General features: G+C 50.3%; 46 protein-coding genes (2 of these 46 only partly in view). 21 read left to right on the forward strand and 25 right to left on the reverse strand.

Going from position 1 to position 57,671, the window contains the following annotated elements:
• Together Pan161_RS22930 and Pan161_RS22935 are read left to right on the forward strand one after the other, a co-directional pair.
• On the forward strand, window positions 1-1,248 hold the 3' portion of the coding sequence (locus Pan161_RS22930; RefSeq protein ID WP_145231078.1) for a right-handed parallel beta-helix repeat-containing protein. The gene continues 168 nt to the left of window position 1, outside the view; 1,248 of the gene's 1,416 nt are visible here — the last part of the coding sequence; the start codon falls outside the window, past its left edge; the stop codon is at window positions 1,246-1,248.
• Window positions 1,249-1,447: 199 nt separating this feature from the next.
• Window positions 1,448-2,740 (forward strand): Gfo/Idh/MocA family protein, encoded by a 1,293-nt coding sequence (locus Pan161_RS22935; protein WP_145231079.1) that lies wholly within the window; start codon window positions 1,448-1,450, stop codon window positions 2,738-2,740.
• Between the two features lie 56 nt (window positions 2,741-2,796).
• Here Pan161_RS22935 and Pan161_RS22940 read toward each other — a convergent pair whose 3' ends face one another.
• Window positions 2,797-3,141, reverse strand: coding sequence for a hypothetical protein (locus Pan161_RS22940; protein ID WP_145231080.1), 345 nt, complete (start codon window positions 3,139-3,141; stop codon window positions 2,797-2,799).
• A 275-nt stretch (window positions 3,142-3,416) separates the two neighbouring features.
• On the opposite strand from Pan161_RS22940, the gene Pan161_RS22945 reads away from it, so the two are divergent.
• Window positions 3,417-4,943, forward strand: coding sequence for a hypothetical protein (locus tag Pan161_RS22945; RefSeq protein ID WP_145231081.1), 1,527 nt, complete (start codon window positions 3,417-3,419; stop codon window positions 4,941-4,943).
• 320 nt (window positions 4,944-5,263) lie between these two features.
• On the opposite strand, the gene Pan161_RS22950 is transcribed toward Pan161_RS22945, so the two are convergent.
• The 7 genes from Pan161_RS22950 to Pan161_RS22980 all read right to left on the reverse strand — a co-directional run bounded on the left by Pan161_RS22950 (window position 5,264) and on the right by Pan161_RS22980 (window position 13,483).
• Window positions 5,264-6,325: a DUF6268 family outer membrane beta-barrel protein gene (locus Pan161_RS22950; RefSeq protein WP_145231082.1), complete on the reverse strand. Its 1,062-nt coding sequence runs from the start codon at window positions 6,323-6,325 to the stop codon at window positions 5,264-5,266.
• 400 nt (window positions 6,326-6,725) lie between these two features.
• Window positions 6,726-7,319, reverse strand: coding sequence for a golvesin C-terminal-like domain-containing protein (locus Pan161_RS22955; protein WP_197995476.1), 594 nt, complete (start codon window positions 7,317-7,319; stop codon window positions 6,726-6,728).
• Complete coding sequence (locus Pan161_RS22960) at window positions 7,316-7,909, reverse strand: SAM-dependent methyltransferase (RefSeq protein ID WP_145231083.1); 594 nt, start codon at window positions 7,907-7,909, stop codon at window positions 7,316-7,318. The genes Pan161_RS22955 and Pan161_RS22960 overlap by 4 nt, the downstream gene beginning before the upstream one ends.
• A gap of 207 nt (window positions 7,910-8,116) precedes the next feature.
• Window positions 8,117-9,955 (reverse strand): polyprenyl synthetase family protein, encoded by a 1,839-nt coding sequence (locus tag Pan161_RS22965; protein ID WP_145231084.1) that lies wholly within the window; start codon window positions 9,953-9,955, stop codon window positions 8,117-8,119.
• An 81-nt stretch (window positions 9,956-10,036) separates the two neighbouring features.
• On the reverse strand, window positions 10,037-11,899 hold the full coding sequence (locus Pan161_RS22970; RefSeq protein WP_145231085.1) for a prenyltransferase/squalene oxidase repeat-containing protein: 1,863 nt from the start codon (window positions 11,897-11,899) through the stop codon (window positions 10,037-10,039).
• A gap of 42 nt (window positions 11,900-11,941) precedes the next feature.
• Entirely contained in the window at window positions 11,942-12,979 is a 1,038-nt protein-coding gene (locus Pan161_RS22975) for an ATP-binding protein (protein ID WP_232103432.1), read from the reverse strand.
• 51 nt (window positions 12,980-13,030) lie between these two features.
• A complete protein-coding gene (locus Pan161_RS22980; protein WP_145231087.1) occupies window positions 13,031-13,483 on the reverse strand; it encodes a glycine cleavage system protein H in 453 nt (150 codons plus the stop codon).
• 561 nt (window positions 13,484-14,044) lie between these two features.
• On the opposite strand from Pan161_RS22980, the gene Pan161_RS22985 reads away from it, so the two are divergent.
• The 3 genes from Pan161_RS22985 to Pan161_RS22995 all read left to right on the forward strand — a co-directional run bounded on the left by Pan161_RS22985 (window position 14,045) and on the right by Pan161_RS22995 (window position 16,792).
• Window positions 14,045-15,226 carry a GntR family transcriptional regulator gene (locus Pan161_RS22985; protein WP_145231088.1) on the forward strand — a complete coding sequence of 394 codons (1,182 nt, stop codon included), beginning with the start codon at window positions 14,045-14,047 and terminating at the stop codon, window positions 15,224-15,226.
• Between the two features lie 142 nt (window positions 15,227-15,368).
• Window positions 15,369-16,322: a DUF1559 domain-containing protein gene (locus tag Pan161_RS22990; RefSeq protein ID WP_145231089.1), complete on the forward strand. Its 954-nt coding sequence runs from the start codon at window positions 15,369-15,371 to the stop codon at window positions 16,320-16,322.
• Between the two features lie 50 nt (window positions 16,323-16,372).
• Window positions 16,373-16,792, forward strand: a complete 420-nt coding sequence (locus tag Pan161_RS22995; RefSeq protein WP_145231090.1) for a carboxypeptidase-like regulatory domain-containing protein — start codon at window positions 16,373-16,375, stop codon at window positions 16,790-16,792.
• Window positions 16,793-16,810: 18 nt separating this feature from the next.
• On the opposite strand, the gene Pan161_RS23000 is transcribed toward Pan161_RS22995, so the two are convergent.
• The 3 genes from Pan161_RS23000 to Pan161_RS23010 form a co-directional block, all read right to left on the reverse strand.
• Window positions 16,811-17,614 (reverse strand): DUF817 domain-containing protein, encoded by an 804-nt coding sequence (locus Pan161_RS23000; protein ID WP_145231091.1) that lies wholly within the window; start codon window positions 17,612-17,614, stop codon window positions 16,811-16,813.
• Window positions 17,615-17,775: 161 nt separating this feature from the next.
• Complete coding sequence (locus tag Pan161_RS23005) at window positions 17,776-19,878, reverse strand: hypothetical protein (protein WP_145231092.1); 2,103 nt, start codon at window positions 19,876-19,878, stop codon at window positions 17,776-17,778.
• Window positions 19,879-20,143: 265 nt separating this feature from the next.
• Complete coding sequence (locus Pan161_RS23010; protein ID WP_145231093.1) at window positions 20,144-21,583, reverse strand: sulfatase-like hydrolase/transferase; 1,440 nt, start codon at window positions 21,581-21,583, stop codon at window positions 20,144-20,146.
• Between the two features lie 147 nt (window positions 21,584-21,730).
• Between Pan161_RS23010 and Pan161_RS23015 the strand changes: the two genes are divergently transcribed.
• Complete coding sequence (locus Pan161_RS23015; RefSeq protein WP_145231094.1) at window positions 21,731-22,864, forward strand: DUF6263 family protein; 1,134 nt, start codon at window positions 21,731-21,733, stop codon at window positions 22,862-22,864.
• Window positions 22,865-23,248: 384 nt separating this feature from the next.
• Here Pan161_RS23015 and Pan161_RS23020 read toward each other — a convergent pair whose 3' ends face one another.
• Window positions 23,249-24,229, reverse strand: coding sequence for a class I SAM-dependent methyltransferase (locus Pan161_RS23020; protein WP_145231095.1), 981 nt, complete (start codon window positions 24,227-24,229; stop codon window positions 23,249-23,251).
• A gap of 356 nt (window positions 24,230-24,585) precedes the next feature.
• Between Pan161_RS23020 and Pan161_RS23025 the strand changes: the two genes are divergently transcribed.
• Together Pan161_RS23025 and Pan161_RS23030 are read left to right on the forward strand one after the other, a co-directional pair.
• Window positions 24,586-28,038: a pyruvate carboxylase gene (locus Pan161_RS23025; protein ID WP_145231096.1), complete on the forward strand. Its 3,453-nt coding sequence runs from the start codon at window positions 24,586-24,588 to the stop codon at window positions 28,036-28,038.
• 407 nt (window positions 28,039-28,445) lie between these two features.
• On the forward strand, window positions 28,446-28,742 hold the full coding sequence (locus Pan161_RS23030) for a hypothetical protein (protein ID WP_145231097.1): 297 nt from the start codon (window positions 28,446-28,448) through the stop codon (window positions 28,740-28,742).
• A gap of 14 nt (window positions 28,743-28,756) precedes the next feature.
• Here the strand turns inward: Pan161_RS23030 and Pan161_RS23035 are convergent, their stop codons facing one another.
• The 4 genes from Pan161_RS23035 to trpE all read right to left on the reverse strand — a co-directional run bounded on the left by Pan161_RS23035 (window position 28,757) and on the right by trpE (window position 33,352).
• Window positions 28,757-29,452 (reverse strand): hypothetical protein, encoded by a 696-nt coding sequence (locus Pan161_RS23035; RefSeq protein ID WP_145231098.1) that lies wholly within the window; start codon window positions 29,450-29,452, stop codon window positions 28,757-28,759.
• 117 nt (window positions 29,453-29,569) lie between these two features.
• On the reverse strand, window positions 29,570-29,917 hold the full coding sequence (locus Pan161_RS23040; protein WP_145231099.1) for a histidine triad nucleotide-binding protein: 348 nt from the start codon (window positions 29,915-29,917) through the stop codon (window positions 29,570-29,572).
• A 108-nt stretch (window positions 29,918-30,025) separates the two neighbouring features.
• Window positions 30,026-31,711 carry an Nramp family divalent metal transporter gene (locus Pan161_RS23045; protein WP_145231100.1) on the reverse strand — a complete coding sequence of 562 codons (1,686 nt, stop codon included), beginning with the start codon at window positions 31,709-31,711 and terminating at the stop codon, window positions 30,026-30,028.
• Window positions 31,712-31,843: 132 nt separating this feature from the next.
• A complete protein-coding gene (gene trpE, locus Pan161_RS23050) occupies window positions 31,844-33,352 on the reverse strand; it encodes an anthranilate synthase component I (protein ID WP_145231101.1) in 1,509 nt (502 codons plus the stop codon).
• Window positions 33,353-33,798: 446 nt separating this feature from the next.
• Here trpE and Pan161_RS23055 point away from each other — a divergent pair, with 446 nt between their 5' ends.
• Complete coding sequence (locus tag Pan161_RS23055; protein ID WP_145231102.1) at window positions 33,799-34,863, forward strand: protein arginine kinase; 1,065 nt, start codon at window positions 33,799-33,801, stop codon at window positions 34,861-34,863.
• Window positions 34,864-34,870: 7 nt separating this feature from the next.
• Here Pan161_RS23055 and Pan161_RS23060 read toward each other — a convergent pair whose 3' ends face one another.
• A complete protein-coding gene (locus Pan161_RS23060; RefSeq protein ID WP_145231103.1) occupies window positions 34,871-36,472 on the reverse strand; it encodes an ABC1 kinase family protein in 1,602 nt (533 codons plus the stop codon).
• Window positions 36,473-36,727: 255 nt separating this feature from the next.
• On the opposite strand from Pan161_RS23060, the gene Pan161_RS23065 reads away from it, so the two are divergent.
• Both Pan161_RS23065 and hemL read left to right on the forward strand, forming a co-directional pair.
• Window positions 36,728-38,002 (forward strand): PQQ-binding-like beta-propeller repeat protein, encoded by a 1,275-nt coding sequence (locus Pan161_RS23065; RefSeq protein ID WP_145231104.1) that lies wholly within the window; start codon window positions 36,728-36,730, stop codon window positions 38,000-38,002.
• A gap of 15 nt (window positions 38,003-38,017) precedes the next feature.
• Complete coding sequence (gene hemL, locus Pan161_RS23070) at window positions 38,018-39,313, forward strand: glutamate-1-semialdehyde 2,1-aminomutase (protein WP_145231105.1); 1,296 nt, start codon at window positions 38,018-38,020, stop codon at window positions 39,311-39,313.
• A 16-nt stretch (window positions 39,314-39,329) separates the two neighbouring features.
• Here the strand turns inward: hemL and Pan161_RS23075 are convergent, their stop codons facing one another.
• On the reverse strand, window positions 39,330-40,388 hold the full coding sequence (locus Pan161_RS23075; protein WP_145231106.1) for a M42 family metallopeptidase: 1,059 nt from the start codon (window positions 40,386-40,388) through the stop codon (window positions 39,330-39,332).
• 378 nt (window positions 40,389-40,766) lie between these two features.
• Here Pan161_RS23075 and Pan161_RS23080 point away from each other — a divergent pair, with 378 nt between their 5' ends.
• Window positions 40,767-41,699, forward strand: a complete 933-nt coding sequence (locus tag Pan161_RS23080) for an HDOD domain-containing protein (protein ID WP_145231107.1) — start codon at window positions 40,767-40,769, stop codon at window positions 41,697-41,699.
• A gap of 47 nt (window positions 41,700-41,746) precedes the next feature.
• On the opposite strand, the gene Pan161_RS23085 is transcribed toward Pan161_RS23080, so the two are convergent.
• Complete coding sequence (locus Pan161_RS23085) at window positions 41,747-42,187, reverse strand: STAS domain-containing protein (protein WP_145231108.1); 441 nt, start codon at window positions 42,185-42,187, stop codon at window positions 41,747-41,749.
• 564 nt (window positions 42,188-42,751) lie between these two features.
• Window positions 42,752-44,170 (reverse strand): sulfatase-like hydrolase/transferase, encoded by a 1,419-nt coding sequence (locus Pan161_RS23090; RefSeq protein WP_145231109.1) that lies wholly within the window; start codon window positions 44,168-44,170, stop codon window positions 42,752-42,754.
• 273 nt (window positions 44,171-44,443) lie between these two features.
• Between Pan161_RS23090 and Pan161_RS23095 the strand changes: the two genes are divergently transcribed.
• Window positions 44,444-45,706: an alpha/beta hydrolase gene (locus tag Pan161_RS23095; RefSeq protein WP_145231110.1), complete on the forward strand. Its 1,263-nt coding sequence runs from the start codon at window positions 44,444-44,446 to the stop codon at window positions 45,704-45,706.
• A 91-nt stretch (window positions 45,707-45,797) separates the two neighbouring features.
• On the opposite strand, the gene Pan161_RS23100 is transcribed toward Pan161_RS23095, so the two are convergent.
• From Pan161_RS23100 to Pan161_RS23110, 3 genes are all read right to left on the reverse strand, one after another.
• Window positions 45,798-46,277, reverse strand: coding sequence for a DUF309 domain-containing protein (locus Pan161_RS23100; protein WP_232103434.1), 480 nt, complete (start codon window positions 46,275-46,277; stop codon window positions 45,798-45,800).
• Window positions 46,278-47,085: 808 nt separating this feature from the next.
• On the reverse strand, window positions 47,086-48,516 hold the full coding sequence (locus Pan161_RS23105) for a sulfatase-like hydrolase/transferase (protein WP_145231112.1): 1,431 nt from the start codon (window positions 48,514-48,516) through the stop codon (window positions 47,086-47,088).
• Between the two features lie 7 nt (window positions 48,517-48,523).
• Entirely contained in the window at window positions 48,524-49,843 is a 1,320-nt protein-coding gene (locus Pan161_RS23110; RefSeq protein WP_145231113.1) for an Nramp family divalent metal transporter, read from the reverse strand.
• Window positions 49,844-50,095: 252 nt separating this feature from the next.
• Between Pan161_RS23110 and Pan161_RS23115 the strand changes: the two genes are divergently transcribed.
• The 3 genes from Pan161_RS23115 (at window position 50,096) to Pan161_RS23125 (ending at window position 53,193) form a co-directional block, all read left to right on the forward strand.
• Window positions 50,096-51,577, forward strand: a complete 1,482-nt coding sequence (locus Pan161_RS23115; protein ID WP_145231114.1) for a sulfatase family protein — start codon at window positions 50,096-50,098, stop codon at window positions 51,575-51,577.
• Between the two features lie 54 nt (window positions 51,578-51,631).
• Window positions 51,632-51,961, forward strand: coding sequence for a rhodanese-like domain-containing protein (locus Pan161_RS23120; protein ID WP_145231115.1), 330 nt, complete (start codon window positions 51,632-51,634; stop codon window positions 51,959-51,961).
• Between the two features lie 89 nt (window positions 51,962-52,050).
• Window positions 52,051-53,193, forward strand: coding sequence for a lactonase family protein (locus Pan161_RS23125; RefSeq protein WP_145231116.1), 1,143 nt, complete (start codon window positions 52,051-52,053; stop codon window positions 53,191-53,193).
• On the opposite strand, the gene Pan161_RS23130 is transcribed toward Pan161_RS23125, so the two are convergent.
• The gene (locus Pan161_RS23130) at window positions 53,194-53,400 is read right to left on the reverse strand and encodes a hypothetical protein (RefSeq protein WP_145231117.1); all 207 of its coding nucleotides are present in this window, start codon (window positions 53,398-53,400) and stop codon (window positions 53,194-53,196) included. It lies immediately after the preceding gene.
• Between the two features lie 328 nt (window positions 53,401-53,728).
• Here Pan161_RS23130 and Pan161_RS23135 point away from each other — a divergent pair, with 328 nt between their 5' ends.
• The 3 genes from Pan161_RS23135 (at window position 53,729) to Pan161_RS23145 (ending at window position 55,850) form a co-directional block, all read left to right on the forward strand.
• Complete coding sequence (locus tag Pan161_RS23135; RefSeq protein WP_145231118.1) at window positions 53,729-54,718, forward strand: metallophosphoesterase family protein; 990 nt, start codon at window positions 53,729-53,731, stop codon at window positions 54,716-54,718.
• Between the two features lie 26 nt (window positions 54,719-54,744).
• Window positions 54,745-55,287 carry a dihydrofolate reductase family protein gene (locus tag Pan161_RS23140; RefSeq protein ID WP_145231119.1) on the forward strand — a complete coding sequence of 181 codons (543 nt, stop codon included), beginning with the start codon at window positions 54,745-54,747 and terminating at the stop codon, window positions 55,285-55,287.
• Window positions 55,288-55,418: 131 nt separating this feature from the next.
• A complete protein-coding gene (locus Pan161_RS23145; protein ID WP_145231120.1) occupies window positions 55,419-55,850 on the forward strand; it encodes a nuclear transport factor 2 family protein in 432 nt (143 codons plus the stop codon).
• Window positions 55,851-55,907: 57 nt separating this feature from the next.
• Here Pan161_RS23145 and Pan161_RS23150 read toward each other — a convergent pair whose 3' ends face one another.
• Window positions 55,908-56,843, reverse strand: coding sequence for a sugar phosphate isomerase/epimerase family protein (locus tag Pan161_RS23150; protein ID WP_145231121.1), 936 nt, complete (start codon window positions 56,841-56,843; stop codon window positions 55,908-55,910).
• 211 nt (window positions 56,844-57,054) lie between these two features.
• On the opposite strand from Pan161_RS23150, the gene Pan161_RS23155 reads away from it, so the two are divergent.
• Window positions 57,055-57,671: the 5' portion of a redoxin family protein gene (locus Pan161_RS23155; RefSeq protein WP_145231122.1), read on the forward strand. The gene runs 1,186 nt beyond the window's last position; the window shows 617 of its 1,803 coding nt (coding positions 1-617); the start codon lies at window positions 57,055-57,057; its stop codon lies beyond the right edge, outside the window.

Below are 57,671 nucleotides of genomic sequence, written 5' to 3' on the forward strand. Positions count from 1 at the left end.
GCACTCCAACGTGCCGTCGATTCCAAAATCGGTCAGATCACTTTTCCCAAAGGAGTCTACCGGATCACGAAAACCATTAATATCAATCTGGATCAACTGGGCCCGACCTCTCTCAGTTCCGATGGTACGGCCACTATCATCATGGCAGGTGCAGGCCCTGCGTTTCGTTTCATTGGCACACATGAAGGGACTGCCAGTCCACATACAGTCAAAGAAAATGTCTGGCTGAATCAGCGTTCGCCTATGGTGGATGGCCTGGAAATTGTCGGCGATCATCCGGAAGCCTGTGGAGTTGAAGCGACCGGCACGATGCAGATCACTCTTACGCGACTGACCATCCGCCGCACTCTGCACGCAATTCATTTTGTAAAACGCAACCGGAATGTGATTGTTTCCAATTGTCATATTTATGAAAACCGGGGAGCTGGCGTGTATTACGATAAAGTCAGTATTCATCAGTCGAATGTCGTGGGATGTCACATTTCCTATAACGCGGGTGGCGGAGTGGTTGTTAACAAGGGAGATATTCGCAATCTTCAGATTGGCACCTGTGATATCGAAGGAAACATGGGTGACAAAGATTCGAAACCGACGGCGAATGTGCTGATCGATTCCGAAGGAGCGATGGTGGGCGAGATTGCCATCGTGGGTTGCACGATTCAACATGATCATTTCGCCCCGGGCTCTGCTAATATTCGTATTAATGAAAACGCGTACATCCGCCCGCACTCTCCCGAACACCGTGACGGGAATATCACGATCGCCGATAACGTACTATCCGACGTGCAGACCAACATTGAAATTACCAGCGCGCGCGGCGTTACGGTTACCGGGAATACCATGTGGAAAGGTTACACCCATAACATCCGCATACACGACTGCCATAATATTCTGATCTCCAATAACGTACTCGATCGCAGCCCCCGCTATCATTACGCTGACGGCGCTACGGCCCAGGTAGGTATGCTGTTAACCGACTGCGATGGCATCTCTTTAAACGGTAACCTGATTAATGGCACGGGTGATGAAACACCGGCGCTGGAAATTCGTGATTCCCGGCGGATGAATATCACCGCTTGTACGATTCTCGATTATTCCACTATTGGACTCTTGTTGAAAAACGTGTCCGACAGCCGCGTTTCCGATTGCCTGATTCGCACCGATTTGCCGGACAGTGAGGACGCTCAAGCCGTCCAGATCATCGGCGGCAAGGATAATCAAATCGTGAACAACCTTTATAAAAAGTAATCCCGAAAATAGAATCCCGAGTTCACTAGCCGCGCCCCCCTCGTCGCATCAAAATCGGTTGTTCTGTCCGATCTGAATCTGTTTGACTCAGGTCCGGGTGCTGCTATGATAAGTGCCCCGTGAAAGAACTATCAGGCGAGATTTCTACGGGAACTTCACCAGTCATCCATATTTATTTCGTCGCTCGAGGAGTCTGTTTATGTCCAATCTGTCACGCCGCAACTTTCTGAAAAAATCTGTCTATGGCGGGCTGTTCATGGGGCTGAGTGCCAAAAGCTATCGCTCCACTTTTGCTGCAGTCCCTCCCAGCGAACGCGTGCGGGTCGGCATGATTGGTGTCGGCAACCAGGGGGGACCGCGAAATAACATGAAGTACTTCCTCAATAATATTGAAGCACTTTGTGACTTGGATCAGAATTACCTGGCGGAAGCAGATTCCTATCTCAAGAAAAATGCCAACAAGTCGGCAATGTTGACCGACGACTATCGCAGACTACTCGATTCCAAAGACCTCGATGCCGTCGTTGTGACAGTCCCCGATCAATGGCACGCCAAGATGACCGTCGAAGCCTGCCGTGCCGGCAAAGATGTCTATTGTGAAAAACCGCTGACACTCGTCGTGGATGAAGGCCCCCTCATGATTGATGAGGCACGGAAACACAAGCGGGTCGTCCAGACAGGCACCATGCAGCGTAGTGGAAAGGAATTCATCCTGGCAACGCAACTGGTCCAGTCCGGTCTGCTCGGCAAGATCCATACCGTGAACGTGACGCTGCCCGGGCCCAACTGGATCGCACGCGCCGGCAAACCGGTTCCCGACAGTGCACCTCCCCAGGGCTTCGACTTTGACCGCTGGCTCGGACCGGCACCAGAACGACCCTACAACAAAAATCGCGTGCACTACCTGTTCCGTTTCTTCTGGGATTACAGCGGCGGTCAGCAGACTAACTTTGGTGCCCACCATCTGGACATCGCACAATGGGGACTCGGCATGGACGAAAGCGGCCCTGTCAGCGCGGAAGGTTCGGCGACCTTTAATCCCGATGGCTGGTACGAAACACCCGACTCAACCAATATTAAATACACGTATGACAACGGCGTCGTGCTGAATTGTCGACAGGTTCCCGGCATCGCGAGTAAAAAACAGGGAACGGAGTTCGTCGGTGAAAAGGGCAGCCTGTTCGTCTATCGCGGTGGCATCATCGCTAATCCGCCTGAGCTGTTGAAATCAGTCGAAGTACCCAAGATTGTGAACCGTGATGCGAACATCGCGCACGTCGACAATTTCATTGAGTGTATCAAGACCCGCAAGAAACCGGTTGCCGACATCAGCATCGGACACCGCTCCGCAACGGTTTGCCACCTCGGTAATATTGCCGTGCGGACGGGTAAGAAAATTCAATGGAATCCGCAACAGCAAACCATCGTCGGTGATGCGGATGCCGCCAAATGGCTCTCCAAAGAATATCGCAAACCTTACGAACTGGCGTAAGCCATTTTTTTCAAAGTTCACCAGGCTGTTCCCTGCATCAAAGCCTGGCGACTTTTTCAGGTAATTAATTCGGTTCTCTCGGAATCCATAATGACATGACGAGGCAGCCAACAATCATATCTTGCAGTTGCCACATATTGATTGCACTTACCGCATCTTAGATTGGGGCCATCACAGCCATCCAGGTCACAGCAACCATTAATACGAGACGATTCTTCGGTGACTGTCATCGACAGGATATCCTTTGAATTGATAGCCCAGTTGTCACCGGACCAGTCTTCCACTTTATTTGTGATTCCTTCCGGTAATAAGTCTTCGCCATCTGCCTCACAATAATCGACCTGAGTGTCGATCAGATCCTTTGTGAGACTATTTTTACAAGATCTACAAATGAACTTCATGATTTGCCAGATTATTTAGAATTACAGGATGACGTGTCGAGATTGATCTCGTTCCTCACGTTGCGAAAATGGTCCCACGCAGGACTTATTACCAATATGATACATGAAGCACCGCCAGGTTCAGTATCCTTGATTGCAGAACCTGCATCTAGACAAGAAATTTCACTTCACCCCGATTTTCTTAACTATCTTCAGTAGCGACCTGATTTTGATTCTGCTTACAATGAGGGAAACGTTCCTCCTGTTTCCCCACCTGATCAAAATCGAGTTTTCCCATGAAGATGCGCTTCCTGCTTTGTCATGCTGTCACGCTTTGTGTCCTGATTCTTACCGCAACAAACCTCCAGGCGGCAGAGACGCCTCAAGTCAAAGTCGGTTTCGCCGAACGCGATATCACGCCCGAGATCGGCATGGAACAGCCGGGCGGTTACGGGAAATCGTTTCATCGTTCGTTTCACGATCCCTGCAAAACACGGGCAGCGGTTTTTGATAACGGAAAGAACGTCGTCGCAGTAGTCAGTCTGGATGCCCTGTTTATCCGTCGTGTGACCGTAGATGAAATTCGTAAACGTGTAGAGGCAAAATGCAAGATTCCGGCACACTCGATCCTGCTGCATGCGACGCATTCGCACTCTTCAGGGCCGATGGGCATGATCCTGCCCGGCGAATATGATCACGCTTCGAAATTCGTACAGGAACTGGCCTACGAAAAATCATCGACTGCAGACAAAGCGTATCTGGAAACGGTCGTCGACCAGAGTGTGGAAGCGATCTGTGAAGCCTATCAGAAACGAAGTTCCTCTGAATGTGGTGCGGGAGTGGGGATTGAGGAACAGGTGGCCTTCAACCGACGATTCTTCATGCGGAACGGCATCACGTATACACATCCACGCCCCGGCAATCCGGATATCGTCAAACCGGCCGGCCCCGTTGATCCCGAAGTCGGTGTGATCGGCGTCTGGGATGAACAGGGGCAACTCAAAGGCTGCCTGGTCAACTTCGTCTGTCATGCCACGACCAACCCGGGCGGTATCTCGGCGAATTACATTTATTATGTCGAACAGGTGATTCGTGGTTTCTTTGGAAAAGATACGGTCGTGGTTTTCCTGGCGGGGGCATCGGGAGACGTAACACAGGTCGATAATCTCTCGAAATTTCAACGTCGCCCCAGTGAAGAATCATCGCGCTTTGTCGGAGGTCGCGTAGGAGCGGAAGCAGTTAAGGTTCTGCTCTCGATGCCGCGTGGTAACTTTGAAACCATCGCCAGCAAAACGAAAATGCTGAAAATCCCCCGCCGTAAACCCAGTAAAGAACATCTGGAAGAAGCGCTGGAACAGGTGAAAGCCGGACCGGGCAAAGCGGGAGCCACCAACTGGATCTTCGCGAAAGAGACCGTGTTGCTGGATGCCCGGCTGGAAAAAGAGCCTGTGGCTGACGTCGAGGTACAAGCAGTCCAACTGGGACCGGTGATCCTGTTAACCGACCCTGCGGAATTCTTCTGTCAGCTCGGCCTGGATATCAAAGCCGGCAGTCCGTTCCCAATCACGTTCCCGGTCTCACTGGCAAACGGTTGTGTCGGATATGTGCCTACCAAAGAAGCCTTCGACAAAAACGGCGGCGGATACGAAACCCGGCTCTCCAGTTACAGTAACCTCGAAATCACCGCCGGCCCGCAGATGGTCGACGCAGCGGTCGAACTTTCCAAACAACTTACTCCCGACAAACTGGCTGAGCGGCCTGCCGCTCCCGCGTTCAACAACAATCCCTGGGAATACGGGAACCTGCCGCCACAGGTGGATTGAAGGCTGCTTTGCTTTCGATGCTGCGAATTCAAATTCTGTGTGAATAGAAAGAGCTTAACATGCCACGTTTTCTGGGACTTATTTTGGGGATCATCGCCGGAGCCGTTTTAAGATCGCAGTGATTATCCCCAGCATGAAGGGAGGCGGTCAGGGAGTTTATGGAGCAGCCGCAATCACAGGCATGATTTGCGGAATATCCGGAGCAGCAATTGGACTTACGATTGGGGGGTTTATTTACTACGCAGGACTGATCGGCGGGTCGCGTTTTTGACTGGCGAATAGCGAATGAAAACAAGCGATCTTATTTTCAATCGATCTGCTTAGAAGCTGATTCCCGAGCGAAGCAAAAGTGTGTTATCAATCTTAATGTCAGGCACGCCGTTATCAAATTCAAACTTTCGGCCGAATACGTAACCAATCTCTGCGTTGAGCCTCGTGCCACTGGAACCAAAGCTTCCCGGCTTTTTAGGGGGAGTGGATTCCCATCCAAATACAAAGCGAAACTCGCGATAGTTGAGACGCTCTCCCAGTCCATTGGCACGGCGGTAGGCCCATGTGCCTCCCGAGAATCCGCCGCCTACATAGGCCCAGTGCTGACGCGACTCAGACTCGGATACGAGCAGAGAGATCCTGGGATTGGGTAGCATCAAATCGACTTTGAGCGAAGGTCGCGGCTGCCAGATCGCTCCCAGAACCGGCAGAACTGGAACGTCATTCTGACCGGTGGCGAGTGCCCCAAACGCGAAATTCCAGGTCTCATTGGGACGATACATGGCAAACATGCCGCCTCGTACCTGCCAGGCGGTACTGCCGGTATTATCCATATCCGATGCGAAGGCCCCATTCAGCATATAACGGGCCATCCATTTTTCATTGATCGGGCGCATCCAGGACATCCCCAACGAAAATTCATTCAGACTCTGTGGCAAATCCAATGCAGCGGGAGCGTCGATCTGAGTGAACGAATAGCCGAAATTGATGAACGGAGGCGGAGGTCCGAAAATCGGGTAGACGGGTATCTTCATCGATAAGTCATAGGAACTGATTGCGACTCCGCCGACCTCAGGTTCCCATTCGGCTGAACTGTCAAACCGCGGCCGCATGAGAGATTTTAAATCTAGTGGTCGCTCTGGAGAGGGTGTTTCCTTGTCCCCAGGATCAAAGAGTTCATCCATAGGGTCGTCCGAAGGAGGAATCACACGATTCAGAGGAAGACCATCTTCTACCCGTAAGCTGCGATCGATCGGCAGAAATCCAGCCAGAATAGTTCCCGGCTCTGCTGAAGAGTCTGTGTGTGCCTGTGTTTCAGACTGCGCGTATAGTCTCTGCTGGATACTGAAGACGTCTCCGAGAAGAGAGCAGATTAAAAAAAGGCGTAGCAAGAACATCTGTCGTCCGTGACATCAGTTTTGGTCGAGAGGAGAACGCAACGAGAAGAGCAGGTGGGTTGTGCAATGTTATAGTACAAGACAGGATTTTGATCGAGGAATTATTTCATTTTGTCATATTTACAACAAAAGCCCGTCTTTCTGTTTCACTAGACTCGCCTGTGAATTTGCTGTATCTGGCTCTTTTTTACTACCACGAAAAGCACGAAAGTAAAAGTGGGTGGTGGCAGTGTAATAAACCGAAGAGCATTCTCTATTAGCCGCAGAGCGTTAGCGCCGGTTGTCTCCCGACCTGCAGAAACCGCGACCAACTCTGTACGGCTCATGTGAAAGAAAGGGTGCCCCCGGATGTAATCCGGGGTTGTCGCAGACAACAGGAGACCACACGAAACGTTCATTCGCCGACGAACAGAAACTGCACGGCGTCGGCAATCACGTATTTTCCCTCGGTGCCGTCGGTGGAAATTTTCACCCAGCCTGCTTTCCCTTTGTCGAAGCGAAAGGTGCCCAGACTGCGGAACAGTTTGTTGTGTGCGGGGATCTGCTGCTGGTTAATGCGGATTGTTTTATCACCGTCGGCGTGGTGAATGGTCACCGGGGTGTTGGTCGATCTGCGGATATTGTAACAGTGCGAGAGCCGGACTTCGTAGCGGCCGGGCTTTGGCAGATCGGGAGTGAAGATAACCGCTTTCTCCCCCTTCCCTTTTTTCTGATCGTGCAGGTAGCCGAGACCGACATAGGGGGGCGTGTGCGTCGAATACTGCCAGACGCCGATCAGCTTTGCCTGGGTTTCATCGACGACGATACCTTTCAACTTCGCGGGGTCGACCACGATGAAGGGAACCAGTTCGGGCTTATCGACTTTGCCGGGGGCGTGGGTGTTGGCGACCGCGTCGGGGTGGGGTTTCAGTTTTGGCTCTGCTGCATGAACGGTAAATATTCTCATCAACATTAAGAACAGTAGTACCGTTGCTGGAGTCGCTCTCATGATTCCTGTATCTTCCCAATGGCCTGGACGATGGCCCCGACGCCGGTATGATTGGAACCTTCGATGATTTCGCGTTCCAGTTCTTCCAAATGACTGAAAGCCAGTCCGGAGACCTCTTCGAGCAGTAGTGCTTTAGACATCATCGATTCTATATCGGGAGGCCCGCCCGTGCCATGCTTTAACTGCCGGGGCGTGTAGGCTTCCAGCAGAAAAACACCACCGGATTTAAGACTCGCGGCAATTTTGCCGTGTATTCTTTTTCGAATCTTTTGGGGAACATGACAAAAAATAGAGACAATGCCATCCCACTGTTTCTCGCCGAGATCAAAGGTTGCCAGATCGGCATGGATGGTTTCGATTGAGGTCTGATATTTCTCAGCCAGCCGTCGTGCCTTCTGCAACCCGACTTCCGAGGCGTCAACGGCAGTCACCTGGTATCCCTGCCGGGCCAGGAAGACTGCATTTCTGCCTTCTCCTTCGGCGAGACACAGGACTTTACCTTTCGGTAAGCAGTCAACATGTTCCTGCAAAAAGGTATTAGGTTCTTCGCCATACACATAATGCGCGGCGCTGTATTTTTCATCCCACATTGTTTCTCTCCTATGTTTCAGCCTGGGAATTCACTGAAATCATAGCATGAAACCAGCGCTGGCCAATCAGAGGAAAATCAGGGCATACAGAAAACAAGGAAAAATCGGTGAAGAGACTGATTAATGCACATCAAAAGATTGAGGGTAATACCAGACATTTCGAAAACTGCCAACCCAAGAGTCAGACCTTCCCCACCTCTGCTTATATCAGGCAGTTGGCATCAGCACCTGGGGTTCCGGTTTGGCTTCGGGAGTTTCTTCAGCCAGCACGGTATCGCAGAAGAACATCAGCAGTTGTTTGAAGTCTTCGTTCTCGACGCTTTCCGCCAGTTCCTCGGCCCGGGCCCGTGATTTATCGACCAGGGCTTCGGCTTTGTTAAAGACATCGCAGTCCTGATAGATCTGACGCAGGCGACCGATGCGTGCCCCATCGCTGGGATGTCCCTGCAGAATAATATCTTTGAGATCGGCCTTCTGCTGATCGTCGGCGGTCTGGAGTGCCAGCGCCAACAGCAGCGTCGGTCGCATCGCCAGTGCATCCTGTCCGGAGATCAGCTTGTTATCGTCATCTCCCTGCCAGTCTTTGAGGTCATTCAGAATCTGAAAACCGACGCCAATATGCCGAGAGAAAGATGAGATCAACGCTTCATACTTGCCGACAGAACCAGTCATACGAATGCCGGCATAGAGGGCGGCTTCGAAAGCCGGTGATGTTTTGAGAGCGTAGATCTGCAACGCGTCGAGCGGTGCCAGCTCGAAGGTCTCGCTCTCCTGCCAGGCCATTTCGGCTCCCTGCCCTTCGCAAAGTTTGATATGGGCGGCAGACATCTTTTCGATCAGGTCGGAGGCGGCTTCGGCTCCGATATCGGCCCGGGCCTCATTCAGCAGCCGATAGCCCACACCAATCAGGTAGTCGCCGATATTGATGGCCATGCCCGTGCCATGCTGACGATGCAGGGTTTCGCGACCGTAACGGTACTGGTCATCGTCTTCGATGTCATCGTGAATCAGTGAAGCCTTGTGGAAGACTTCAATGGCCATGGCAGCTTTCTGCACGCCCAGTGGATAGGTGGTCTCTGCTGCTTCATCAGACTGCTGTGCTTTGATGAGCGCATCGTAAGCGGCCAGCGTGATAAAGGGACGGAACCGTTTTCCGCCATGCTTGAGCCAATCGTAGGAAATCGCTTCGGTCTTACCCAGTGGAGTTCGAGCCGCGGCTTCGGATTTGGTACGCAGCGGAGGCAGAACCTGATCGAAGTTATCTTCAAACAGCGCATTGGCGGCACGCATGGTAGGCAGATAGCTGCGGGTCAGCGGCTGTTCCAGAGGACGATATTCTTCCAGGACTTCCCAGATCCAGGGTTCATCCATTTTCGTGTTTTTACAGTCGCCGGAATGCAGGGGAACCGCGTAGGACGGAACACCGGCGATGAGGACTTTATCGATTGATTTTTCCAGGACGTTCAGACAGGCGACACCCAGAATGCCATCCACGTAACCGCCGACGATGATCTTGAGGACGACGGGTGAGCCTTCTGCAACGAGTACTTTGTATCCCAGCTGTTCGGCTCTGACTTTGTAGTCGGCGATCGAACACGCGCCGCACTTTTCACAATCGAGGCCGAACTCATCGTATTCTGCGGGACAACCTTCGGCGTGCTTCAGGCAGTGAGGCAACAGCAGGAGGCGGCGTTCGAAAGGAATCGCCAGGAACTGTCGTTTCCAGAAAAAGTTTCCAATCAGGACCATCATGAAGCCCAGAAACTTTTCGGGCTGATCCAGCTGTTCCAGCAATTCGCGGGACCAGGCTTCCAGCGTTGTTTTGTTGAAGGGATTAGAACAGTCGAGCGTCTCGACGAACTTTTCCGCTTCGGCTTTCATTTCTTCGCGCAGCGCAGAGGTTTCCGGTACCGCTTTCAGATGGCTGGTACTCTGGCGTTTTCTTTTGACCGGTTTTTTGTTATCGGAAGAGTGTACTTCAGCTTTGCTTGAGCCGGGTACAATTTTATCTTCAGAACTTTCCTGGTCTAAAGGTGCAATGGACACGGAACACTCCTCTATGGTTAGTAACTCAATCGAGCGATCGTTGATGGATTGAATTCAAATGGGGTTGGAAACAGGATGTATCTACTTTTCCTTAGCGCTCATTATAGGGTAATCTTCGTCTTCAAGCGACAATCTTAAATTGCCATCCGCAGATTTTTTCAAAACGGCTTCCACACGGTGCAGGGCTGAAACAGTGAAGACAATTGGATAAAGTTGTTCGAAATACCAGAGTTTGGCAAAGTAAAAGCCGATCGGCGTTGTTTCTGTATAGGTGCCTGACTCAACCCGCTCCAGCAGCCAGTTGAGCCCCTGGGCGACTACGGGGTCCTCAAGTTCCAGCCCCACCATCAGCAGAGTATCCACGGCAAGTGCCGTCTCTTCCACGCTGGAAGGGGCACCGGTTGCGCCGCCCCAACCGCCATCGAGATTCTGGACGGATTTCAGAAACAGGATTCCCTGCTCTGCCTGATTAGACTCACGTTCTGTTCCTTTGGCATAGGCGGCCAGAACCCGCGCCGTTCCGTAAACCGGATTTTCATCATTCTCGACGTGCTGATTTCCGAACCAGAGTGGCAGCCAGGAACCGTCATTGCGTTGGACCGTCGCCAGATACTGAAAGCAGCGTCTGACAGCGCGCTCTACTCGAAGTCGTAAATCGGTTTCTTCTGAGTGAGGATCTGTCTTCAACCAGGCCTGCAATGCGCGAATTACATGTGCCGAAATATCAGCGGCACTCTGATCAAAGGGGAGTGCGCCCCAGCCTCGACAGAATGTCGGCCAGCCCCCATTACTGTTCTGCAGGTCGAGCAGCCAGCGAACACCGTTTCGAAGTGCCGTTTGCAAATCGCCAGCCTGTTGTGCATCGGGTTCTTCCGGTTGAAGATTTAATAACGCCAGGAGTGCACCAGGGGTGTCGTCGCCATCAGGTACGCCACCAGGCAAATCGGTCCATGCCCAGCCTCCAGGCTCTGCAGAAGTGTAGGGATGCAATTCTTTGTACTGCTGCTGCAGCAGCCACTCGCGAATGGGTGCTTTCTCAAATTCCGAGAGTGTTCCCTCAATGGCATTCACTGATAGCGTCGTCGTCCAGGTGGCGAGGTTGGTATCAATGGGCCAGCTCCCGTCGGGTCTGACCGAGTCGAGCAGAAACTGCAGTCCTTTCTGCACGACGGGGTGATCGGTCAACCCCATGCCTGCCAGACTCATGGTGACAAAACTGGTCAGCGGTGCTGCTTCCAGAAATCCGCCGTTTGTGGGTTGGATGGAAATCAGTTTTTTCAGGCTGCGTTTGACTGAGAGATTTCGAATGAGCCTCGTGATCGGGTTACGTGGTTTGCGAAAGTGGTGTCTGACCTGTCCAATGGCGATCAGCGCGGGTAATGCATAGCTGACAACAGGCAGGCGCACCGTTTTATAGAATCGTGCCGGCAGACAGGCAAGTTCGAAGGGAAGTGCGGGGATCGTCTTCCATTTGACGAGCCCGGCCAGGGCGCAATGGGTCAGAATCGGAACCGAGAAGGTTTTGTCTTTTCCGTAGCGCGCGACGACCGCTTCCACTCCCCCCACGCGGTCGATGTACTGTCGGGCGTTAACGACATGCGCGACGTACTTTTCTGTATTTTTTGTCGCGTGGAAGACAGCATGACAGAGCATCGAAGTAGAAATATTACTGAAGCTTTTGACAGTGTCTCCCCAGCCGCCATCCTCGTTCTGATGCTCAGCCAGCCAGCGGATACCGTTATCAATATAGGTATTGAGAGAAACATCGTCGGCAGGTCTTTTCCGGCGGATCATCTCAAGCGCCATGATGGCGGTCGCAGTGGAAAGTGCCGACGTGGAAAGTTCCCCTGTCCAGTGGCCGGCCTTGTTACGAAAAGACAATAATTCCGCACGTGACCGCTGGTACGCTGCCTGAACTCGCTGGCAGGGGATTGTCTCAGTCATACAGGTCTCTATGATACGAGGGTCAGGATTATACTCTGGCGTTTATAAATCGAGGGCATCAAGACTATCGATCAGATCGTCCAGCTCATCACTGGTCTCTTGCGATATCTTTGTGCGTTGGGGAATGCCGACTGACATACCGACGGCATTGCGACCTTCGGCGACGAGTTCAACATCTCTTTCTCTGGCAGCCATCTCGAGCGCGTCGGGGGCACCAAAAAGTTTGGAAAGATCAATTTTGAGACCGGCGACTTCACCATCTGCACCGGCAATACCCGGGGTTTTGTGACCGGGAAAGATTATTGCGTTTTCGGGACAGACACGGCTGCAGGCCGGGCAGCCTTTCTTGCAGCTATCCTGTTCTTCCACCAGAATCTGACCGCCCTGATCAACGCCATACACACCAAACAGACAGAAGTCGATACACTCCATGCAGTTGGTACACAAGCCATAATCGATAACCGGGTACCAGCGACGTTTGGTGGGCTCCAACTGTGGTGTTTCTTCTACTTTGGTGTTGTTTTTCTGTCCCTGAAGGATATCCAGTGGTTTGAGATATTTCTCAATCTGGGCAGGTCGCGGGCTCTGCTGAATCATATCCATCAGCTGGAAGGTCTGAACCTGTGCCTCACTCGTAAGGCGTTTGATTTCATTCAGGTAATCATCGGGACTGGAACTGACGCGCAAGTCGATGGAATAAATTTTGCGATCGGGAATACTCTTCTGTCGCTCAGGATTTTCGAAGGGGGGCGCCTTTTCCTTCTGTGCTTCCTCTTCGTCTTCATCGACTTCCTCTTTGAGCAGGACAAGGCCTTCCGTGCCACGGACTCCCAGCCGATCCAGGATCCAGTGATTCGCACGGGGATAGAGCCAGGAGAGAAATACTAAATCACCGCGCAACGCCTGCAGAAACAGTGTTCCGGTATGATCGGCAGTGAGATCGTAGAGATGGGGAACCAGAGAAACTTCGACATCAGGTTCCATCAGGAGCGCCGCTGCCAGCGATTCTTCCAGCTCACGTTTGGCGGGATTTTTCCCCTGAGCCTGCGAGATCACCACTGTCAATTTTTTATCAGCCATTCCGTAAACCTTTTTCAACATGAAACAACAGCACTGCAGTACTGAACCGTTTTAGTTGAGTTGTCCCTTAATAATGCGCTGGGTCTGTTCCCAGCCGTCATCTAATACTTGCAGATATTCAGCAGGCGTCAACCATTGTGCATCAGCTTCCATTTCAAACAACCAGCCTTTATCGTAGTTATCCGCCTGATTGATGGCAGAGGGATCATTTAATAATTCCTCATTAAATTCCAGAATCCTGCCGCCGGCGGGAACATAGAGATCAGACAGTGCTTTCGAACTTTCGATCTCACCAATCTTCTGCTTCTCCTGTACATTCGTAAATGGATCGATAAACCAGTCCAGAAAATAGACATCCTGCAGTAACCGAACCGAGTAGGCAGTAAACCCCACGCGCCAGTGGTCAGCAGTCTGCTGAAACCACAGGTGTGATTTACTATAAACACGGTCCTGAGGAATTCGGGCTTCGAAATTCCCCATCATAAAGACAAGATCGTCAGGCATGATTCAATTTGCTGGGGGTCAGTTTTGTTCTAAACCCAAGGTGAAACGGGAGTTTATCCCGAGATTCAGATAAGGTAGGAATTTTCGCAATATACACTACTTAAATAGTAGAAACAGTTTATTCACGGGATGCAAGCAGGATTCCGTCACGAATATCGGGAACGAATAATTTTCTGTTGAAGACTCCGCAGACTCTACACTGCACAGCAGATGGCAACTCCGCTTCTCGAATGCAATCTCAGGGTATTCTGTGAGCAGGGATCCTTTTTTTTATCATAGGCTGAGGAATGAATATTCCCTGCGGAAATAACGGCTTTCTCACATTCCTGATTGTACGGAACATAAAAATGGACAATCCTGTATGGCTTTGGTACCTACTTTTTAAACATAAAACTGGTACCATCCTGGTTGCCTCGAGTGATTCCATTCAACTTTATTTCCGATAATACTTATTTTACAGGACAGTATCTCATCAAAATTTATTTGACAGGCGACAATTCAATTGTACCATATTGTACGTACCTATTCTAAACATCACCTCAATCCCGGGAAGCATTCCAGTTGTTATCAGCCAGTGAATTTTTAGAGACAACCGCTCTGTCGGATGATCGCGAATCAAATTCTTCCCGCGCGAAATACGAACGCATCCAGGAACATCTCAAAAAACAGATCCTTGAAGGCGGTCTTCCACCTGGAACGGCACTCCCCTCTGAACAGCAGTTGGCAACCCTGTTTGAGAGTGCCCGCAGTACGATCCGTCAGGCCATGGGGATGCTCGAACGGGAAGGCCTGGTGAGCCGCGTTCAGGGAAAAGGCACATTCGTACACGAAAACGCGAACCAAAGACTGGCCAGCGGTCTGGATATTCTGGCGTTGGTGATCCCCGAAGTGTTTTCGGGCTATTACCCCTCTCTGCAGCACAGCTTTGAAGAATCGTCCAGCCAGACTCAGAACCAGATGCTGGTCTGCTGCACACGAAACAATATTGATAAACAAGGCAATGCGATCCTGCAATTGATCGACAACCAGGTGGGAGGCGTCGCGATTGTACCGGCCAGTACGCCACCAACTCCCGCGTATCAGATTCGCCAGTTGCAGAAAGCGGGAATCCCTGTGGTATTGTGTCACAGGCCTGTCGAGGGCATCACTGCGCCGCTGCTGGGACTTCCGTTTCAACAGATCGGCGGACTGGCGGGTGATGCCTTAGTGAAGCAGGGACATCGTCGCGTCTCTTTTTTCGCGCCGCACTGCACGCAGACAACCGATCTCTACCTGGAGGGTTTTCGCAAAGCGCTGGCTAACGTCAACTGTGAACTGGCAGCCGAACACTGCTACTTCGGTGCAGATGGCGCCATTGACATGCAGGAACTGGACAACGAAATTGAGGTGGCTCTGCAGCGAATCTTGAATCAACCTGATCGCCCCACCGCAATCTTCACCAGTTTTGACTCGATGGCGGAGCGGATTTACCTGCATCTGACAAGAATGGGTCTGCGAATGCCGGACGACATTTCCCTGATTGGAGTGGGAGATCAGATTCGACACAGTGTGCTTCAGCAACAGATCGCCTCGGTCACCGTTAACGAAACTCAACTGGGACATCGCGCGGTGGAACTGTTAAACCAGATGCGCAGCGGCGAACTCCCGATTGAAACGTCCGCAACCAGCATCATGCCTGCAGAAGTTTATACAGGAATGACACTGGGACCGGTACCGGAAATGATAAAACCACCGAACCAATAAACACTGAATCAGAAAGCTCAGTCTATCGCTTCGTAATTAAATATATCTTTATCTATCGCTGTCAGGTTTTGTACGTCTGCTTTCGCGCCATCTTCCGGGCGGGCCTGTGTAGTCACTTTAAACTGTTTGAGAGGGACCAAAGATGAAACACTCCATCTTTAAGAATCGCGGATTCACGCTCATCGAACTCCTGGTTGTGATCGCCATTATCGCGATCCTGATTGCCTTACTGTTGCCTGCCGTTCAACAGGCCCGGGAAGCGGCTCGCCGAAGCCAGTGTAAAAACAATCTGAAACAGCTGGGCCTGGCTACACACAACTACCACGACAGTCACAATGTATTTCCCATCAGCCACGGCGATACGGGAAATTCGTTCGGCTGGCGGGCCATGATCCTGCCTTATGTAGATCAGGGTCCCCTGTATAACAAAATCAATTTCAACGGAAATATTGTGGATGCCGGCAACCTGGAAGTCGCGCAGACCCCCCTGGGCCTGTATCACTGTCCCAGTGATCCAACGGCAAACAATGTGAGTGGGGGAAATCAGGTCTGGTCGAACTGGTGTTTCCCGGCCTCCTGCCCGGCCGCCTCACGCAATAATATTGCCGTGACGACTTACAAAGGAGTCGATGGTCGCGCTTTTGACCAGTCACTGACGGCTTCCCCCATGCCCCATGGGATGTTTGACCGCCGAATGGGACTGCAGGCGAGCGGAGGCGGAAACAGTCTCATCACTCCCAACCGGACCATGAAGATGCGTGATGTGCTTGATGGCACTTCGAATGTGCTGTTTGTGGGAGAGAATTCCCCCGGATTCCATGCCTGGTCCTCCTGGGCTGCCTGGCATTCTCCGATGACCACCGCTTATCCCATCAATCACCCGTTTGCGGTCTGGGGAAGCGCGCAGACGCGTATCAGTTCCGGCGCCCATGGCTGGATAGACGGCTTCGCCGCTTCCAGTTACCACGAAGGAGGAGCGCATTTCCTCATGGTGGATGGCAGCGTGCATTTCTTTAGCGAAAACATGGATTTTCTCACCTATCAACACCTGGGACATCCACAAAATGGCCTGCCGGTCGGTGGTTTCAGCTACTGAGTGACAGACATTACATTCGAAGTTGCTCAGGAATTCTGAGGGAGATACAGATGCTGATCATGCAGAAGCTTACCCGGACGGGACTACTCTTTTCTCTTGCCTGCTGGTGTAGTGGTTGTGGCGGTGGTCTGGATGAAGATCTGCCGGAAACCGTTGCCGTGAGCGGAGTCGTAACCTACCAGGGTAAACCGGTAACCGATGCGTCGATCATGTTTTATCCCATGCAGGGGCGTAAACCAGCGACGGGACGATCAGATACAGAGGGGAAATTCACGTTGCGAACCTTTGAGGAGAATGATGGCGCTATTCCCGGCGAGCATCAGGTGACCGTAAACGCCTATGAATCCACGCCGGAAGGGGTCTCGATGAAAAGCGCCATTCCGATCAAATACAGTAGCCCGACGACTTCGCCACTCAAGATCACAGTGACTGAGACAAACCCGGAAATCAAACTGGAACTGATTGACTGAAAACGGGAAGAAGTTTGCTCAGCTATGGCTGTCAGCCTGCAGTGTGGGATCACCGATCTGCAAAGGTCGGTTTACCAGTGATACCAGTACAAAACTGAGCATCATCAGCAGATACCAGGCAACCAGTTTCGAAAGTGAAACCAGTTGCCAGTGATGTTTCTGCATGGGGTAGATCCAGACATTAGCGTATGTCGCCAGGTTTTCCGCGAACCAGATAAACAACGCGACGAGCAGCCAGCCCAGCACCAGAGGCATGCGTCGATGGACGCGGTTCATTTTAAAATAGATCATCACTCTGCCAAACATCAACAGGCTGGCGGCGATGAGTGCCCAGCGAATATCGATCACGTAGTGGTGTGTAAAAAAATTGGCATAAATCAGTGTCACGAGCACGACTGTGCTCCAGAAGGGGGGGTAACTGGAGTAGCGAAAGTCAAAGATTCGCCAGACCCGGGCGATATAACTGCCGACCGCGCTATACATGAAGCCGGCAAACAGAGGCACATTGGCAATACCAATCTCAAACGGCTCCGGGTATTGCCAGGAACGAATGCCGTCCGAAGTTTTAAACAACTCCATCACCGTCGCGACAAAGTGAAAAATCAGAATCACGACGGCCTCGCGCGGGGATTCCAATCGAAAACAGAGCAGGAAGATCTGAAAGGCGACCGCTGCCAGAAACAGAAAATCGTATCGATAGAGAAAATCGATGGGATACCAGAACCGCGTGATGATCATCAAAGCCAGCAGAAAACCGCCGAAGATACAGGCTGACGCCTGCTTGATGCCGAACAGCCAGAATTCATGGAGAAAGGTTTTCAGGAGTTTCGATCCGTTCTGAGCTGAGAAACAAGGAGTATGATACTTAAATTCCTATTGTAGTGTACCGGCTGAAATGACACCACCAAAAAAGGGAGCAGACAATTTGCCTGCTCCCTGTTCGGAACCCGGGATGGCTCCAAGCCATCCCACGCACACTTCCGTTACTCAGCACTGACAGCAGCGATCTGCGGTGCCAGTTGCATATCAAGCGGATTCGATGCGGCTCCATCGCCACGCACAATCACGAAGGTGGCATCCGCTGCATCCAACAGAGGCAGTTCAGGCAGTTGGATGCGAACACCCAGATCATACCAGCCATAGATTTCCGCTTCGAAGTTCATGCCATTCAGAGACATCAAGACTTTACCTGGTTCCGGTCCCAGACCTTCACCGGCCAGATTGACCATTCCGCCACTGAAGACAACATCGGAATCAGCAGAGAACAGAGCCGGATCGACGGGCAGTACATCAACACGAGCCACGACAGAACCGTTGTTTTCTTCGAAGGCTTCTGGAATTTCCCGGTGTGAATCGATCAGCACATGCAGCTGTTCGAAGGGAACCTGATTTCCTTCTGCATCCAAAGAGAGCGTGCTGGCAGCGAACGGCAGACGAATATCGACGGACTGAATCTGTCCTGCTGCGATATTATCAACGCGTGTTCCTGCTTCTGGCACTCCGGCGACCGCTTCCCGTGAGTTTGAAGCCAGCAGCATGACGTTGAAAGGCTGGTTGATATCCACCACACTGTTGTTGCGGAACCAGACGCGGAACCGAGGTCCCAGCTCTTCTTCAGGATGACCGGAGTCAACAAAGCGTACTGCCAGCATCTGCAGGTCGAGTCCACTGTCGATGACGATTGGTTCAATATCCACCCAGGTACCACAGGTCACGATGGGGAGCGGCTGCCAGACGGGGCAGTCGTACCAGACCCAGGGAACACAGGGATCACAGATGATCGGACGACAGATCAGGGGACGAGGATCACAGATGGGGTGACACCAGTCCCACCAGCACCAGTCCACCCAGGCAGACCAGTGAGGGCTCCAGCAGTAGCTGGGGTACATGCCGGGTCCGGCGTACCAGCAGCCGAAGTGAGTGTGAGTGAAGGAGTTTGCCATGTTGCCAAACAACGTTCGATTTCTCCAACCGCCATGTTTGAGCAGATGATTATTCAGCTTTAACTGACGGGCGACATCGCCTTTCTTATGCAGTTCGAACTGCTTTTTCAGTTTCCACTGTTTGTTATTCTTACTGTTAATCAGAGCGTTAAATTTTCCGGCCTGCAACTGTTTATCCAGATTCAGTTTGAGTGGTTTGATACTATGGTTTTTGAAAAGATCTTTATTCAAAGGCACGCCATTTTTACCGAGCCATTTCTTGGAAGGACCAAACTGTTTCCCTTTGGAAAAATCTTTGTGACCAGGCAGATCTTTACCCTTAGGCAGTTTGCCGATCTGGTGCGGCTTTTTACCGGGCTTCTGAATATTATTTCCAGGTTTGAATACGTTGTTACCGTTTCCTGGCTTGAATATATCATTACCTTTACCAGGCTTCGAATCGAATTTGCCTTTCCCTGGTTTAAAGACGTTATTGCCAAAACCAGGTTGAGATGGCTTTGTGTTTTTTCCTGGTTTGGGCACAAACTTACCAGGACCAACTTTCCGGTCGGGAACCTTCAGGTTCGGAGTTTTACGATCGGGTACTTTCCGGTCCGGAATTTTGTGATTCGGGATTTTTCTGTCTGGTCTTTTGTACTCAGGAATTTTGAGATTGGGCACTTTCCGGCCTGGTACTTTGCGATCGGGAATCCGTGGATTCAGATGTTTTGTATCCAGCTTAATGCCGTTCTGTTTTCCAAACTGAGGCATTTTGAAGTCAGGTCGTTTTGTCTGCGGAGTCACTTTGAATGACTTTGAAGGTCGGCTGGCCCCTTTATGATTAACTTTGGGACTGACATTTCCGGAGAAGTTTTTGATACTTTTACCGGAGGGACGCGACAGACTCTTTGATGTAGAAGAGGACTTTGGGCGAGTGGTTTGGGGGCGTGTGAAACTTTGTGGCCGACTGGTTGAACGTTGTGGCCGAGAGGATTTTGAGCTGCTTTGGCTTTTCTGACTACTGCGACTGGAACTGCGGCTTTTGCGATCTGATGACTTATCAGCCGCCATCAAGGGAGCACTACAGATTCCCACTACCAGTGCCAATGACAGTAACATGCGAAACGGCCGTTTGAAGTAACGGACTTTATTCTGGATCATCATGACTCTCTCCCCTTTGGTTAAACCGTTGCTGCCCGCGTTGTGATGTGAACGGTTTAAGAGAAGAGCGTAATATATGCCAATTATATCGATTTGATGTCAGCGGAAGAGAGCACATCTCCTTAAAACATTTTAAAATAAGGAGTTAAGTTTTTTTACACCAGACAGACTGTCCAGCAGAGAAGTTTGTAAAATCCACACGAGACTGTTTTGCGCCATCAGAATGATTTCAAGTAGAACTCATTTTCGCGGCAGTGCGAAGAGAGTCTCAGGAATTTTCTGCCGCTTGTTTCAGAGAAGGATCGTCCTGTTTTTTCCGCCAGGCATTCAACTGGTCCAGAAGTTTCTCACGCACCTGCTGATGCACGGCATCTCCTGACAGGTCGTGTTGCTCCAGCGGATCATGTTTGAGATCAAACAGCTGCACCCGGTCCAGATGGGGGTAGTAGATGAGCTTCCAGCGATCTGTGCGGATCATTCGCTGGAAGTTGCGGAAGTAACAGTAGACTTCATCGTAGATGATATCCTGCTCTCCTGTAAGTACCGGCTTGAGACTCTTGCCTTCGACCGTCTTCGGAATGGGGACACCGGCCAGATCACAACTGGTGGGATACAGGTCGCGGAGGTAGCATTGTGCAGTCGATATCGAGTCAGCAGGAATACCGGGCCCGACCAAAATCATGGGAACATTAACCGTATGCTCATACATGTTCTGTTTGCCTCGCAGGCCATGACTGCCCATTGCCAGACCATGGTCACTGGAATAAATCAGAATCGTATTGTCCCACTCGCCTGATTTTTTCAATGCGTCTACAATTCTCCCGACCTGCGCATCGAGATGCGAAATGACTGAGTAATACAGGGAGAGATCGTTCTGCACAATCTGTTTTGTGCGCGGCCAGGGGAGTAACGCTTCATCGCGGCCATCAAAATTGCCATGATCAAAAGGATGCTGTGGCAGAAAGTTCGCGGGGACGGGAATTTTATTGGGATCGTAGTACTGCTCATACCCTATGGGCATTAAAAGCGGATCATGGGGTGCCGTGAAGCAGACATGCAGAAAGAACGGTTTTTCATGCTCTCTCTCGACGAATTCAATGGCGGCGTCGGCAAAGTGTTCGCTGATATTCGAAGTCAGCCCGACCCCTTTCTCGGGAAAGAAATGGCGTTCGTCATCCTGAAAGATCCAGCCGCGATAGCCTGTGACCAGTACACCATTGCCATCATACGAGGGAACCGCCCAGCGTCCACCCCCTCCGGTAAACAGACCCAGAGTCTCATCGTAACCACGCAGGACGGGTTTGCCATCATTGTGCCATTTCCCAACATACCAGGTGTTATATCCAGCTTTCGAGAGGGTCTGGGACCAGGTGGGAAGTTCCTTCTTAATCGGCTTGCCGAAATCCATGGAGCCGTTATGAAATCCACTGACTCCAGAAAGAATCTCAGCCCGGCTGGGAGTGCAGATCGGGTTGGCACACACCGCACGGGTGAAGCTGGTTCCCGCTTTGACCAACTGATCGAGGTGCGGGGTTTTAATGATCGGATTGCCCAGGGCAGCGATGGTATCAGGCCGCTGGTCATCACTGAGCAGGAAGACGATGTTCGGGCGAGTGGCTCTGGTATCTGCCTGCTTTGGGGCAGCGAAGCTGAAACCACAGAAACTGAGGCATAAAATAACCAGAAACCCACGAATCACAGTCGGCATTATCATCTCCCTTGTAAAGAAGAATTGGCAACTGAGGAGCCGAATTCGTCTTTCACTAAATCGGTATTACTGATAAGTTTTGCATCTCAAAATGAGTGGAAACCCCTCATTCGTTAGCTTTCTTTATCTATTCTGGACAATGTCGCCATGCAGGGCAAGCGTTATATCAGCTGGATGCTGGGAATTATGATACTGGCGTGGACCGGCTGGTCATTCTGGGTCAAACGCCAGGAAGCCATTGAAGTCGCTGAGGACAAGGCTCCCCCCAAGCCTGCTGCGGTCGTGAAACCACTGGATAACCCCATTCAGGTACAAAATGCCTCGCTGCGAGACGAAAAAGTGGAGGTGCTGGAATTGAACCTGGAGGTCAACCAGCGATTTCCGATGATCAAAACCGTAGAACAGAAGCTTTCTCAGGCTTCTGCTGCCGGCATTATCCACAGTACATCAAAACTGGAGCTGATCCTGGCGCTGACGGTGGAAGAACTGCGTGAAGACGGCCATAAACGGTTCAAAGTGCTTTACACTGGCGTGAAATACACACATGACATTGCCGGCGAACAGGTACACTATGACTCCAATCGCACTTCCGGACCGGTACCTCCGGAAGTTCAGGCCTATCAACGACTGGTGAATAACGGGTTTTCATTCTGGATTGGAGCCGATAACAAAATCGTGGAACTGGTGGGCTTTGATGATTTTATTAAACGCTGCCTGCAGAATACCGCTGCCAGCCAGCGGGAAACAGTCCTGGCCAAAATTTCGGAATCGTCGGGCGATGATGGTGTCGCCAATTTTATTGACGACAGTATTGGCCTGCTGCCTTACAACATTGATGAGAACCACAAAGGAGGCGCCATCCGCGTGGGAGAGACCTGGATCAAAACCCGCCGCCTGACGCAACCGATCCCGATGGTCCTCAAAACCGAGTATACGCTCCGCGAGTTAAACGACAGTATCGCCCGCATCAATATTGCCGGGGATATCGCCGCGTCCAAAATCAGCAGCCCGATTAACCAGCATGGAAAATCGGTTCAACTCTACATCCGAGGCGGAAAATCGTTCGGCTCCTGCCTGATCGATCGTAAAACGGGGTTGCCTCTCGAATCGAAAATCGAACGTTTCCTGGAAACTACGGTGAAGCTGGCGAGCGGCAAAGAATTCGAACAGCAGAAACAGATCGTGACTACGATCCGGGCTTTTCCCCATCAGGAAGAACGCCCACTGGGTCCCGCTGCGAAGTTGACCCGCCCCCGCAATCTGAAACCGGCAGCGAACTGAACCGCACGGTTTACACTGGTGCCTGATATTCATCTCCCCGCCATGTGAGACTTTTCAGTATGATGCGATTGTCTGCTGCTACTGGATCATCTTGAAAGCCATAAATAATCCGCCCGAAAGTGGTAATAATCGGGTGGGCAATGTCGAGAATCAGGCTTGAAGAAGTGCTGAACTTGGTTTGAAAGCGTCCCGAAACGCAGTTTTACGCAAGCGAAAATAGTGCTCAAACCAGAGTGGTTTTCTCAGCGAGAACACTTTGGCCCCTAAAAACAGGAGCTTTCGCAGTGCTGATTTGCCACCGGGATGCAGTCAGTCAGTAGAAAGAAATAATTTCTACAACACCAAAACACGGACGAGGTAAACCAGGCAGATTAGAGAAGCCGCTCAGGCAGCAGCACGCAATTCAGTAGGTTCTTCGTCCTCCTGATCAGAGGCGAACTGCTGGCATTCCTTCACAACTTCAGCGACATGCTGTTTTGCGGTCAGATGCTCACGCAGATAGCTGGCGACTTTGGAAAAGCGTGATGAGAGATACCGGGGACGCAGGTGATAGCGCAGGGCTGTTGCCTGGCTGAGAACCTGGATGGTCTGCTGATAGTTATTGTAATCGATTTTGAGTTCCCTGCTGTCACTGCAGGAAAAGAGCATTTGCAGATAAGGATCTTCTTTCGATCCGAACTGTACTTCCAGTTGGAAGCCACAGCTTTCCGCGAGCATCTTCAGGCTGGACGGAGTGAAATTATGAATGTGAGCGTAATGAAACATTTTACTGCGACGGGCAAACGGTGCCGCGATATTGGGACACTCCACATAGAACAATCCGTTATCCGCCAGCATGCCTCGTATGTATTCCAGGGCGCGGCGTGGCGACTTGAAATGTTCGATCACATGTACCAGCAGCACCAGTTCGCGGCTATGATCGCGAGGCTGTTCAAACAGATCCCCGCGCACTACGTTTGTCAGCAGACGCTGCTGCGAGTAATCCTGAAAGCCTTCACCCGGCTCGATTCCTGTCGACTGATGACCGTTGAGTTCGAATACTTTCACGGTACAACCGATGCCGGCTCCGACTTCAAAGACATCTGCCACTGGCTCGATATGTGGTTGCAACTGACGAAATATACGTTCGCCATTTTTCCAGGCACGCATCACTCTGCGATCCGAGGGGATCATTTCGCCATGATAACTCTGACGGTATTCTGTGGCGTAGTAGTCAGCGAGTTCCTCATCGGTTGGAATGTTGCCGTGCGCGACCAGACCGCAGGACTTGCAGATCACAGACTCCAGCGCATTCCCGTGCCGGTCCCGATCACCTATTTGTTCGAACTCAGTTCCTGCACACAGATCACACTGTTTTTGTACCATTGGGTTTACCACATTTATTCGCCAGAATTCAATGATTTCTATCGCTTCAGGCCCTTGAAACTCAAGCCAGCGGCAATAGAACGGGTCAGATTGGCGTGAACACTAATCGGAGCGGGAAATCAGGTCAAGATGAATCATTTTAAGGCTGTTTCCAAAAAGGATTTGGCTAAATAATCCGATCATCGGGGCCCCCGGAGATTGTGTTCGGATGAGAAATAGCCTGATGGGGTGCGATGCATTGTTTTTCCGGGCTCATGCATGTACCCTAATGACCATTGGACCGAAGAAATATTCAACAGGAATGACCCGGCCTACCAGCCTTCAAGCCGAAAGTATACAAAGAGTTAGGAAGTTTCATGTCTGAGGGTAAAATCAAAAAGCTGCTCGTCGCCAACCGTAGTGAAATTGCCATTCGAATTTTTCGAAGTACGCATGAATTGGGAATTCGCACGGTCGGTATCTATACCCATGAAGACCGTTATGCCCTGCACCGCACGAAAGCCGATGAGGCCTATCAGATTGGCAAGCCGGGGCATCCCGTGAAATCGTATCTCGATATTGATGCGATTATCACGCTGGCCAAGCAGAAAAAGATTGATGCGATCCACCCGGGTTACGGGTTTCTCTCAGAAAATGCGGATTTTGCACAAGCGTGTGAAGACGCCGGGATTATCTTTATTGGTCCCCGCGTGGAAACGCTGAAAGCACTGGGAGATAAGATCTCGGCTCGCAAAATTGCCGAAAAGGTCGGCGTTCCGGTTTTGGGGGGAAGTGGCGAAGCGATCGTCGATGCAGCCTCGGGACGAAAGACAGCAAACGAGATTGGTTTCCCGATTATTCTGAAAGCAGCGCACGGCGGCGGTGGTCGCGGGATGCGCGTGGTTCAGAAAGAAGAAGAGTTTGATGCGTCTTACGAACTGGCACGCAGCGAATCTCTCTCAGCGTTTGGTAGTGAGGATGTGTTCGTTGAGAAATTTATCTCTCGTGCCCGACACATTGAAGTGCAGTTGCTGGGTGACAAGCATGGCGGTCTGGTGCATCTTTACGAACGTGACTGTTCGGTTCAACGACGTCACCAGAAGGTGGTAGAAATTGCGCCGGCTCCGAATCTTGATCCAGCCGTCAGAGACGCGTTGTGCGAGGCGGCTTTGAAAATTGGTCGGAGTGTGAATTATGAACTGGCGGGAACGGTTGAGTTTCTGCTGGACGCCGATACGAATCAGTTTTACTTCATCGAAGTCAATCCGCGGATTCAGGTCGAGCATACTGTGACCGAAGAAGTCACCGGTGTCGATATTGTGAAATCGCAGATCCTGCTGGCGCAAGGGGCCAAGCTGAATGACCCGGGAATTCGCATCAATTCTCAGGAAGAACTGCAGACACATGGATTTGCGCTGCAGTGCCGCGTGACGACGGAAGACCCAACAAACAACTTCATGCCCGACTACGGACGCGTGGCGCATTACCGGTCTGCCAGCGGCATGGGCGTGCGTCTGGATGCCGGGACGGCGTTCTCGGGTGCGATGGTCTTCCCGTATTACGATTCATTGCTGGTGAAAGTCACCACGTGGGCACGAACCTTCAAAGATGCGGCGGCCCGCACGGAACGATGCTTACAGGAGTTTCGAATTCGGGGCGTAAAGACGAATATTCCGTTCGTGCTGAAACTGATCGCGCATCCGACTTTCCTGAACGGAGATTGTTATACCCGGTTCATTGATGACACGCCGGAGCTGTTCAAGTTTCCGAAGCGGCATGACCGGGCGACGAAGCTGTTAACGTATCTGGCAGAAACCGTCGTCAACGGCAATCCGATGGTGAAGGACCGACCGAAGGCAGTTCGGCGGACGCCGGCACCGGTGCCTGAATATAACAAAAAAGAACTGTCTCCCCCTGATGGGATGCGACAAAAGCTGCTGGAACTGGGTGCGGAGAAATTCGGCAAGTGGATTCTGGATCAAAAAGAACTGCTGCTGACCGATACCTCGTTCCGCGACGCGCATCAGTCGTTGTACGCGACGCGTTTCCGTACGCATGACATGCTGGAGATCGCGGAAGTCTACGCACATAACTGCCCTCAATTGTTCTCACTGGAAATGTGGGGCGGTGCGACATTTGATACATCGATGCGATTCCTGAAAGAATCGCCTTGGCAGCGATTGGCCGAGATGCGAACCCGCGTGCCGAACATACTGTTCCAGATGCTGATTCGGGCTTCGAGTGCCGTTGGTTATACGAACTACCCGGATAACGTGGTGCGTGCCTTCGTGAAAGAAGCCGCTGATGCGGGCATTGATGTGTTCCGCGTGTTCGACGCGCTCAACTGGGTGCCGAACATGAAAGTGGCAATGGAAGAAGTTCAAAAGAGTGGTGCGATCTGCGAAGCCAGTATCTGTTATACGGGCGATATTCTGGATCCTTCGAAGTCGAAGTACGATCTGAAATATTACGTCAACATGGCAAAAGAGCTGGAGAACATGGGTGCGCATATACTGGCGATTAAAGATATGGCCGGACTCTGCAAGCCGTATGCAGCCGAGCTGCTGGTGAAAACGCTGAAGCAGGAAATCGGCATTCCAATTCATTTCCACACGCATGACACAAGCGGCGGACAGGCGGCTTCGATTTTGAAAGCTGCCGAAGCCGGGCTGGACATTGCTGACGGTGCGGTGCCTTCGATGTCGGGTGGAACTTCACAACCGAACCTGACGACCGTTGTGGAAGCGCAGCGTTTTAAAGAACATCAGCCAACGGTTGAAGTCGAACACCTGGATAATATTTCCGAATACTGGCGTGCGGTTCGCAATTACTACACGGCGTTTGAGAGCCCTGTACTTCCCGCGGGTGCGAATTTGTACGAACATCAAATGCCCGGCGGTCAATATACGAACCTGCTGCAGCAGGCGCAATCGCTGGGGCTGGGTGATCGCTGGTCGGAAGTCTGTCATGTGTATGCGGAAGTGAATCAGCTGCTGGGCGATATTGTGAAAGTCACACCGACTTCGAAAGCGGTCGGCGATATGGCGCTGTTCCTGGTTGCGAATGATATCAGTTGCGACGAAGTGATGACTTCTGATCGGGACCTGGCGTTTCCGGAATCGGTGTTGGATCTGATTAGCGGACGCATGGGGCAGACGCCGGGCGGTTTCCCGGCAGATGTACAGAAGAAGATTTTGCGAGGTGAAGCGCCGTTAACCGAACGACCGGGAAGTATACTTCCGCCAGCCGATTTTGAAGACGCTGCCAAGGTGGTTCAGAAAATGATCAACCGCACGCCGACTGATCAGGAAGTAGTGACCTACCTGCTGTACCCCAAGGTTTACGAAGATTTTACGATACATCAAAAAGCGTATTATGATACGAGTGGCCTGCCGACATATGCGTTCTTCAACGGCATGGAACCGGAGGAAGAAATCTCAGTTGATATTGCACCGGGTAAAACGTTGATCATCAAATTCCTGGCGGTTGGTAAGCCACAAACCGATGGTTGTCGCACCGTATTCTTCGAACTGAATGGTCAGCCACGCGAAGTGGTGATTGTGGATAAATCATTGAAGCCACAAGGTGACACACGCCGCCGCGCAGACTTGTCTGATCCCAAACAAATTGGCGCAGTCATGCCGGGCGTGATTGTGTCTATAACGGTGAAAGTGGGTGGCAAGGTAAAAGCCGGCGATCAACTACTGATGCTGGAAGCGATGAAGATGCAGACGAGTGTGATTTCGGAGCAGGATGGCGTGGTAAAAGAAGTGGTCGCAGACGCGGGCACGCAGGTGGAATCGGGTGATCTGTTAATCGTGCTTGAGTAGACTCTGTTCATTGATCAACAAGTGTCTGAAGACTGGGTAATTTCCCCCATTAAAATCAGAGTGCGTGTTTTTACTACAGGTAAATACCTCAGACATGTGTAGTAAAAAACTGCAAAAACAAGTTCGATTTCAACGGATCTGTTTTGCTGTTAGCCGACCAGGCGCCATCCCATTTTACCCAGCCATGCCAGCGTGATCCTGGTCGGTTTTGCAAATCTAAAAACAGGATTCATTTTGCGACTATCGGCTAGAGAAATTCAATGCGGGCATAAATCTACGCCGATAGATTAGTTAACAGGTAATCTTTACCAGCCTTATTCAGGTCTGGCCCACTAACTTCTCTATCGGAACAAAAGAACAGAAGCAGTTTGCTATCTTTTCTTTGAAGTATTTGGAGTACTCGGCGAATGACTGGAGCGCGTCAATCCATTCAACCCCCTCATTTTGTAATTTCCAGTGAGGGAGAGCTTCTAGGTGAAGATACCCCCGAGAATCAGGAATTAGTCCGTCGCGTCGTTGCTTGTGTGAATGCCTGTGACGGGATCACCACTGAAGAACTGGAGAGTGGCATTATCAAAGACATGCGGAGTGTGATTGCCCAGACAGCACCACTGCTGCAGGAACGCAGTCAAATGACCGAACTGCTACGGCGTGAAATTCGCTCAGAAATGAATGCGCGCAATAAGAAGAATCAGGACGGTTGATCCACAATTGGGAATCAATTTGAGCCGCGCTTGATGTAACCACTGATGCGGACTTTCAACTTGCCGGTTGACTTATGCCCGGCGGGTAGATTCAGACCAATCATCAGCACGCCATCATCTTTCGGTGTATACTCTGCTTTTTCGCCAATCAGAAATGGCTTCCCCATCTTAGGTTTGCCCTTCTCCTGAGAGATTACGATTCCCATCAGTGCTCCAGTGGGAATTCCCTCTGCCAGCTCTTTCATGGCAGCTGCATGCGGTAAGCCTTCCACGCTGGTTTTGATGTCAGCGATGAAATCGTATGACCCGGCCGCTTGAATGCGAACCATTTTCCCTTTTGCCACCAGCCCTGCAGGTACGCTCCAGTTGCGTGCGACATCAATATCGAAATCAGAAGAGTTGGAACTCATCAGCTTTTCGTTAAGTTGCGTGATCATGGCCTTCACGCCAGGAACATCTTTTTGAAGACTCTGAATTGATTCCAGCATCTCGCGGGATTTTTCATAGTCTCCGGCATCAGAATATTTCCGGGCAATTTCTGCCGACTGTCTGATGAAGGTGTCGCGCAGTTTATCAGCCTGCACATTGAGCTGTTTGACATTCGTTTTTTTTGAACTCTGTGCCACAGCGGGTTCTGAAATCAGCAGTAATGACAGAGTACTTCCCAGTAACAGTAATTGAACATTCCGACCAGCTCTGAAATTAAACACGATTGGTTCCTCTACTCTTTAAAAACAGATGTGAATGCCTTTATTATGACGAATGACGGCTACTGCTGGCAATCAGAATCCAGAGTTCCCTTGTCTGCAGCGACATATTACGAACAGTTATCCGGGTGGCCATTGCAACGAACGCCCCCCCAGCAGATGCAGGTGCAGGTGGTCGACCGTCTGACCTCCTTCTTTACCGGTATTTACGATTGTACGATATCCTGAATCCAGTCCTAACGTCTTGGCCAGTTTCCCGACTGTGAGCAGCAGATGACCGACCAATTCCTGATCTGAATCCTTCAAATGTGCAAGGGACGGAATTTCCTGTTTCGGAATGACCAGCACATGCACGGGTGCCTGGGGATTCACATCATTGAAAGCCAGACATAATTCGTCTTCATAGATAATGTTTGCCGGGATTTCCCGATCAATGATTTTCTTGAAAATAGTTTTCTCGCCTGACATCTAACCTGCTTCCTCCGTATTTCATTCGATACTATTTATAAATTTACAGTCAGAAAAATGAAAATAGAATCTATGCTCGTCAATATTTTCTAAATCAATTGTAACCGTTTAAGTAAACAGCTGTTTGTAAACACCATACCCCCCTGCCAGCAGCAGACCCAGGCAGGAAAGGAACAGCATCAGATCCCACAATCGCCCGGGAGCTAAACGGGCATCGATTCTCGTATAACGCAGATAGATGGCAGCGACTCCCAGCATCGGTAACATGATGGCCTGCATGGTTCCCGCGATCAAGACCAGTCGAACCGGATTTGCCCCTGTCAGGAATACAGCCAGACACAAGACAGGCAGGATCAGCGACATGATCTTAATCCAGTTTTGCAGTGAATCTGGTTTGCTTTCATCCACGATACCAAAGAATCGTAGACCATCCGAGAAAATGCGTGCATTCGCGGCGTTCGCCACCAGGAATGTAGAATACAGGACAGCGATGGCACCTGACAGGAACAGCCACTTGGCGAAGGTTCCAAAGACAGGGACATAAGCTTCCGCCAGCGTGCTCACCATTCGCATGCCGTCCGGGTCAAGGCCTTCCTTGTGCAGCACGGCCACCCCCATTAGATAAAAGGCAAGCGTTGCGAATGTGTAAATGCACATCGAAGCAAAAGCATCGATTTTCATCACACGCATCCAGCCTTTCGCTCTGTCAGCCCAGGCCTCGTCTTCAGAATGAGGTCCGGTAAAGCGTGCATAGCCTTTCTCCAGACACCAGTATGGATAGGCGATCAGCTCTGTCGCCCCGACACCAATAATCCCGAACGCCGCCAGTGCAGTCAGGAGCGGGTTCATACCGCCGGTTGCCTCCGGAATCCCAAAGGAAAGCCCTTGGATGATTTCTGCTGTCGAGATACTCCAGATGTCGGATGTCTGCAGGGAAATCACATTACCGATGGTAATGAATGTAAACGAGACAACCAGAATCGTCGAGAGATGCTCAATCAAATTATAACGACCGTAGTACAATAGAAATGAAGTGAAAATTGCGATCACACTGGCCCAGATCTTGTCATCCCAGGTCTGGGGTTCCAGTATTGATTTTCCATCTTTATCCAGCAAAGAATCGTCATTGCGAATTTTTTCGAGAATCACCTGCCCGGCTGCCTGCAGGTTTTCGATACGCTGCTTCATTTTGGCATGACCGCGCAGATATCGATCTCGTTCGGCAGGTGATAAATCTGCCAGTGCTTTCTGCTCATCATTTAAAGCTTCTTCCAGCTCCAGGTAATGCACGAATTCTTTTTCGGAAGGGTACTGAATTGCCTGGAGATAATCTCCTTTGATTGGCAGTGTCAACGCCAGTGCCTGTCCCACCCCTCCCACAATGCCACCCAGTTGCCCGATAGTGCAGAGACTCATCACCAGCCAGAACCAGAGGATCCAGTTGGGGGGCTTCTGACTTTGAGTACTCAGAAACCCGAGTCGGGGGCCGGGTACATGATTTAAGGCGGCAAGTGTTGTTTCACCTCGCGAGATGGAATAACGTCCCAGTTCGATCTGGACGAACACCTTGATCAGGCACCCCACGATGATCAGCCACAACAGAGCGATTCCAGCCTGGGCACCGGTCTTGGTGGTGGCAATCAGCTCTCCGGAACCGACAATACTGCCTGCCACGATGAGTCCCGGGCCCAGTCGTTTGACGATCCCCCAGAAATCGGTCGGGGCTTTGATTGATTCTTCGAGAGTCGAATCAACGGAAGGATCGAGCGCGTTATTCTCCTGTTGAGATTCCATCGTACTCCTGTTTCATCTTTGTCTTCGACGAAGGGGACAGTCGAAACATTACTCAGAGCCGTAAGAATTCTAACAGTGATCACCCAAACTCAGTTTGCATTCCGTGATCTCATTGATGAAATGCGTTCCCGATTACTTGAGTTGTTTTTCTGCGACCTCTATTGCTTTGAGCAACCCCTTTGCCTTGTTAAGTGTCTCATGATATTCCGTTTCCGGTACACTGTCGGCAACAATCCCGGCGCCGGCCTGAACATAGGCCGTAGATCCCTGCATAACCAGTGTGCGAAGAGCAATACACGTATCCATATTCCCGGTAAAATCGAGATAGCCGACCGCTCCTGCATAAGGACCGCGGCGGTGTGGTTCAAATTCATCGATGATTTCCATCGCCCTGACTTTGGGGGCGCCGGAAACCGTCCCTGCAGGCAATCCTGCGCGAAGGGCGTCGAGCGCAGAACGCTCTTGGGTTAATGTTCCTGTAACATTCGAAGTAATATGCATGACATGGCTGTAGCGTTCCACCACCATCACATCTGACAGTTCGACTGATCCAAATTCACAGACACGACCGACATCGTTTCTTGCCAGATCAATCAGCATGACATGTTCGGCCCGCTCTTTCGGGTCGGCCAGCAGTTCTTCCGCCAGGCGTTTGTCTTCCGCTTCGGTCTTACCCCGTTTACGAGTGCCGGCGAGCGGACGAATTGTCGTGATACGATCTTCGACCCGCACCATGATTTCAGGAGAACTGCCTACCAGGTCGACTTCTGGTGTTTTCAACAGAAACATAAACGGACTCGGATTTACGACGCGTAGGCTGCGATAGATATCGAGAGGCGTCGCTGTAGTTTCCAGCTTGAGCCGCTGACTTAAGACCACCTGAAAAATATCGCCGGCAACAATATATTCCTTACAGGCATCGACGGCAGTTTCGAATTTCTGTTCTGTGAAATTTGAGGTCCAGTTCAGATCCGGTTCCGCATGTGGATCTACGTTGATATCCGCCATCCTTAACGCAGAAGGATCACCATTCTGAAATCGCTGGCAAGTCTGATCAATTTTATCGCAGGCACTCTGATAGGTGGCTTTAAGTCCTGCTTCATCCAGATCGGCATCAAGATGCGCATGTGCGACAACCAGCACCGTTTTATTGATCTGATCGAAAACCACCATGTGATCGTAGAGAGCAAATGACATATCGGGGAGTTGACGGTCGTTTTCGGGAGCATTTGGCAAATGTTCCGAGTAGCGGACGACATCGTAACCGGCGTATCCAACCGCGCCTCCACAAAAACGGGGAAGTCCGGGAAGTTCTGCGGCCTGATATTGACCGAGAATACATTCCAGTTCCTGCAACGGGTCTTCGACGGTTCGTTCCTCTGTCTGCCCCTGCTTCTGGATCACTACCCGCTGCTCGTACGCATCGACGGTTAAAAACGGATTCGCTCCCAGAAAACTGTAGCGGCTGATCTGTTCGCCGCCGACCACACTTTCAAACAGAAACGAATAAGGTCCTTTTTCCAGCAGCTGATAGGCACTGACCGGAGTCAGAGTATCTCCGGTCAACTGGCGGTAGACGGGGACCAGGTTGGCCTGTCCGGAAAGTGATTTAAATGTTTCAAAATCGGGAACGTATTTCATGGACTATCTTAACTGCACTGTCTGTGGATGAACAAGCATCCCGGTTTCTCTAATACTCAGAGTCGACTCTCTTATGAACATTTCCTTTCGGAGAGACAAGCTGCCCACGGCTCCAGTTCTCAAAAAACTCCAAAAAGTCTGGCAGGTGGATCTGGAAAACAGCGGTCCTTACAGAGAGTTTCGGGTTTTTCAGTTTCGGAATTACTTGAGAGGAATGGTATTCAAGACGCTCATTGCATAAAATGTGAGAACAACACGAATCTTAAAGAGCTTTCAACTAGATCCCCGTGGATTAGACTTTGTTTTCACCTAATGAATGAGTATGGTACTTGTTCCCCGAGTCTACACCGTTTGGGAATGAAAGTCACGTGAGTTATACTAACGCCAGAAACCAGATCACAACCCCATGGATCTGATCTGGTTTGAATACTATAAAGGAGAATAGGGTGAATTTGGACGCGTTCACTCGCACGAGTGGTGAATGGTTGAGAGGAATCGGCCCGGACTCCGATATCGTGATGTCCAGCAGAATTCGTCTGGCCCGGAATCTCGCACAGTTCCCCTTTATCAATCGCTGTACGGAGTCGACACTGGGTGAGATCGAACAGCTGATGCGCCCGATCATTACCTCACTCCCCATGGATGTAAAACTATCCTATCTGGATGTAAACAGCCTGGGTAATCTGGACCGTCAGTTTATTGTGGAACGTCAACTGATCAGCCGTGAGCATTCAGAACGATCGGGCCCCCGGGGGGTTGGACTGGACAGTGAAGAAAACATCGGCATCATGGTCAATGAGGAAGATCATCTCCGTCTGCAGGTCCTGCGTAGTGGTTTTTCTCTGAATGAATGCTGGGATACGATCAACCAGATTGATGATCTGCTGGAACAGGAAGTGACCTATGCCTTCAGTGAAGAGTTTGGCTATCTGACCGCCTGCCCGACGAACGTCGGTACCGGGATTCGGGTCAGCGTCATGCTGCATCTGCCTGCGCTGGTGATCACCAAAGAAATCCAGAAGGTATTCCAGGCGCTGCAGAAGATCAATCTGGCCGTGCGTGGCTTATATGGAGAAGGCAGCCAGGCCATGGGAGACTTCTATCAGATCTCAAATCAGGTGACGCTGGGGCAGACCGAGCACCAACTGATCGACAGCATCAAGGAAGTGGTACCCAATATCATTTCCTATGAACGGCGGGTCAGAAATTCGCTGATCAAAGAGAACCGCCAGGGGCTGCATGACCAGGTCTCCCGGGCTTACGGAATATTAAGCACCGCGCAGACCATCAGCTCGGAGGAAACCATGCATCTTCTGTCCAGCGTGCGAATGGGTGTGAATCTGGGATTGATTGAGGGATTGCCGATCTCAGCAGTCAATGAAATGTTTATTTTTACTCAACCCGCGCATCTACAAAAACTGCAGGGTGGAGAACTGGCATCTAGCGAGCGTAATGCTGCCCGGGCTAACTACCTGCGACAACGCATCAGTGACGCCAATTCTTCAAACTGAATTCTGACTATAATCGACCGCTGCGAAAGACGCCATAAATCAGCCAGATCCCCAGCAGGCTCGACATCATGAAGATCGGGATGCTGACAAATATCAGATTTGAATCCAGTGAAATGGTAATCGCCGAAGCCAGGATCAGAGAAGACATCACCATCCCAATCGCCAGCCTGTTCCCCGAGCGATCCATTTCCTGTGTCAGGTGATCGAAGCCTTTATGATCCAGATGAATCTGGAGTTCATCGTCACTCAGCTTACCCAGTGTTCGGCCAATCTGCTCGGGCAGGTCATGCATGACTTTAGACAGAGTACAGGTTTCTGACCAGATTCGGCTGACAATCGCTTTAGGATGATAGCGTTCGGAAGACAGCCGATAGATGTAAGGCTCCATCTCCTGCGCAATATTCAAATCAGGAGCGATGTGTGTGGCGATCCCCTCCAAAGTAATGAGCGCTCGAATCAAAAGCATGATATCAACGGGACAACGGATTCGGTGAATCGCCAGAATATTGATAAAATCGGTCAGCATTTTGCCGACACTGATCTCGTCCATTGGAACGCCATAATAGTTCCCGATAAAATCCCGCAGATCCGCCCGTAGCAGTTGATGGTCTACTTTGCGTTTTGCTTTACCAATTTTCAAAACGACTTCCACCAGTTTTGCAGTATCTTTTCTGGCCACATTCAGAAAGAGATCGACGAGCATATCACGACGCTCTTCTTCCAGGATTCCGATCATCCCGTAATCAAGCAGGCACAGAGATCCATCCGGCATCACACGAAAGTTACCTGGATGAGGATCAGCATGGAAGATGCCGAATTCGAACGTCATTTTCATAAAAATGCGGGCACCGTTGGCCGCCACTTCATGGGCACTGATCGGCAGATTCTTGAGTTCGTTGTCATCATCGATTTTATAACCGTCAATGAATTCCATCGTGATCACATCACCCTGCGTCAGCTCCCGGTAAATTTTGGGAACATACAACGTGGCATCATCTTGAAACAGTCGAAAAAATTCATCCGTAGAACGCGCTTCGCGGGAAAACTGCAATTCGCGGTGAATGGTACGTGAAAACTGATTGACCAGTCCTGTAGGATCAAAAACCTCTGCATCGGGAAAATGCCGCTCAATCATCATCGCCAGTTCATACATCAGACTGAGATCCTGCTCAATCACGCGATCGATGTCGGGACGTTTGATTTTCACGACAAGCGGAGTCCCATCAAGGTGACGCGCACGATGCACCTGTCCCAGTGAACCAGCGGCTAAGGGTTGAGGATCGAATTCTGCAAACAGCTCGCTGATCGGTGCTTCCAGTTCACGTTCTACTATTGCCATGGCAATTTCACTGGGAAAGGAAGGAACACGCTCTTGAAGTTTTGAGAGCTCGCGAACGACATCGCGAGGCACGAGATCAGGACGGGTACTGACAACCTGTCCAAACTTGATAAAAGTGACTCCCAGGCTTTCCAGAGCCAGACGAATCCGCTTGGCACGGGTGAGCTTGACTTCTGGCTCTGTACGCTTCCAGAACAGCAGCCTGCGCCCCCAGCGGAGGTAGCGTCTCAACCGCAGTTGATCGACCAGGTCATCAAAACCGTAGTTCATGAGAACGGTTACAATTTCGCGGCTTCGACGTAGATTTCTGATTAACCGTAATGGATTTGAGTCCAAAGTTTTCTCCTGCAAAGCAAACGATCTCACGAAAATCCCCATCAGGAAGCGCGGTGTCGCTATGGTTCGGTTTCACTTTTTATCTTAGCAGACTATAACAGACGTTCCTATGCAGCCAAGCCCCGATCCTGTTAAAATGGGATTCGATCAAATCATAATCTGTTTCATCTGTAAGGCGGAGCCCGACATATGCGATTCATTCAATTGAGCCTGCTGATCATCGTTTACCTGACTGTTCCCTGCCGAGGTGGTGACTGGCCGCAGATCATGGGTCCTTATCGAAATGGACATGCCGCCGCCAATGAAACGCTGGCTGCAGAGTGGCCCGCCGGTGGCCCCATTTTGAAATGGCAGCGTCCTGCAGGAAGTGGTTATGCCGGGCTGGCTGTTTCCCAGAATGTGGCGATTTTATTTCATCGCATTGAAGACGAGGAAATTGTCGAGGCATTACAGGCTGATACAGGTGAAGTCCTCTGGAAGCATCAATCTCCCGTCAGCTACAAAGGGACTTATAACCCGAACGATGGCCCTATCGCGGTCCCCTTAATTTATAAAGACCGCGTGTATGTCTTTGGGGTCACCGGACACCTGCAATGCCTGGACTTCAAAACAGGAAAACAGATCTGGACACGTCAGACACACAAAGACTTTCAGGTTGGAGAAGGATTTTTCGGAGTCGGCAGCACTCCCATTATCATCGAAGAAAAACTACTGGTCAATGTGGGTGGTAAACGCCAGAATGCAGGTATTGTCGCTTTTTCACTGGATCAAGGCAGGACACTCTGGCAGTCAATGACTGACGATGCAAGCTACTCCTCGCCGATCTCTGCTTTTTTAAATGGCCGTTTCTATGCTTTATTTATCACAAGACTGCACCTGGTCGGGGTCGATCCGAAAAGCGGAGATATTCTGTTTCAGTTCCCCTTTGGCAAACGGGGAGCTACTGTAAATGGTGCCAACCCGGTCCAGGTCGGCAAGAATATTTTTGCTACTGCCAGCTATGGAGTCGGTGGCTTCTGGGGGATTGTTGAAGACAACAGCACTTCTGAGATTTGGCGGAGCGAAAAGCCGCTGGCCAGCCAATATACAACCCCAATTGAATACGATGGCGCACTGATAGGCATTGATGGCCGACAGGATATTGGACCTGCGCGACTAGTCTGTTTTGATCCGAAAACGCAGAAAGTTCTCTGGTCGAAAGAAAACTTCGGTTATGCAACCCTGCTGGAAGTAGATAATAAGCTTCTTATTTTGAAAACAGATGGTACTCTCGTAATGGCGACCGCCTCGAAAGAAGAATATAAGGAACTGGGGCGCGCACAGGTTTTGAACTCAACGACTCGAGCGCTGCCTGCATTTTCTAATGGCCTGTTGTTCGTCAGAGATACCAAAACCCTCAAGTGCCTGGAACTCAACAAGCCGGCCCAGCCTCCTGTAACGCCAGAAAAGTCCAGCTCAAATTAAGGATTTCCTCTAAAGATGTCAGTCAGCCAACGTGTCAAGAGTGAAGAACAGTTTACCCGAGCCATGAGAGTCATCCCGGGGGGCGTCAACAGCCCTGCGCGGGCTTTTGGAGCTGTCGGAGGACACCCGGTAGTAATTGATCGGGGTGAAGGTCAGTACCTGTATGACATTGATGGCAACCGCTATATCGATCTGGTGGGTTCCTGGGGACCGCATATTCTGGGACACCTGCATCCCCGGGTGATGCCTCGTATCGAAGAAGCACTCAAGAAGGGAACCAGCTTTGGTGCTCCAACATTAGTGGAAACAGAACTGGCTGAACTCGTCGCAGACCTGGTTCCCTGTGTGGAAAAAGTACGGATGGTGAATTCCGGTACCGAAGCCGGCATGAGTGTAATTCGCCTGGCCCGCGGTTATACGGGTCGAGATAAAATCATCAAATTTGCGGGCTGTTATCATGGTCATGTTGACAGCCTGCTGGTTCAGGCCGGTAGTGGCGCATTGACTTTGGGAACGCCTTCCAGTCCGGGCGTACCGCAAGGCTGCACAGCCGACACACTGGTACTGGAATACAATGATATCGAACAGTTGAAAGAGACCTTTGTGCAACTGGGAGACCAGATTGCTGCGGTGATATTGGAACCTGTTGTGGGGAACATGGGAGTGGTACTGCCCGAACCCGGTTTTCTGGAAACGGTGCGGGAAGTCTGCACTCAACATGGGTCGGTATTTATCATGGATGAAGTCATGACCGGTTTCCGTGTTGCCTTAGGTGGTGCGCAGCAACGTTTTGATATTGCGCCCGACATCTGCATGCTGGGTAAAGTGATTGGCGGGGGAATGCCTGTCGGTGCGTACGGTGGTAAAGCGGAAATCATGGATGTAATTTCGCCCGTGGGCAGCGTGTATCAGGCGGGAACCCTATCCGGAAACCCGATCGCAATGGCTTCCGGAATCGCGACACTGGAATGCCTGCGAGAAACCGATCCCTATGCCGAACTGGAATCAAAAACCAGGCGATTGACTCAGGGATTGGGCGCAGCGGCCGCTAAAGCAGGTCTGCCTCACACGCTGGCAGAATGCGGATCGATGTTTACTCTGTTTTTCAACCCGGAAAAAGTCACCAGCTATGCGATCTCAGCAAAGAATGATACCGCCCGCTTTGGACGGTACTTTCAGGGCATGCTGGATCGGGGCATCTATTTACCCTGCAGTCAATTTGAAGCCAATTTTACATCTGTCATGCTGACCGATGATGATATTGACCATGTGATCCAGGCTGCAAGCGAAGTATTACAGGAAATTGGCTGACCAATCTGAGCGAAGCCTAAGGCGTAAAGTCTGTCTGATCATTGATGGCCAGACAGAACTCTGCCAGCAGACGAGCCGCCTGTTCCAGATCGTCTAATGAGATGACTTCGACCGGGCTGTGCATATACCGGTTGGGTATCGCAACAATTCCCGTCGCCATGCCCCCCTGGTTCAACTGCATGGCATTGGCATCATTACCGGCAGGCCGTGAGATCCCATTGATCTGACAGTCGATTTCGTGTTCACTGGCCAGAGAAGTTAATGACGAGAACACGACGGGGTTTACGTTGGGACCACGACAGACCACCGGACCGCCTCCCACCTTGACATCGCCATTTTCCTGCTTGCTCACTGCAGGACAGTCAGTCGCATGTGTGACATCGACGGCAATCCCTACTTCAGGCTGAATGGAATAGGCACTGGTCTTCGCCCCCCGCAGGCCGATTTCTTCTTGAACAGTTGAAACAGAGAACACACCAACGTGGGGTGACTTCTGACTGACCTGACGTAAGGCTTCCATGACGACCCAGACGCCGACCCGGTTATCCATTCCAGGAGCCGATGCCAGGTTATTCAACATTGGCCGAAAGCCCAGCTCGAAGGTGACCGGATCACCAATGGCAACCAGCTTACGGGCTTCTTCGCCATTTTTTGCCCCGATGTCGATCCAGAGATCTTTGATTTCGGGAACAGTTTTGCGTTCATCCGGAGTCAGCAGGTGGATTGCTTTGCGGGCAATCACGCCATGGATGGGACCAGCATCCGTATGGACCTGCATATTCTGTCCCAGCAGCATCTGAATATCCCAGCCCCCGATCAGATTCGCCCAGAGGTAACCATCATCATCAATATATTGTACGAGCAGGCCAATCTGATCGCAGTGGCCGGCAAACATCACTCGTCGCTCCGCATCAGGATTGACGGCCGCGATCACATTACCATGAAGATCTGTGGTTACTTCATCAGCGAATTCTCCCACGAATTCCCGGACGACTTCCTGAATTGGTCGCTCATACCCTGAAGGAGCGGGTGAATGAAGCAGTTTTTTTAAGAAATCCAATGAAGTTGCATCCATGATTCAGATCCTGACTGGTGGAGGGTTTTGACTTCTATACGAATTGGCACTTCGATACGCTGTGCAAGCGTGTGACCTTAAACATTCGATTGTAAGTATCTGTATTTTAGTAACTTATGAATTTAATTCAATGTAGGATTCCAGGTGTTTCAGAGAGAAAACAATCTTCAGAAGTACAAAACTACTGCATCAGAAAAGCAGAAATAGTCCCCGTCATATGGCAATCTTTAAGCTAGACTTTCAGTACCATTCGAGTCGAGCTGCCAACACTGTAATTCAAACTTAGATTCGTTGCAGATTACTCGTTATGCAAGCTGAAGAACAAACATCAAATCGTTATTGAAGTAGCGTTATTCGTAGAAATTGACTGAGGCACAAATGACGGACTGGACAAAGTTACGTAAAGAGCTGATCGGTGAAGGAAAAAAAAGCCCGCTTCCACCAGAAATCAAACTCCCGATGCTGCCCAAGGCGGTCATGGAGTTTTCCCGAAAGGCAGAAGATCCTAATTCTACGCCGAAAGAACTCAGTAAAATTATAGAAACCGATGCCGGAATTTCGTGCGAACTGTTACGTATGGTCAATTCCAGTGCCCTGGGGCTGAGACGAAAAGTTTCTACAATCCAGCAGACCATTACACTCCTGGGCATCCGCTCCACAAAACTGTTTCTGGTAACAACCGGGTTGAAACAGGCGATGTCAACATCTGACTCGAAATTGATCAATCTGCCGAACTTCTGGAGTACCAATCTTGAACGGGCTTTGATGGCTCGTGAAATTGCCTTGCTGATGAAAGTTGACCCTGATGTTTCGTTTTCCGCCGCCATGCTTCAGGATTTTCTCTTACCCATTCTTTCGCGGGAACGGTTTGATCAATACCTGCAGTTTACAATCAGCCAGGACAGCTCTCCCTGCTTACTTAGTGACTATGAAATCGAGCAATTCAGATGGAATCATTGTGAAGCGGCTGCACATGTTATGTTGGACTGGTCATTTCCTGATGATTTGATCTGTTCGGTCTTTCTGCATCATGAGGGATTGAAAATGCTGACCAATGAAGACTTGGGGCAGACCCCGGCTACGGCAGTCGCTGTGGCATCACTGATACCAGATCCGCTCAGGCAAAACCCAGAAGGCTTGCAGCAGCTGTTGACACTGAATGAGGCATGGCCTGATTTCAAGCTCTTTGAACTGGCAGAGAAGATTGACCAGGAGCTGAGAGAAGAATCGACGGCGGCAGCGAATTATATTTCGTTGAAAAACCGTCTGGAGAAATACGCGTTACTGCTTGAAAATGGATCGGCTACATGAGTCGATACTTAATACCTGGGATCACGCTCAGAACAAGCATGTCCCCTTCAGGAAACGGTCGTTGAATAGTCGCTGGATTGTTTCAGGCTTTTTTCCCACTTTTCTTTTTCTGATCTCACCTGCTCTTCGCTAGGACTCTGTTGAGCCGCGGTCGTATCGCTTTTCAAAAGATACCGCCCATCTTCGGTGTGCGTACAGAACTGTTTGAACCAGAGCATACTGGCAACATTCGGCTGTGGGCTGTAAAGCGTCACTGCGATCCCTTTTTCATAGAGATCATACAGCATGCCGAAAAAACCACTGGGGATGTACTTGACCGAAGACAGTTCGACACCAATCGATTTACAACCTTCCTGATCAACCAGGCGCGTCAACGTCTCGCGTAGCAGGGCCAGATCGGCTCCGTCCCAGATTTCCATTGTCCCGAAATCCAGTACGGTCACTCCTTCACGCTCATAGACGCTCATTCTGTCGCGTTTTGATGCCATGCCGTTGTACTCACTTTCTGCTTGTTCTTCTTGTGGAATATCAAAGCTGCTGAACAGTGAACTGTTAAGAAGATTGAATAGACGCAAAGCGTGGACCATTAACGCTCGGATTCGTTTACTTGTGTTTCTTAAAGCGGGTAAACCGCTGTATCATTGAGACTTAAGAAATGTCAGCTGTTTTCAGGTTCACACATTCTTCATACGCGATGTTGTATTTTTTCTACACCAGATCAACGTCGGGTGTAAAAAGACATCACAAAAGGTTTGGATACAGAAACACATCACAGCATCAGTCCTGTCAACACTGTTGCTCAATCTGACCTTCACTACGAAATGTAAAGCATGAATGTTGGATTTTGGCAACAAGATATCGGTTTCTCTTGCACGACGTTTGAGTCGCTAAAACCTGACAGGGAAAAGTGACGTTACCGAACAATGTCGTTTGTCAACTTTTCAAGCAACATAACGTAAATGCACGCGCACATCGTCAAAAGATGGAGACAGATTCTGTAATCGCCTGAGAATAAATGCCTCTTCGACCACAGGTTCAAACCGGTAGACCGTTTATTTAAAAGTCCGGATCGAGGCCGGAACTTCAGCCTGCATTTCGTGATACAGTTTCATCAGCCGTGCAACGACTTCGGGATGCTGGCTGGCGACATTGTGTTGCTCAGCAGGATCCTTCTGTAAATTGAACAGCATCATTGCCTCGGGTTTGTCTCCGGTTAAGACACCCGGTTGCTGATCTGGCATGGCCTGTTCAGAAGGCGCGATGATAGTCACACCATCCGGCCCACGCGGGTCAATCCAGTCTTTGCCCTTCCCGGCGAGTACCTGACGGGGAGATGGTTTCACATGTAACTTCCAGGGGCCACTTCGAACGGTAAACAGCGAATTCCCTTTCATTGAATACAGAGCCTGATGTGGTGCAGACGCCTGCTCTGTCAAAACGGGGAACAGGTCTTTTCCATCAATGACCCGATCAGCCGGAACCGGAATCCCTGCCTGTTTTAGTATCGTGGGAAAAACATCGATTGAACCACAGACCGTATCAATCACCTGCCGGGGTGGAATTTTCCCGGGCCAGCGGGCAATCATGGGAACGCGCAGGCCTCCTTCCCAACTGGTCGACTTCATCCCGGAAAGCCCGGCGGTATTGCCTCCAAACCAGGGACCATTGTCAGACGCAAAGATGACCAGAGTGTTTTCATCCAGCTTCAGCTCACGCAGGGTTTTAATGATCTCACCGACACTCCAGTCCAACTCGGCAATCACATCACCATACAGACCGGCTCCACTTTTTTTGTAGAACGCCTCCGAAGCAGCCAGTGGTTTGTGAGGCATCGCATGAGGCAGGTACAGGAAAAAAGGGCGTTCCTGATTCTCACGAATAAATTTGACAGCGCGTTCTGTATAACGTTTCGTCAGGTTTGCCTGAATCACAGGGTACTCCAGCAACTTTTCCCCCTGCATCAAATTGACCGGTCGCATGTCATTGGAATAGAGAATTCCCAGATAATCATCAAAGCCATGCCGGGTAGGATAATATTCCGGATCATGGCCCAGATGCCACTTTCCGATGCAGATCGTCGCGTACCCGTTGTCCTTGAGCAGTTCACTTAAGAGAAGTTCGCTCTCAGCAATCCCCACTCCACTGCGAAATCTCTTCCCATCCGGCGCGGGGTTATACCAGACGCCATGCCGCCAGGGGTAGCGGCCTGTCAGCAGGGTCGCACGGGAAGGAGCGCAATAGGGAACAGGAACATTGAACTGAGTTAATCTTGCGCCTTGCGCTGCCATCTGATTGATATGCGGGGTTTTGAACTGGGGATGTCCATAACACTCAAGATCACCATACCCCAGATCATCGGCGAAGATGATGATGAAATTCGGTTTGGCTTTTGTTTCTACAGCGAGCAATGTCTGTTGAACACAAAAGAACACAAATACAAAACTGAATACAATTCGTTGAGCGCTTTTCACAATGAATTCCTGTCCAAACGAGTTCACAATGCCAATGAATGGTAGAACATTTGATCTGCGATTCTCTGTCAGCAAGGATACCAAACCGCATAACCCATAGCAAACAATGATGTTAAGTTAACTGCAACTCCCGTTCTGACAGTCCCTTGAAGCGGTAATCGCTTCCAAGCTGTTTCGCAACTTCACCTTGAGTCATCCAGCCCGATGGAGTATTTTTCGCAACTAAATTGATTCATATTCAGCAGGAACTGCTTCAAACTGCAAGGATGCACGATGAACGCCACTAAATTCTTTTTCACCCTGGCTTTAGCCGGGCTCACACTGATCGGTTGTAGCGGCAAGCAGGATTCCAGCCCCGCCCCCAAAGAAGCACAATCGCCACAGATGTCAGAACAGCCGATGCCTGCATCAGCCGAACCTGATGCGCAAGAGAAGGCGGCGAAAAAGGAAAAGCATGAAACCGTCCGTGTGTTTTATGGCACCGATCGTAATTTGACCGGTTCGTCGCATCCCCAACAGTTTTTTGGAACCAGTCGCGCCAGTTTGTCGTTAGGTTTCTGTGATGTCAGTATCCCGGAAAATCATGAAACAGGTAAACTGGAATCCCCCCGAATCTGGAAGCTGGAGTTCCGGGAAAATCCTGATAAACATGTCGTGTTGCAATCAGTGGAACCGGCCTCCGGTTCGGAGTTTTTATCACAGTTGCGTCAAACCATTAAAGACTCGGTCGAAGTAGAAGAATCCCCCACCGGTAAAGTGCGTGTTGGCGGCGAAGCATTTATCTTTGTACATGGCTTCAATAACTCGTTCGAAGATGCAGCGCGCAGGACCGCTCAGATCGCATACGACCTGAAATTCAAGGGCGCTCCATTAATGTATAGCTGGCCTTCGCAGGAGAAAGGTTCTATCTGGGCTTATAAAGAAGATGGCCGCACTGCGCAGTGGTGTGAAGAAAACGTAACCCTGTTCATTGAAGCCATTGCACGGGAATCAGGCGCCAGAAAAATACATCTGATTGCCCATAGTATGGGAAACCGGGTATTATCAAGAGCCCTGAAGAACATTTCGCAGAAACTGGCTCTCAGTCAGGAAACGACGCCGCTGTTCAATGAAGTGATTCTGACAGCCCCGGATATCGATGCCCAGGTATTTAAAGATTCGATCGCTCCGCACATTGTTCAGACTGCAGAACGTTTCACAATCTATTCCTCTTCAGAAGACCTGGCTTTGAAAGCCTCGCGGGTTGTCAATTCGTTCTGGCATCAGCGGCTGGGCGAAGGAGGTACCCATCTGACGGTGTTCCCTGAATATCAAAAGATCAATGTGGTCGATGCTTCTGAAATTGATACGAATCTGTTTGCTCTGGGGCATTCCTATCATGCTGACAGTAATACCGTACTGTCTGATGTCAAACTTGTGTTTCAGGGAATCCCCGCGAATCAACGGGATTTAAGAGCACTGCTGGAGAATCTCGCCTGGAAATTTCAGAGCAATCGCAGGCTGTTAGGGCGTGCGATTCGAGGAACGTTCCGTTAAACAGCTGACGTTGAAAACTCAGATTCGGAAACAAAAAAGAGCACACCAATGTGTGCTCTTTAAATGATATCTGGAATCTTACAGAGTAAGATTATCCCAATGGGAATGGTTCCGGTTCCAGCAGGAACGGAAAGACGCGAATGGGCTCACCCATGGTCAGATCGTCCGGGTAACGCAGTTGCGCAGCTCTGTCAGCGGCAAACTGCAGTTTCGTCAGTTCCAGTCCACAATAATGATCCGCGTTTGACTCTGCTGCGACATCCGCAAACACTTCTCCTGCAGAAGCAGCATGTCGACGCACCCCATGAATACTGCCTTCACGGACTTTGATACCCGCTGCGGAAAGTTTCACCAGACCTTTGAGGAAGCGTCCCGGAATGGAATCAGGGCCACAGACCCGTAGCAGACGTTCCCACTCATCATGGGCTTCCCAGTAGAAACCCAGATTGAAATAGTCGATCGCATTCAGATAATTCCGATGCTCAACCCAGTTATCTTCGGTCAACGCCTTGGGTGGTTTTGGCTTATTACCATAACTGTGCCCCTTGGGATCACGATAAGGATGCGGCAAGCTTTTTCCAGGAACAAAAGTATATTCGGGTAGTCTGGATGAAGGTAGTAAACGCACAACATCTGCAACAGGATAAACCATCCTTTAGAATCTCCAATTTCTCTTTAGTTTAGCTTAGGTCTACTGAATCTGAGACCAGGTATATTCTAGAACGCATCGCATTTAACTAAAGCATCTCACAATCTATTATATTCGGTCCTAATGGACCTGCAGGCGCTATAATAAAACTGGATACAATCTAGATTGAACATGTGTGGCGGGTACTGACTGAATTCGTGTCGCAGGCTTTGCTGACATGAAGTCGGCACCTAACCTATTTATATTTAAAGGCTTCCGCAACGATAGCGCTAAAACCTCTCAAATTTGGGCTCCGCCCCTTTTCCAATCGGGCTCGGTCGCAATCGGCTCAAATCACTGCATGCTCAATACAGCCTGGAGCGAAAGGGGTAGGAAACTGAAAATCGAGCTCAAAAAGCTTATTTTCAAGCTTTGTTACCTCATCATATACAAGCTTTTTCGAACATAAAGAGCAGATTTTATAATTTGAAGCAATTTCCGGGATTTCAGGCCAAACTCGTTCTGGTCAGGCGGAATAGCAACCTGGAAAGATACACAGACAAAGATTGCAAATGTGTTAAACCGGAACGCCTGTCTAGATTGTATCCAGTTTTACTGTAGCCTCTCCAGAGCCGTTTGGGCCCAGTATAATAGATTGAGAGACGCTATGGTTAAATGTGATGCGCTCGAGATGCTCTGCATCTGAAAGAAACAGGGAACCCCCGTAGTCAGACTGGCAGTCCTGTAAAGCCTATTGTCCTTTTTCAGATGCCTCTGATTTTTTCATCAGTTCCTCCTGGGCTTTGATCCTGCGAGCAGAAATGCTGCGAAACTCCCAAGGCAGTTTCGCATTTTCCGGAAGTGAGTCGAGAACACTCTTCAGCTGAGCATACGATTTGAGACTTGTGTTTTCCGTCTTTAGTCGTTCAGTGCGGGACAGGTCATGCTGTTCCAGCGGATCCTCTGATAGATCGAAAAATTCTCCCGTCGAATAGAGCTTAAAACGCTGATCTCTGATGACACGCTGCTTATAATATTGAGTCAGACACCACGAACGCCATGGCTCAGTGCGGGGCTGATTCAATATCTGAGGTGCAAATGATTTCCCATCGATCGTCACCCCCTCGGGAAGTGGTGCGTTCGCCAGATCGGCCAGCGTGGGCAGAACGTCTGCAATATCAATCAGGTCATCACTGATCCGCTCTGTTCCGACCAGCCTGGGGCAATTAATAATTAATGGCATATTGATTCCCTGTTCCTTAAGAGAGTAAATTCCCTCTGCGGAAATACGACCATTAATCCGGCCGCCCAGGCTCTGCTCGGAATTCTGATCGGTGCCATTATCCGTACCATTATCGGGAACAATGAACAGAATCGTATTCTCACGAATCCCCAGTTCGTCCATCGCTTTGACCAGTCTCCCGATCAGAAAATCGGAGTAGTTCAACATCCCCGCAAACTGTTCACGTGGCGTTAATTCTTTCCCGATATTATGGGGAGTATGCACCACGGGAATGTGAGTCAGAATCGCAGAATAGTATGCGCAGAATGGTTTGTCCCGATGTGTCTTCATATAGTCAATCAGATAGTCCGTGAAGATATCCGGCCCGAACTTCCCTTTTGTCTCCAGTTGCTTGCCGTTCTGGATCACATAGGGATCCCAGTAGCGCTGCTTATGAGCCGGGTGACCTTTCATCCCTTCTGGAAAGAGACAGTATTCTTCAAACCCATGTTCCTGTATCGCATCTTTCTGCGCGGGATCAAACAGATCATTGATCTGCCATTTCCCTGAGATACAGGTACTATACCCAGCATCTCTCAGGATTCGCGCAAAACAGATCTCGCGGTTCCAGTCAAAATACCCGCCGCCATAAATCGCCGGATCATGGTGCGTATGCCAGCCGGAACGAAACGGGTAACGCCCGGTGAGCAGCATATGTCGGGTCGTACTGCAGACGGGCGTCACATAACAGTTACGAAACCGCAAGCCCGTGTAAGCCAGATGATCGATATTGGGTGTCTGATTCTCTTCACTGCCGTAACAGCGAAACCAGTCCTTGCCGACGTTGTCGAGCAGGATAAAAATGATATTGGGACGTGTATCCTTTTTCTCTTCCGCCTGCACAGGCAGACAAATCAAAAAACAAGAGCAGAGACAGACAGTTTGGATCAGACGTTTCATAAGAGTTCTAACTTTGTTTCTGGGACACCAGATTCATTTCAGGCTGAGGTACCAATTCGACTGCTGCAGAACCGGAACGCATTTTCTGTATCTCGGGAACCACTTTCTGCGTGGCGATATACCAGGCCATCCCCAGCAATAATACAAAACCGATGCCCGCAAACAGGTTCATTACAGGTCCGTTTCGATGTTCCCCCATGATTTTTTTACTGCTGGTTAACAACAACAAGGCACCTGCTGCCAGTGGAGCAGCGACAACGGTCACCGCCTGAGCAGCGACAATCGCAAGAACTGGTTTGGTTTCTGATTTAATCACGTACAGTGCTACAAACATACCCGTCAGCAATACGGCCGCCGTCAGGAGGCGTGTTGCTTTATCCTGTGGCGTCCCCCCTAATCCGAGACTGTCTGAAAGGATAAATCCCCCAATCATCGAATTCACAATGAATGAGGAATAAGCGGCTGAGAACAAGCCGATGCAAAATAGAATTTGTCCTTTATCTCCAAATAGAGGCTGTAATGCGTTACCGACATCGGCGACGCTCGATAGGGTCGTGCCTCGCAGAACTGCGGCTGCTGTCGACATGATCATAATCGTAATCAAAGCCATGATTGTCGCGCTAATACAGGCATCAATCCGACCGTCCTTGAGGTCATTCACTTTCCAGCCTTTGAAACGCGCAAGATAAGACTGGTAGAACGCTGCGGTAATGACAAACGTGGTACCAATCAGCCCCAACAGGGAAATATCTTTAATTGATTCCAGTCCACCTTTACCGGAACCGGGAATCACGCCTTGCGCCATCTCCGCCAGGTCCGGTTTCGCAAAAAAGAGATTAATGGCAAACGATAACAGCATCACAGCCACAAAGACTGACATCAGTCGTTCGACCAGTTTATACAGATTCTTAAACCCGAATAGAAACGCTAGCGAAATCGCATTGAAGATCACGATCCCATATTCGAAATCGGTATAATTTTCCAGAGCCGAGTGCACACCCAGATTATTTCCAAACTGATAGGCGGCTGAGATAAAAAACACGCCGCAGCCAATCAGTACCGTTAAGGGGCGCCCCACCGTTTTTGCAAGCAGTGTGCACGTGGATTCATCAGTCACTGTCCCCAACTTGGCTCCCAGTGAGGTATAGACCAGCATGAAAATTACGGAGACCAGCACCACCCAGATCATGCTGTATCCCTCTTTGGCTCCCAGGTTAGAACTGGTCAAAATACTGCCCGGACCAATCACAACGCAGGCAGTCACCAGCCCGGGACCAATCCGCTGCCACCAGTGTGGCTTGACACTTATTGCTTGTTCTTCTGTCACGTTACCGGGTATCCTCGTGGTGTAAGTTTCATCTGTGGGACGCAAAGCATCAGTTATTTATTATGCGAAACCTGCCGTGATACACAATCCATTTCATACTTTGTCCGGTTTTATTTTGGAAACAGTCAGTGTAACATTTACTATTAAAGAATAAACGACCGAACTGACGGCATTGATTTCTCCTGCGTTCACCACCTGCATGCCCCGGTTATTCACCAGAAGCCAATAAAGACATTTATTAAGGATGCTGCAGTGAAACCATTAATCAAGTTACTCTGTCTGGCTGGACTGCTATTCACTCTTACCCCGCAAGCTTCGTCTGCCGCTCCCCCCAAAAAGAAACCCAACTTAATCGTCATCTTCTGCGACAATCTTGGCTATGGTGATATTGAACCCTTTGGTTCCACTGTAAACCGTACTCCCTGCCTGAATCGTATGGCAAGGGAAGGACGCAAGTTTACTCATTTCTGTGTGACGGCTGGTGTCTGTACTCCCTCGCGTGCCTCCATCATGACCGGCTGTTATTCCCAGCGGGTCGGCATGCACTGGAATCCACGTGACGGCCAGGTGCTGCGTCCCATTTCACCTTATGGATTAAATCCAGGTGAAATCACCGTTGCCGAAGTACTGAAAAAACAGGGTTACAAAACCGGCATGATCGGGAAATGGCATCTGGGAGACCAGCCGCCCTTTCTGCCCACGAAACAGGGATTCGATTACTTTTATGGAATCCCCTACAGCGATGATATGACACAGGCAGTTGGTCAACGCCTCGGCGATCGACTGGATGGCAAAAACTGGCCCCCCCTGCCCGTCATGTTGAACGATACTGTGATCGAAGCAGGCGTCGACAGAAATTTATTAACCAAAGACTATACCGAGAAAGCAGTCGAATTCATCGAGGAGAACAAAGACCAACCCTTCTTCCTCTACTTCCCACAGGCCATGCCCGGCAGTACCAGCAAGCCCTTCGCCAGTGATGCCTTCCGGGGGAAAAGTAAAAACGGTCCCTGGGGTGACAGCATCGAAGAACTCGACTGGTCTACCGGACAGATTCTGGACAAGCTTGTCGAACTGGGTATCGACAAGAACACGCTTGTGATCTGGACTTCAGATAACGGCTCTCCCATGGCCAGAGATATGAACAGTACAGAACGAGGTACGAACAAACCATTAAATGGTCGAGGTTACACAACCGCAGAAGGGGCATTCCGCGTGCCCACCATCGTGTGGTGGCCTGAAATGGTCCCTGCGGGAACCGTGTGTGAAGAACTGGCAACCACAATGGATCTACTCCCCACATTTGCCAGACTCTCCGGTGGAAAAGTCCCTACGGATCGGATCATAGATGGCCATGACATACGCCCCCTGATGCTGGGGGAAGCAGACGCGAAAACTCCCTACGATGGCTTTTACTATTATGCGATGGAGCAATTGCAGGCAGTCCGCAAAGGGCCCTGGAAATTATTCGTCCCTCTGAAAGAATTCAGCCGCCATCCACATTTCAAAAAAGGGGCAGGCTCTCAACCGCTGCTGTTCAACGTGGTCACCGATACCAGTTCGGAACACAATGTTGCAGACCAGCACCCTGAAATCGTCAAAGAGTTGATGTCATTGGCTGAAAAAGCCCGCGCTGATCTGGGAGATACCAATCGCCCGGGAGCCAACCAGCGTTCCGCTGCGAAAGTTGATCATCCCGTCCCCCCGACCCTGAAAACAACATCGACAAAATAAACAACGACTACATACAAAATCCGTAACGAACCTGATAGAGGAACTGAGAACCTGATGCACTCCCTGGAAACTGACTGCCAGACAGTCAAATCGAAACTTGACTCCGGCAACCCCTTCCTGCTGCTTGACTGTCGCGAGCAGGACGAACACACTCTGGTCAATATTCCTGAAGCGCAATTGCTGCCGATGAGTGTAATCCAGGATCGCATTTCTGAACTGGAAGATCAACGTGAGGCAGAAATCATTGTCTACTGTCATCATGGGATGCGCAGTCTGCAGGTAGCCACCTGGCTGCAGCAGCAGGGATTTACGAATGTCAAAAGCATGCAGGGTGGGATTGATGCCTGGTCCTGTGAAATTGATAATACAAAACAGCGCTATTAAACCAACGTCTGGTAGCAGATATATCTGCCTGATCAGATTTTTAACATCACCGATTTATCCACCACTGTCCACCTGCCTGGGAGTTTCGCATGTCTTACGAGCAAGTTTTTTTTCTGTTCCCCATCGTGGCTGGCATCGCCTTCGGTAATGTGACCGTGGCTGCCTCTGAAGAGCCTCTGGTTTTCATATCCGCATTTGCCCCTGGGGAAAAGGGGGCCATCCATGCCTATAAGATGAATCCAAAGACTGGTGAACTTAAGCTGGTAGAACGCACCTCAGATGTGGAACATCCTTTTTTTCTGGCGGTTTCTCCCGATAACAAATTTCTATATTCCATTCATGCTCCAGGGAAATTCAGTGGGAAAGACAATGAATTTGTTTCCGCTTTCGCGTTGGAAGGTCGCACCGGGAAACTCAAGCTGCTCAACCGACAATCTTCCCTGGGAACAGCATCCTGTTACCTCGATATCGATAAGTCAGGCAAAGCTGTTGTCGTTGCCAATTACACAACTGGCAGCGTCACCTCTCTGCCCGTTAAAGCAGATGGTTCTCTTGGTGAACCCAAAACGTTTATTCAACACACTGGTTCCAGTGTCAATCCTCAACGTCAGAAAGAGCCACATGCACACTGCAGTGTGATCAGCCCTGATGAGAAGTTTGTGTTCGCTGCCGATCTGGGACTCGATAAAATCCTCGCCTATCAACTCGATCCCCAGACAGCAAAAATGACTCCGGCAGAACAGCCTTTCGTGCGAACCATCCCCGGCGCTGGTCCCCGTCATCTGACATTCCATCCTGATGGGAAGCAGATGTATGTGATCAACGAACTGAAAAATTCGATCACGGAATTCGATTACCATCCCGAATCGGGCCTGCTCATCGAAGGACAGACCATTTCGACGCTGCCGGAAGACTTTACTGGCACCAGCCACTGTGCAGACCTGAAATTTACTCCCGATGGTAAATTCCTGTATGGCACGAATCGCGGACATGACAGTATCGCCGCTTACCAAGTGGATGAGCAGGGAAAGCTGACACTGATAGAAATCGCCCCCAGTCTGGGTAAAGGTCCACAGAATCTGGCTGTCACGGCAGACGGAAAATTTCTGATCTGTGCCAATATGCCTGGTAACAATGTCGTTGTCTTCCAGATCGACGACGAAACAGGAAAACTCTCTCCCACAGGAGATCCGGTAGAAATCCCCAGTCCATCCTGCATTATGATTCGTTAATCAGTCAGTCTGATTATCTTTCGTTTTCGATTCTACAGTCTCTGATTCTTCAGGATGTCTGGAATCGTATTCGTCCATCAACGTGGACGGACAGGTTTCTTCCTGATCACATTGTTTACAGATCACATGAATCAGGTCAGAGCCTCCCAGCTTCAACTGATTCTGTTCACAAAACTGATAGAGTTCTTTCAAGTGTGTACAAACCATGTTCTTTATCATCCTCCATAAAAAATTCATCACTGTCAGGGATCGAGTAACTCCATCGCACTTTTACCTGTGATCTGTGCCTGTCACTCATTGTCGTTTCCAGCCACCTGTCAGTGCAAGTTCAAACAGAACCGTTTCCTGATCAGCTAAAAACAAAAGGCCAACCTGTCGTCCAGAAAACGTCCCCACTGGTTGTCTCTGACGTCCTGCAGAGTTTAGGATGATATTATAAAATAACGTTCCGTTATTCCGGTGCTTGATAGCCCCTATTTCTTCACTGCCGTTTGCGCCCGGACTCGTACGAACTTTAGAGGGAAACAGATTAACCATGAATCGATCAGCTCCTCCCTGGATCTTTCTGCATGTCAATGACAGTCACATGGGGACAGCCCGTTCTTATCGATTTCGCCCCGCCATTAATAAACGCTGGGCCGCCATCAAACAGCAGATGGCGGCCATTGATGCCGACCTGTTGTTGCATGGCGGCGATCTGACACGGGATGGGGATACCCATGAATTTGAATATCAACAGGCGCGTGAGGATCTGGACACACTCCCCTTCCCCACATTTGTGATTCCCGGCAATATGGATGTCGGCAACAAACACGCCACGCAGACCGGAGTCAAACATCGCTGGGACCCCAAAGGGCTTGGCTGGAACGATCCCGATCTGAATATGACGGCGAAACGTCTGGACCTCTTCAGCAATTACTTCGGTCCGCTGCAGTGGTCTTTTCTACATCGCGAGATACGCTTCACAGGTTTTTATGCAGCCGTTGCCGGCACGGGACTGCCGCACGAACAACGCTTCTGGCGTTTTCTGGAGCGTCTGCCTGATCTTCCCCCGGCGAAACAGCATGTCGTCGTCATGCATTATTGGCCATTCATGGAGCAACCGGATGAACCGGCGTGGGATCTGACCGACGGCGATCAGTATGATAACTGGTACTTTTCCATTGATCCCCCGCATCGTCAGCGATTATGGCAAATTCTCAAAGCAGCGAAAGTCGAAATCCTGTTTTGCGGTCACGTGCATACAGGACGCCCCGTACAACACGTAGACGGAATTCGCGTCTACCGTACCCAGGCAGCCGGCAACACCGGGCAATTGAGTGAACGCTGGCCCGAAGCAGATACCCGGTTCGGTTTTCATCGCTGCGATGTGACTGATTCCGGGATTGAAGTCACTTTCATTCCAGGAGAGGATCAATGTGAAGAATTTGGCACCTTTGGCCCCTTGGGACATCCCCCGATTGAAGAGCGTGACTACTCCGTAGCGGAAGAACAGCCTCCCATCCAACCTGACGAAAACCTCTGAGCTGATTGATTGCATAGGAGTCCATTGTGAAAGTCTCTGTTTACATCGCCACCAGCCTGGATGGTTTTATCGCCCGCAACAACGGAGCGTTGGACTGGTTACCCGGCATCGAGAGCGCTGATGCCCCGGAAGGAGAAGACTACGGCTACCATGAGTTCATGGACTCCATTGATATTCTCGTCATGGGACGCAAGACTTTTGAAACGGTGCTCTCTTTTGAAGGCGACTGGCCTTATGGTGACAAAAGAATGATTATTCTCAGTAGCCAAACCGTTTCCATCCCGAGTAAAGTATCAGATACAGTCGAATCATCATCCTGTACTCCCGCCGAACTGATTGAGAAACTTTCAGAAGAGGGCTTTCAGCATGTTTACGTTGATGGGGGGAAAACGATTCAGGGTTTTCTGAAAGCGGGACTGATAGACGAACTCATCATCACCCGCATTCCAGTTCTGATCGGATCCGGTATTCCTCTATTTGGTGAAGCAGATACAGACATCAAACTCAGGCATCTCCAGACGCATACTTTTCCCAACGGATTAGTGCAAAGCAGATATCAGGTAATCTGAAACCTGACAATTCAGCGTTCTTGAAATTGTCATGAATTCCTGTCAACTCGACTGTCCGGGTATTACATCCAGAGGCTATATTATCAGCAGTCATATTTCACACTTCGCCTGTTCTCTTGAAAGGAATTCTAATGCTCCTCCGATCCTTCCTGTTCGCCATTCTCAGTTGCTGCATTCTCTCCAGTTCCGCTGTTGCAGAAGAAGCAGACGCGGAATTGTTGAAAGCGGTAAAAACCCTCGATGAAGCATTTTCCAAACGGGACAAAGAAACCATCCGCAGCATGACCGACCCTCTGCACATGTCGATTTCGCCATCATACCAGTTTTTCACCCAGGAAGATCAACTGAAAGCACTGCCGGAACTCAAACTGACTCTTTTCAAAGCGAATCCTAAAACCATAGTTCATCCCACTCCCCGCACCGCCCTGATTCGATACGAAGCTCAGATTGAGGGAACTTTTAAAGGAAAAACACTGGCAAAGCATGTCCAGATTCTGGAGTCGTGGGTTAAGAAAAAAGGGAAATGGATTGAAACCTCTTACCAGGAAACCCCCTTACCCTGACACCTGTTTAAAAAAGATAAAGTCAATCAGAATTTGGCAGCGAACGCATTTCTTCTCTCATGATCCGGAGGACTGCTTCGCTGCTTCTTTCATCCAGGTCTGCAGCGTTTCGCGGAGTAACAGGAGTTCCTTGAACAACGCTTTCCGATCCGGATTGGCATGCTCGAAACACCACGGGCCCTGGAAACCGGCCTTCCAGCCAATCTCAAAACAACGCTTGAGGTCATACCGCGGATGTTCGCCTTTGGGGCCGATTTGTCTCGCCTTAAAATCACATGTGACGGCGAAGGGAAACGTTTGCTCCAGCCCGGCGTAGCGGAGTTCGTTACTGTCCCAGTTTCCCGTGTCTGGACAGGCGGCGACATTTTTTCCAATTGCTTTTACCAATTTCACAACAGAACATGGGTCGCTCTGCATCCAGCCATAATTTTCGACCAGCAGTTGGACATTGCCTTCCGCGCCGTATTCACATAGCTCTCGATAACTGTCCACGTGAATTTTCATATCGGGCTTCGATACTAGTGGCAGTGGGCGCGCCCACTTTAAACCCAGATGAGAAGCCACATTGATGGATGCTTTATAGCTGTCCAGAGCCTTGTTTCGAACCGCAGCATCAGGACTGTTCAAATCCAGCTTTGGCTGATTCATTTTCAGGTTGGTCAAGACACAACCTGCCTTGTCTGCGGCAGAGCGTACCTGATCGAGATACTTCGGATCGGTTGAAGCCAGCGTGGAAGTATTCAGATCAATGACTGTCATCCCCAGCTCGTCTCGCATAATCCGAGGCAGTTCCAGCAGGGTGATTTGATCTTCTTTCGCCCGCGGAGAAAGTTGATAAGCCAGGGAGGAAGTTGTGATCCCCAGCTGACGGTCCAGCGATTTTTCCACCTGCCGTTCCGCGTCCCTCGCGACAGTCAGAGACAAACTTCCCAGGCAGGAACCTATGACTGCACCACCGCTTACGTTCAGAAACTGCCTTCTTGAGAACTTCATTATCGTTTCCCTGTTCCAGAACAGTACAATGCACCTGAGTACGAAGTCAGCTGTCGATAGACATCATTCTGAGGCATAATGGCTTCAACCACAAGAATAATCGCAACGACAGCAATTCTGTGAAACGAATATTCAACTTGGCGGGTATGCTTTTAAGTATTCAACACTGATATGTCTTTGTCTGTAAACGATTGACAAATGGATTCCGTTAATGCATCTAACTCCTCTGCGCAAACAGTTCATTCTTCTGCTCCTCGGCTTCTTCATTGCAGGTAGCATTGAAAAAATCCCCGCAGATGAACCGCAGTCCGTGAAACCACAGCCGGGGGCTCAGGCTGGACCACTTAAGTTTAAAGATATTCGTTATCTGACTCGATCTCTGCATGATTTCAAAAACCAGAAAGCATTCGTAGTGATCGCCTGCAACACGACCTGTCCGCTGGTGAAACGCTATCTACCCCGACTGAAGAAGTTGGAACAGCAATACAGACCTCAGGGAGTTCAGTTCATTGCATTACATACTGGTCCCTCTGATTCGATCCGGGAAATTGCTGAATATGCAATCGTCCACGATATTCCATTTCCCAATGTGCAGGATCTCCGCAGCCACTCTGAGAATGCTCTGGGGTTGGAACGAACACCTGAAGTGGCTGTACTGGATTCTGATTTCAAACTGCAATATCGCGGTCGCATTGATGATCAGTACCGGATTGGTGGCTCTCTTCCGCAGCCAACAGAAAATAATCTTATAAATGCGATTGAGGCAGTCCTTAAGAACGGGCCGGTTAAAATTCCTGAAACCAATGTGGATGGCTGCATTATTACTTC

The organism is Gimesia algae, from assembly GCF_007746795.1.
GTDB classification, from domain to species: Bacteria; Planctomycetota; Planctomycetia; order Planctomycetales; family Planctomycetaceae; genus Gimesia; species Gimesia algae.

What these genes read in the sequence shown, in the direction of transcription:
- Pan161_RS22940 (WP_145231080.1), bottom strand. Translation starts at nt 3,141, where the DNA reads ATGAAGTTCATTTGTAGATCTTGTAAAAATAGTCTCACAAAGGATCTG.
- Pan161_RS22995 (WP_145231090.1), top strand. Translation starts at nt 16,373, where the DNA reads ATGCTGATCATGCAGAAGCTTACCCGGACGGGACTACTCTTTTCTCTT.
- Pan161_RS22935 (WP_145231079.1), top strand. Translation starts at nt 1,448, where the DNA reads ATGTCCAATCTGTCACGCCGCAACTTTCTGAAAAAATCTGTCTATGGC.
- Pan161_RS23075 (WP_145231106.1), bottom strand. Translation starts at nt 40,388, where the DNA reads ATGGATGCAACTTCATTGGATTTCTTAAAAAAACTGCTTCATTCACCC.
- Pan161_RS23145 (WP_145231120.1), top strand. Translation starts at nt 55,419, where the DNA reads ATGCTCCTCCGATCCTTCCTGTTCGCCATTCTCAGTTGCTGCATTCTC.
- Pan161_RS22970 (WP_145231085.1), bottom strand. Translation starts at nt 11,899, where the DNA reads ATGACTGAGACAATCCCCTGCCAGCGAGTTCAGGCAGCGTACCAGCGG.
- Pan161_RS23065 (WP_145231104.1), top strand. Translation starts at nt 36,728, where the DNA reads ATGCGATTCATTCAATTGAGCCTGCTGATCATCGTTTACCTGACTGTT.
- Pan161_RS23020 (WP_145231095.1), bottom strand. Translation starts at nt 24,229, where the DNA reads ATGGTACAAAAACAGTGTGATCTGTGTGCAGGAACTGAGTTCGAACAA.
- Pan161_RS23105 (WP_145231112.1), bottom strand. Translation starts at nt 48,516, where the DNA reads ATGAAACGTCTGATCCAAACTGTCTGTCTCTGCTCTTGTTTTTTGATT.
- Pan161_RS23120 (WP_145231115.1), top strand. Translation starts at nt 51,632, where the DNA reads ATGCACTCCCTGGAAACTGACTGCCAGACAGTCAAATCGAAACTTGAC.
- Pan161_RS22960 (WP_145231083.1), bottom strand. Translation starts at nt 7,909, where the DNA reads ATGTGGGATGAAAAATACAGCGCCGCGCATTATGTGTATGGCGAAGAA.
- Pan161_RS22990 (WP_145231089.1), top strand. Translation starts at nt 15,369, where the DNA reads ATGAAACACTCCATCTTTAAGAATCGCGGATTCACGCTCATCGAACTC.
- Pan161_RS23080 (WP_145231107.1), top strand. Translation starts at nt 40,767, where the DNA reads ATGACGGACTGGACAAAGTTACGTAAAGAGCTGATCGGTGAAGGAAAA.
- Pan161_RS23135 (WP_145231118.1), top strand. Translation starts at nt 53,729, where the DNA reads ATGAATCGATCAGCTCCTCCCTGGATCTTTCTGCATGTCAATGACAGT.
- Pan161_RS23060 (WP_145231103.1), bottom strand. Translation starts at nt 36,472, where the DNA reads ATGAACTACGGTTTTGATGACCTGGTCGATCAACTGCGGTTGAGACGC.
- Pan161_RS23015 (WP_145231094.1), top strand. Translation starts at nt 21,731, where the DNA reads ATGCAGGGCAAGCGTTATATCAGCTGGATGCTGGGAATTATGATACTG.
- hemL (WP_145231105.1), top strand. Translation starts at nt 38,018, where the DNA reads ATGTCAGTCAGCCAACGTGTCAAGAGTGAAGAACAGTTTACCCGAGCC.
- Pan161_RS22955 (WP_197995476.1), bottom strand. Translation starts at nt 7,319, where the DNA reads ATGAGAGCGACTCCAGCAACGGTACTACTGTTCTTAATGTTGATGAGA.
- Pan161_RS23010 (WP_145231093.1), bottom strand. Translation starts at nt 21,583, where the DNA reads ATGCCGACTGTGATTCGTGGGTTTCTGGTTATTTTATGCCTCAGTTTC.
- Pan161_RS23150 (WP_145231121.1), bottom strand. Translation starts at nt 56,843, where the DNA reads ATGAAGTTCTCAAGAAGGCAGTTTCTGAACGTAAGCGGTGGTGCAGTC.
- Pan161_RS23130 (WP_145231117.1), bottom strand. Translation starts at nt 53,400, where the DNA reads ATGGTTTGTACACACTTGAAAGAACTCTATCAGTTTTGTGAACAGAAT.
- Pan161_RS23030 (WP_145231097.1), top strand. Translation starts at nt 28,446, where the DNA reads ATGACTGGAGCGCGTCAATCCATTCAACCCCCTCATTTTGTAATTTCC.
- Pan161_RS23005 (WP_145231092.1), bottom strand. Translation starts at nt 19,878, where the DNA reads ATGATGATCCAGAATAAAGTCCGTTACTTCAAACGGCCGTTTCGCATG.
- Pan161_RS22980 (WP_145231087.1), bottom strand. Translation starts at nt 13,483, where the DNA reads ATGCCTGACGATCTTGTCTTTATGATGGGGAATTTCGAAGCCCGAATT.
- Pan161_RS23125 (WP_145231116.1), top strand. Translation starts at nt 52,051, where the DNA reads ATGTCTTACGAGCAAGTTTTTTTTCTGTTCCCCATCGTGGCTGGCATC.
- Pan161_RS23085 (WP_145231108.1), bottom strand. Translation starts at nt 42,187, where the DNA reads ATGGCATCAAAACGCGACAGAATGAGCGTCTATGAGCGTGAAGGAGTG.
- Pan161_RS22975 (WP_232103432.1), bottom strand. Translation starts at nt 12,979, where the DNA reads ATGGCTGATAAAAAATTGACAGTGGTGATCTCGCAGGCTCAGGGGAAA.
- Pan161_RS23040 (WP_145231099.1), bottom strand. Translation starts at nt 29,917, where the DNA reads ATGTCAGGCGAGAAAACTATTTTCAAGAAAATCATTGATCGGGAAATC.
- Pan161_RS23025 (WP_145231096.1), top strand. Translation starts at nt 24,586, where the DNA reads ATGTCTGAGGGTAAAATCAAAAAGCTGCTCGTCGCCAACCGTAGTGAA.
- trpE (WP_145231101.1), bottom strand. Translation starts at nt 33,352, where the DNA reads ATGAAATACGTTCCCGATTTTGAAACATTTAAATCACTTTCCGGACAG.
- Pan161_RS23095 (WP_145231110.1), top strand. Translation starts at nt 44,444, where the DNA reads ATGAACGCCACTAAATTCTTTTTCACCCTGGCTTTAGCCGGGCTCACA.
- Pan161_RS23045 (WP_145231100.1), bottom strand. Translation starts at nt 31,711, where the DNA reads ATGGAATCTCAACAGGAGAATAACGCGCTCGATCCTTCCGTTGATTCG.
- Pan161_RS22945 (WP_145231081.1), top strand. Translation starts at nt 3,417, where the DNA reads ATGAAGATGCGCTTCCTGCTTTGTCATGCTGTCACGCTTTGTGTCCTG.